Origin of the sequence: Sodaliphilus sp. (assembly GCF_045598405.1) — a bacterium.
GTDB lineage: Bacteria > Bacteroidota > Bacteroidia > Bacteroidales > Muribaculaceae > Sodaliphilus > Sodaliphilus limicaballi.
Map to the genome: position 1 here is coordinate 1 of NZ_JAZLLZ010000124.1, position 40512 is coordinate 40512.

Below are 40512 nucleotides of genomic sequence, written 5' to 3' on the forward strand. Positions count from 1 at the left end.
ATTCAGAATGCTCTCAAAATACAAGAAGGTGCGAACAGAGAAGGATGGCCAATGGGAGGATATCACAAAGCTCAAATACATAGAGGAACTAACCACGTTCCTTGATGTATAGGGTCTGAAAAACGGGTTTCTTTAATAGAACAACGCAACTACGAGGGTTACGTGTGGATGAGCGATGAATCGAAACCAAAAGTTTACAATGGGGGCGAACCTTTAGCTGTAGAACTTATCGAAGGAGAAAATCCATTCGTCATAGAGGCTCTGCTATGTGACAAGGCAAACCATGTATCGTATTCAGTGAAATATGTTGACGGCAAGTACATCATCACGCGCTACGAGTTTGAAAGCGCAGATTTCAATCGTCAGACTGTCACTGTCGAAAACTTCGTAGGGCACCGCATGGAAGGGCACAACCTGCAGTTTCTGCGCTACTGGGAAGCTCAAAAAGACCCAATATGCCTGGACATGCCCGTACTTCATCCCACCCACTTAGTATTCACTGGTTTTACTAACACAAAAACACAAGAAAAATGATAACATCACCATATAACTTCGTACCACTTAGTTCTGATGTGTTCCCCGCTCCTGATGCTGAACTCATCAGTATGGATATACCTTTTAGCGACGGAGAAGATGGAATTATTGAACTATCTATAACTAGTCACTCACCTCTATTCGTTCGCAACGGGCACAAGAGAGAGGCAGAAGACTACTATTCGGCACATATCGAAATGCCCGACGGAAGCAAAAAATACTACATCCCGGCAACTTCGGTCAAAGGATGCATTCGTAATGTACTGGAAATAATATCAGCAGCTAAAATGGTCACATATAACAATGATTCATTTGGTTGGCAACGGCCTTTTGGAGAAGCGCAAAAAGCATTAAGATACCGTGATTTAATGAAGAATGTAAACTGCGGGTGGTTATATATTGTCAAGGAGCAATATTTCATCACTCCCTGCAATAATGGTATCCAACCTATACATCATTCTGATATTATCCGTAAATATTTTAGTGATTTCAATGAAGGAACCGACAACGAAAGTTCTGAAAATAAGCAACGCAGTGTTGCATATAAAGACGAACTATTCCCATTGTTGGAAATAAAAACTGGTGAGATTTCTTATAAAGAAAACAAAAATATAAAATACGTTCCCCAAGGTTTTTACCGAATTGTTTGCACTGGTTACATGAAAGGGAAGAAGCATGAGTATCTTTTCTCTGAGAATCAAGGAAAATGTTTTGAAGTCAGTTATGATGACTTTATAGCTTTTGAAAGCATTCACAAGGGCAATAAAAGCTATGGCGAGGAAGGCAAGGAAGGATACTTGCGCAAAGCATTATATGCAGGTAAACGTATTCCTGTGTTTTTCATTAAGGATAACGACTCCGTAAAAATAGGTCTAACACGCTATATGCGTTTCCCTTTTGCCAACAATGTGAAGCAAGCAGTGGAGAACGCTCAAAAACCAACAGATAGCCTTGACATCCCAGAAGCAATCTTTGGTTATACCTGCAAAGAAAATTCTTTGCGGGGTCGAGTTCATATTGGACATGCTTGGTGTGAAGATTTTATTGACGAACATGAGCTGACAACTATAGAAGGTGTACTGGGCCAACCTAAAGCATCTTTCTATCCTTTTTATCTAAAACAAAGCAATGCACCTTACAAAACATACGATACTGATGGTGTAAAGATTGCAGGGCGCAAAAGATATCGCATCTTTGAAAGTAACAAAACGCGTCCATTGCCTAGGAACGAGAAAAACCAAAATGTTGAAATGCCGAAGTCCTTTGCATTACCCCACGGAAAAAAGTTTAAATGTTATCTTTCGGTACACAACATGCGTCCCTTTGAAATTGGTGCGTTGCTATCAGCAATATCATTTAATCTGACTGATGGAACTTTCCATAACATAGGATTAGCAAAATCCTTCGGTTATGGTAAAATTTCAATGCAAGTCACCAGACTGAACGGATTGAAACTAGATATCCAAGAGTACTTGCATTTATTCGAAGTTGAGCTTGCCAAGGAAGGATTCTCTTTAAAGACACTTGCCAATGCTCTTGTAAAAATTGCATCAGAGCACTTGGTTGATGAAGTTCGTATGATGGAAATGGAACACAAGATTGGCAACAAGAAGGAAGATGAATACAAAAACGCAAAGAGCAACAACAACTTCTCTGTTTTGGAAGAATCTAGTTTATTGACAATTAATTGTTCTTTGGATAATATTGCTGTTGATAGAATTCGTCGGGAGAACGAGCGAGTTAAAGCACAAGCAATACAAGAACAAATAGAAAAGGAATTTGCCATTTCTACTGCAAAAGAACAGATCAAGAAGAATATTGAATGGGCAAAAGCTCAAATTTCGTCACAAAAAGCTTTAGAGTATTATTCTAATGCATTATCTTTGTCTCAACAATATTCCCTCCCTTGTGATGAAATTCAACTATTGATTAAGTCGCTGGAACAAGAAAAACAAAAGGCAACTAACACTCCTCTATCAGTATCACTTGAAGGCAAAAATTCATCACTTGGTTCTGTTGCTGCTGCTGTAAAGAATTGGATTCACAACGGCAACGAAATGTCGGACGATAACTTAATGGTTCTCGTCACACACATTGCTACTCTTCCAGAGAAAATGCATTCCGATAGAGAGCTAAATAAACAAATGAAAGCTTTTGTCAAGGCAATGGGAAAAGAATGGACTGATAAACTCTATGAAAAGTTGAAGGGATTACAAAAATAACACAAGGTGTGTGCGGAGAAACTCCACATACATTGCAAAATTTTACACATCATTAAACTCAAATTTATGGCTAAGAAAATACATATTTCACTTGTAGGGGCACAACGGGAACCCGTGTATAACGGCATCAAGCAAACGACCCCCGACATGGTTGTGCTGGTGCATTCAGAACGCACTGAGGGTGATGCTAAGGCTGTGCAGAACATGTTCACCGATACCGACATCGATTTCACTCTTATCCAGATGAAGGCGACTCAATACAGCGCGATCATGGAAACTGCGTTGCAAATCAATACAATTGTCAAACCTGGCGAAAACGAGGTTTCGCTAAACCTGGTGGGTGGAACCAAGTTCTGGGCTTTGGCATTCTTTGATGTTTTCAGAGACACCTCGGCCCACATCATGCTCATCAGCCAAAACGGTATTGTTACCGACCTGAGAAGCATGCAGGAAACCGTCTTGGATGAATCTCTTGATCTTGACACCCACTTCAGGCTTCAAGGCAACCCCTTGAACCAGTTCACCCCATTTGACGAATATACAGAGGATGACTACCGTTCGGTCAAGACCATCGAAAGGGCCTTTAGATACAACTATGGCCAGCTCAAGGAAATGACCATGAACCAGAATTATCTGCCTGCCAGCGGCAGCATCGAGGGACGCTATGACTCTTATTCTTATATAGAATGGTCAAGTTCTCGTGACGCCACGATAAAGCTTACCCAGAGAGGACGCGAGGAAACATTCCATCTCAACTCGGAGCATGCATTGAAACTGCTGTTTAACTTCAACTGGTTTGAATATAAGGTGGCCCGCATGCTGTCCCACTGGCCCCGGTCGAGCGAGATATGGTGCAACTGCATCTTCCAACCTGTTGAAAATATTGACCCCAATAGGGTGAAGAACGAGGTTGACATTATTCTCAAGGCTGGCAGCAAGGTGTTCTTCATTGAATGCAAGACAAGCATCTATAACAGCACTGACATCGACAAGTTCAAGGCCGTGACCGACAACTACGGCAGCATGAGCAGCAAGGCGGTATTTATCACTAACGCCGACATCGACGACACTGCACGCGAGAAGTTCCACGACCACAAGATCATACACTTCTGTCTCGAGGCTGCTGGTCCCAACAAGGAGCAGGAACTATTCCACCTTCTGAATGAGGAGATAAACAACATCAACGCTTAAAGCATTGTTGGTATCATGTCCAATTTTTTAGACTGGATATCAGTGTGGTTTGGTGGAACTCCCATCTTGGACAATATTATCAACGCCATCACCATTGTATGGCTGCTGATCATCTCTGGAATCTGGATAAGGGATCGCTTCACCTTCAAGACTGTAACGCTGAGCATTGGCACATTCAAGATTGCCCGCAAGGACTTCAACGTTCAGAGTGTGACTAACATCGTCAGCCTCATCTATTATGACGGAGGTCAAGTCCCGGGGCACATCCGCAAAGAAATACTCAACATCACCAACCCAAGCATCAAAGGCCTAGTCATTAACTCAAAAAAGAAATAAAAATGCTTATCAACCTGAGCAATCATCCTTGCGGCAAGTGGGGCCAAGAACAACAGGCGACAGCCATTCAGGCATGGGGAGAGATAGAAGACTATCCCTTCCCTGCCGTTGCCCCGCAATGGGACGAGAACCGCATCACCCAACTGGCCGACGAAATAGTCAGCGACATCGTGACTAGGCACGGCAACACCAGCATCACAGTTCACGTCATGGGCGAGTTCTGCCTCACTCACGCACTTGTGTTACGTTTCAAGAGCCATGGCATCACCTGTGTCGCTTCTACATCGCAACGCATGGTAAAGGAACTATCGCCAGGCAACAAGGAAGTGACATTCCATTTTGTCAGGTTCAGGCAATACCTGTAACCGCCACCCCAACAGCCACCGTGCCCGGCGGTTTTCCACAACATTGCACCCCCTATCCCTGTAGCCACCGTGCCCGGCGGTTTTCCACAACATTTGCACCCACTATCCCTGTAGCCACCGTGCCCAGCGGTTTTCCGTCGGGTGTACCCGTATTTCCCTGCAACGGTGGCATCTAGTACTCCGAGGCATGCCTCAGACACTGCCCTCCCCCCTTGAGAAGAACCACATTCCGCTACATTTTATATATTTTTTGCTACAATTACACATTATATTATAAAATCAATTCACTAACTTTGCGACATGGAAAAGACTATCAAGAGCATACTTGCTGCAGCTGTGGCTTGCAGCGCGGCCGTGGGCAGTGCCCAGACTGCTATCACCCTCAACGAGAGTGTGAAATACCAAACTATAGATAATTTTGCCGCTAGCGATTGCTGGAGCGGCGAGTTTGTGGGCCGCTACTTCAGCACCACTAACCGTGAGAAGGTGGCGAAGTGGCTGTTCAGCACCCGCATGGATGCCAATGGCAACCCCACCGGCATCGGTCTGTCGTCTTGGCGCGTAAACCTAGGTGCCGGCAGCGCTGCTCAAGGCGACGCCAGTGGCATCGATGAGGTTGTCAAGCGTGCCGACTGTTTCCTGCAGGCCGACGGCTCCTACGACTGGAACCGCTGCCCTGGGCAGCAATACCTCATGCAGAAGGCTAAAGAATATGGAGTGAACGACTTCGTGCTGTTCTCTAACTCGGCACCCGTCTATTTCACCAAGAACGGCATCGCACACTGTGATAATTCGACTGGCGACGCCAACTTGAAAGACGACTGCTACGACGACTTCGCCGAGTTCCTCGCCACCACCGCCAAGCACTTTATTGATGAGGGATACAATATCTCACACATCTCGCCCGTGAACGAACCTTCATGGGACTGGAAGGACAACAGCCAGGAGGGATCACACTGGACCAACAAGACAATCAGCAAACTCGTGAAGGAACTCGACAAATCCATCACCTCTCGCAACCTGACCAGCAAGATTCTCATCCCCGAGGCCGTGTCCTACACCACGCTCTACTCAATCTTCTCCGAGAATCAGATCAACGCGTTCTGGAACAGCAGCCAGAGCAACTACGTGGGCAACTTGCCATCTGTGGCTCCCATCGCGGCAGCACACAGTTACTGGACATTCGGCACCAACTACGAGCTGCAGAACTCACGCACATCGGCATGGAATGCTGCCAAGAACCGCAACCTCAAGATATGGCAGACCGAGTGGAGTCTGCTCGATACCGCTCCCTCGAGCAAGACGGGTTTCCCCGAGGGCGGCTACGATGCAGCCACTCACACCGACATAGCCCTGTTCATGGCCAAGGTCATCCAGTGCGACCTCGTGTATGCCAACGTGTCTTCTTGGAGCTACTGGACAGCACTTGCCCAGGAGCAATGGGGACACAAGAACCGCTTCTACCTGATCCGCGTCAACGCTAGCGGCGACACCGGAACCGAGAGCTACGGCGACCTCACCAAGGGCGGCTCGGTGACCGACGACATGAGCCTGTGGGCTCTGGGCAACTTCAGCCTCTTCATCCGTCCCGGTTACCAACGCGTGGGCATGACCGGTGCCGATGAGATCAACGGCCTGTTGGGATCTAGTTATGTCTCTCCCGACGGCAAGCAACTCGTCATGGTGATTGTCAACACTGGCACAGACGAGCGCACTATCACACTGGCAGCCAACGGACGTGACCTCAACGGATACACTATCAACAAGTATGTGACCGACAAGGGACACCGCCTGCGCCGCGAACTCACTCTCGACCCCAACTTCACCGGCGACGCAGTGAAATTGAGCGCACGTTCTATCACCACCATCACGCTCGATGCTCCTGAAATGTTTGAACATGGTGACGTGAACGGAGACGGAAGCGTGGATATCACCGATGTGAACACAGTTGTTAATATCCTTCTGGGCAACGCCGATGCAAGCAAGTATGACAACCGTGCCGACGTGAACAACGATGGCACCGTAGATATTACCGACGTCAACGCTCTGCTCAACATCATCTTGAACTGATAATAAATCAATTCTAGATTACCAATAAAACAGGCATTTTTACTATTTTCTCGGTAAAAATGCCTGTTTTTTAACTATCTGTGGCATTTTTTTTGTAAATTTGTGTGATGATAAGAAGTTGGTGGCAAATAACACTCTTGTGCGCCGTGGCAACCATGGTGCTCACGGCATGTGGTGATAACGACATGCCCGACAATGTTATTGCCACAAATGAGATTTTCACCCTCACCGGCGACAGTCTCGTCATGGGCGATACCATCATTTATTCCACCGATGCCTTGACCATCAAGTCAAACATAACCGGCAACGACGGGCAGCCCATGAAGATCGCCTTTCCCACAAGTGCAGGCGTCACGTCATTCAAGTCACAGCACAAGCTGGTTGATGCCCTGAGTGCCATGTCATGGATGATTGCTACCGACCGCAACCATCTCAACTTCAACTCAAGCAATGACCTGTATGACGCCATTGAACTTGCTCTTGCCTACACCGACCCAGAATTGGCCAAAGCCCTGCTCAAGGACAAAGTGGCTGATGGCGTGGTAGAAGGCAACGACACGCCCTACTATCCGGCCTACAACAACCGCCTCTCGTGGCCTGCCGCTGCATGGACCGTTTACCAAGTGACTGGCGACCGGCAGTGGCTACAGTATGCCTACGACGTGGCAACCGCTACCTTCGAGCAAGAAGAAGACATCGCATTCTACACCCGCGACTGGTTAGTGCGTGGTTGCTCGAGCGACTACACTCCTCTTGTCGATGCACTCCCCACGTGGATGGAAAGTTGCGACGTGTTCTCTACCTTCACATTGAGCAACAACATCGAGACTGCGCGCTCGCTCAAAGCTATGGCCGACATGGCCGAAGAACTAGGCAACACCAACAACAAATTTGCCCAGCTGGCTCGCGACCTCAATGCCGCTGTCAACGAGAACATGTGGAACGAGAAGCATGGCCAGTATTCAGCATTGATCTACGGTCAGACCTGTACGCTGCATGCACCATGCAGCGACAACCGCGCGCAAGCCCTGGCTGTGCTGTGGGGCATCGCCGACGAGGACGACCGCGCGCAATCTCTCGTCGAGAAAACCGCTGTCACTCATTGCGGAGTCAACAACTTCTACCCTGCCCGCACACATTCCACCGAACCTTGTCTCAACGAGAAGTCCTGGGGATACACCCAGGGGCTATGGAACCTCGCGTCGGCACATGCAGGCAATGACAATGCTTTGCGTCGAGGCCTGGCCGCGCTGTGGCGAGCACAAGCTGTTTACTCAACTCTCTTTGTCAACGAAGGAACAGCCAATCTAGACGTCTCGGCTGCCATCAGCAACGTCGCCATGACCATACGCGTCTTTGCCGGCATGAAATTTGAAACCGACGGAATTGAGTTTTCTCCCGTCATCCCGCAATGCCTGGCAGGCGACAAGCACATCAACGGATTCAGCTACCGCGATGCCACTCTCGACATCACATTGCAAGGATGCGGCCACACCATCGACCGAATCATGCTCGACGGCAAACAGCTGGGAAGCAACTTCATACCTGCCGACAAACTTCACGGCCACCACAATATAACGATTGCAGTGAAGGACGAGAGCACCACAAGCCAAGGCGTGACCATCGTCAACCAGCGCATGATGTTCCCCGACGAACCTGTCGTGGTGTGGAACGGTGATAGTGCCGCAATCACCAACTACGACCCCCAACTTGCCTATCGGCTGATAGTGAACGGCAACCCGTCGCTCGACGTGGCCGACTCGGTGTTTGCAATACCAGAGATAGACAATTTCTCTGAAATCGCGCTCATTGCGAGCAACCGCCGATGCTTCAGCTACACCTCGCGTCCCTTCATTCTGGGTGGTGACTTGTTCCAGCACTATGTGATTCCGCGCAACCTCGCCCAGCGCGACACCGTGAGCGTCAAGGTCAACGTGCCGCATGCCGGAGACTACATGATAAGCGTCAACTACCTGTCATCCTCACGTTATGGTGATGCCCGCATCGTGAGCGCCAACACCCACCGGCAAGGTGTGGTAGCGTTGAGCGGACTGGGCACCGACAGCATCTCGGGGCACAGCAACCTCATCCACATCGACCTGCTGCGCAACGGCAACACCATCACTCTGATCAAGACACCTAGCATCGAGAGACAAGCCACACCGCTTAGCATCAACGTGTTCAAGAGACAATAGCATTCCTTTGGTTTGCCGGTGTGCAGCATCATTCACCCCCCGCGCAAGGCCACATGCAAATAATTTAGTGGCAGATTTGGTTGATTGAAAAATAATTCTTAATTTTGCATTATAAAACAATTAGAGAATGATACTTTACACCGCACATCACCACCATCGTCACCATCACTGCTTGTGAGGGAGGCTGGTCGTGTGCTATATCAAAATAAAGACAACTCTATTTGCGACATCAACACAACGCAGCTTCCCCCGCAGGGAGGCTGTGTTGCTTTATAAGGCAAGATAGATTCACAAATGATAATTAACGACAAAAACAACATATAACTATGTTACGCATTGCAGTTCAATCTAAAGGCCGTCTCTATGACGAGACGATGGAATTACTCAAAGCTGCCGGCATCAAGTTGGTTGCAGTGAAACGAACGCTACTTGTACCCTCTCGCAACTTCCCAGTGGAATTGCTGTTCCTGCGCGACGATGACATCCCGGCATCGGTTGCCGCCGGCACTGCCGACGTGGGCATTGTGGGGCTTAACGAAGTGTTAGAGAAAAAACAGTATGTCAACGTGTTGCGTCCGCTGGGATTTAGCAAATGCCGCTTGTCGCTTGCCGTGCCCAAGGATGCCGACTATCATGGGCTCGAATGGTTTAGCGGCAAGAAGATTGCCACAAGCTACCCCAACGTGCTCAACGAGTTTCTAGAGAATAACAACATCAAGGCCGACATTCACGAGATAAGCGGCTCGGTAGAAATCGCCCCTGGCATCGGTCTGGCCGACGCTATCTTCGACATCGTGTCGAGCGGAGGAACCCTAGTGAGCAACAACCTGCGTGAAGTGGAGACTGTGATCGACAGCGAAGCGGTGCTCATAGGCAACAATCACTACCTCAACGACGAGAAGAAAGAGATTCTTGACGAACTCATGTTTCGCATCGAGGCAGTGAAGACTGCCGAAAAAAAGAAATACCTGCTCATGAACGTGCCGCGTGAGAAACTCGGCAAAGTGGTTGAAATCCTGCCGGGTATCAAGAGCCCGACCATTCTGCCGCTGGCCGACGAGAAGTGGTGCTCGGTTCACGCAGTGCTTGAAGAAAAACAGCTGTGGGGCGTAATCAACCAACTAAAGACCGTGGGCGCTGAAGGCATACTCGTGCTCAACATCGAGGAGATGGTGATATGAACATAACCAGATTCCCTGCATCACACGCCTGGCAACCGCTCATGCAGCGTGCTGCTACCGTCAACGATGACGCAAAGGCCGTGGTATCGGGCATTATTGCCCGCGTGCGCCAACTGGGCGACAAGGCTTTGCGCGACTATGCACGCCAGTTCGACAAGGTAGATCTTGACGAACTCAAGGTGAGCGAGAGCGAGTTTGCCGAAGCTGCAACACTAGTTAGCGACTCGCTCAAGAATGCCATCAACATTGCAAAGGCCAACATCGAAGCATTCCATGCCGCACAGCGCATGAAGGATATCACCGTGGAAACCATGCCTGGTGTCACATGCACACAGCGTGCCGTGCCCATCACCAGCGTGGGACTTTATATACCTGGTGGCAACTCTCCGCTATTCTCCACCGTGCTCATGCTTGCTGTTCCAGCTAAGATTGCCGGCTGCCGCAACGTGGTGATGTGCACCCCCGCCGGCAAAGACGGCAAGGTTCACCCTGCCATTCTCTATGCTGCACAACTGTGTGGCGTGGACGAGGTATATAAGGTGGGCGGCGCACAAGCCGTTGCCGCTATGGCGCTTGGCACCGAGACAGTTAAGCGCGTGAGCAAGATATTCGGTCCTGGCAACCGTTGGGTGATGGAAGCCAAGATGCAAGTGAGCAGCGCAGGCGTTGCTATCGACATGCCAGCCGGACCTAGCGAGGTGATGATTGTGGCCGACGGCAGCGCTGATGCCCGTCATGTGGCAAGCGATTTCCTCTCGCAAGCCGAGCATGGACCCGACAGCCAGAGCATACTGCTCACCACAAGCGAACGGCTAGCACAAGAATTACCTATCGTAATTGAAGAACTGCTTGACAAGTTGCCACGCCGCGAGATGATGGAAAAATCTCTGAACCACAGCCATGTGATATTGCTTCATGACGACGAGGAAATGATGCGCTTTGCCAATGGGTATGCCCCCGAGCATCTCATCATCAACCATTCTCGCGCCGAGGAACTGGCGCTGATGGTTGAGAATGCAGGTTCGGTGTTCCTGGGGCCCTACTCTCCCGAGAGCGCCGGCGACTATGCCAGCGGCACTAACCACACACTGCCCACCAGCGGATATGCAACAGCCTATAGCGGTGTGAACCTCGACAGTTTCATCAAAAAAATCACATTCCAGCAACTCACTCGCCAAGGAATCGAGGCACTGGCACAACATGTAATGGACATGGCAGCAGCCGAGGACCTCATGGCACACCGCCTTGCAGTGGCAGTGAGAGTTGGCAAAGGATGACAAACAGCAACCACTATGGAATTAGAAAAACTTGTTAGACCCAATATATTGAAACTTGAGCCTTACAGTTGTGCACGCAACGAGTTCAGCGGCACGGCAAGCGTGTGGCTCGATGCCAACGAAAGTCCGTTCAACGGTCCTTACAACCGATACCCCGACCCGTTACAGATGCAAGTCAAGCAACAGCTGTCGGCAATCAAGGGCGTTCCCGTGGAGAGCATCTTCCTGGGCAACGGCAGCGACGAGTGCATCGACCTGATGTATCGCATCTTCTGCACACCGGGTATCGACAATGTTGTGGCGATGTCGCCCAGCTACGGCATGTATCAAGTGTGTGCCGACGTCAACGACGTTGAATACCGCACCGTGCCGCTCAACGATGATTTCAGCGTCAACTTTGACGCAATGCTTGAGGCTGCCGATGAACACACCAAGGTGATGTGGATATGCTCGCCAAACAATCCCACCGGCACTGCTGCCGACGCTGCCGATTTGCTCAATTTCGGCAAACGCGCCAAGTGTATCGTGGTCATTGACGAGGCCTACATCGACTTCTCGTCAAAGCCAACAATGTTAACTCATCTTGCCGAGTTGCCCAATGTGGTTGTAATGCAGACTCTATCTAAGGCATGGGGGAGCGCTGGCGTGCGCCTGGGCATGGCATTTGCCCAGCCTGCCATCATCGCACTGATGAACAACGTGAAGTACCCCTACAACGTGAACATGCTCACGCAGCAATACGCCCTCGAGCGCCTTGCTTCTCGTGACGAGGTGGCACAGCAAGTAGAGACATTGCTCAACGAGCGTGAATGGCTCATCAAGGCTTTGTCACAAGCCGAGGCAGTGAAGCACATCTACCCCACCGACGCCAACTTCGTGCTGGTGCGTGTCGATGATGCCGATGCTCTCTACAAAGCGCTGCTTGGCCAGGGCACCGTGGTGCGCAACCGCAACCGTGTGAGCATGTGCCAGGGATGCCTGCGCATTACTGTGGGTACACACCAAGAGAATGTTACACTCATGAATCAAATAAACGAATATGCAAGATAAACCGCTCAAGCGTGTCCTATTTATCGACCGCGACGGCACCATCGCCGTTGAACCCCCTGTTGACTACCAGCTCGATTCGTTTGAAAAGCTGGAGTTCCTGCCGGGAGTCATCACCAGCCTTAATTTCATTGCACGCACCCTTGACTTCGAACTGGTCATGGTGAGCAACCAGGACGGACTCGGCACTGACTCGTTCCCGACCGAGACTTTTACCGGCCCCCATAACCTCATCATGAGAACACTTGAAGGCGAAGGAGTGAAATTTGACGACGTGGTTATCGATGTCACATTCGAGCACGAGCACAAGCCTACACGCAAGCCAGGCACTGCCTTGCTTGGCAAATATCTAGACGGCAGTTATGATCTTGAGCACAGTTATGTGATAGGCGATCGCCTCACCGACATCATGCTGGCACGCAACCTGGGCGCAAAGGGCATACTCATAGCGAGCAATGACGACGACATTAAACGTCAGTTGCAAGAAGCCGACTTATCCGGCCACACCGCACTAATTGCCGGTAACTGGCAACAGATTGCCGAATTTCTGCGCTGCGGCACCCGCACTGCCACAGTGACCCGCAACACTGCCGAGACACGCATCACCGTGGACCTCGACCTCGACGGCACTGGCAAATGCGACATCAGCACAGGCCTGGGGTTCTTTGACCACATGCTGGAACAGATAGGCCGCCACTCGGGCATGAATCTTACTATCAAGGTCGCTGGCGACCTTAACGTGGACGAACACCACACCATCGAGGACACTGCCATCGTGCTGGGCGAGGCCATCAGCAAAGCGCTGGGCGACAAGCGCGGCATCGACCGCTACGGTTTCATGCTGCCCATGGACGACTGCCAGTGCACTGTTGCCCTCGACCTGGGCGGGCGCAGCTGGCTCGTGTGGGATGCCGAGTTCCACCGTGAGCACGTGGGCGACATGCCCACCGAGATGTTCATGCACTTCTTCAAGAGCTTGAGCGACGGAGCGCGCATGAACCTCTACATCAGCGCACGCGGCACTAATGAGCACCACAAGATCGAAGGCATCTTCAAGGCCTTGGCTCGTTCGCTCAAGCAAGCCATCAGGCGTGATGCATTCAAGTACGAACTACCTTCAACCAAAGGAATGATATGAAAAAAATAAAGATATGGATTGAGTGCGCCCGGTTGCGCACATTGCCCGTTTCCCTGTCAGGAGTGATTATCGCTCTTGGCTTTGCTGCATGGCAAGACAAGTTCAACTGGATACCAGCAGTGCTGTGTGTCCTCTTTGCTCTGCTGGCACAGATTGTGTCTAACATGGCAAACGAATACTACGACTACCTCAAAGGCACCGACAAGCCCGGGCGTGACGGTCCTCGGCGCGGTGTCACAGAGGGCGACATCAGCCCCAATAAGCTGCGCAATGTCACCTTCACCCTACTTGTGCTTGACTGCCTGGTGGGTCTGGGCATGCTGTGGTATGGCGAGTGGTGGCTCATCATTGTGGGTCTGATAATTGCAATATTCGCACTTGCTTATAGCGCCGGTCCTTATCCGTTAAGTTATCACGGTCTGGGCGAGGCTGCCGTGTTCATTTTCTTCGGCGTTGTGCCTGTCGTTTTCACGCACCATGTGGTGTCGATGACCCCGCTGTCGTTCTCACCGAGCAACATGCTCGTGCTGCTGGCATCAATGGCAATAGGGTTCATGGGCGTGAATGTATTGCTTGTCAATAACTATCGCGATGTAGATGACGACCGCGAAGCCGGCAAGAACACATCTGTAGTTATCTTCGGCAGGAAACCTGCCGCTGCGGCCTACCTTATCAATGGTTATGTTGCCGTCGCTCTGCTAACCCCTCTGTGGCTAGGATGCCTGTTCATGGACGAGCGCTTGCCCTTGTGGGCGCTGGCGGCCCCTGCGCTCTATCTGGTGCTGCACACTGTCACTTGGTATCAACTCACCACACGCCAGGGCAAGGCTCTCAACCCGCTCCTAGGTGGCACAGCGCGCAACATGCTGTTTTTCACCATCATCCTTACCGCTGCACTAGCCTGCGCCCATTAAAAGCCCAACCGGCAATAAACAGCGCGTCCCATAGAAGCCACGGCAACTATGGGACGCGTTTATTTATCCTCTCTTGTTTGCTACATTAGTTGAGAAATCTCTTCAGGATGTCACACTTGGTGATGTATGGTGCCAAGAAAGGAGGATTACCCTGTGTGTACTGCTTGAGAGCGAGCAGGGACTTGTACTGGTGTGACTGCTTGTTATACACCCAATGTCCGTTGTAGTCCTCGTCATAGATATATGATTGATAGGGCTCGCCGAAGGGGAGGAAAGCAGCCGCATAGAGGTAACACTGTGTGAATTTAGCTGGCAAACCAGGTTGCGACAACGCCACATCATATAGGTGAGCCGCCTCGGCAAGGAAGTCTTTCTCGTTCTTGTAGCAAACGGTGTCCATAACACTGTTGCCATATCTCGACAAATACCAGCAGTTGCCGCGATAAGACGCTTGCAGATACATGTTTGCCATCACATAGGCGATTTGCGCCTTCTCGGCAGGATTCGTCTCCTTGCCTAAACGATCATTAAGATCTACCATTTCCTTGCAGAAGGCAAGTTTTTGGTTTTTGGTGATTTCTGGAACGTCATAGTCAACTGCGGTTTGCCTTACGAAGCATTGCTCCTTGTGGTAGTCGCGAACCGAAGCATAGGGCGCTATGGCCTGTCCGTTGATGAATGCCAGTGACACTTTCTCTAGGTAAGGGATTGCTTCGGCAAAACGGCCTTCACGTATCATCTTTGTACCTACCATGTCATTATAGAGGTCAGCCTGGAGTTTGTTTGCAGAAAGCAACACTGCCTCAAGATCCGACGCTGGCTTGCCTTTAAGGTAAGCATAGTAGTCAATCATCTCTTGTGCGTTCAGGTTGTCGAGAACGGTCTTGTATTCATTTTCCTCGCCATCGCGTTGAGCCTGCCATCCCACGAGGGCAGCAGCCACATTGGTCTGGCCGTTCTTAAGCAAAGTGGGTGCCATAGAATCATAGATGAGATTTTGCATCACCTCGGTGTAGTGGTTAGTTGCATCTTCGCAATAAAAACATCCAGCGTCATTAGGTTCGCTCTTTGCCATTGCGTCCATCCACTGGAACTCCTGCTTTAAGAACGATGACTGTTTTTTGCCGAACGGCTCGCTTTCGGCTGTTGCCACCATGCGACAAACACGTGCGTTTTCACGCATGCGATCGGTTCCTCCCATCTTCATCGCCTTGTTTAGTTGCTCAATGGCCTCCTTGCTGTTGCCCAGTGAGTGGTTGAGCCAGCCTATGGCGCTTTGCCACAATGCGGGGCATTTGGTTTTGTCTTCATTAACCACCTTTTGGGCAAAAACAACAAAGTCTTTCATCGACTTCACGACCTCGGCATCGCCATCGCCATATTCCTCCATGCCATATTTCATATAGCTGTAATGCGAGTCGCTGGTATTGTTCACAAAGTCCTGGACCAGGAAGATGAGCGAAGGCGAATTAGGATTGCGGGCATATTCTTTTTTTATGCCCTCCAGATTGCGCTCATCTCGTTTGAGCCACATGAGGCTATTCATGTCGCCAAGCTCATAGTAAATGCTAGCGGCCTCGTCAATTTTGCCCGAGTTCACCAACGCACCGGCATAGATGTCTTTCATCATGTCTTTATACACGCTTGCGCTGAGTTTGTCCTTGTGGCTGCTCCAGTAGGCCAGGTTTGAGGCATGGTCGCCCAAGAGCATGTTTGTGCGCATCACGAGCAGGCAATACTGCCCTGCCATGCGAGTACCGCCGTAGCTGCGGGCCCTGTAGTTGAGATACTTCAAAGACTTCTCGCGATTAGCCAAGTCTTCCTTTGAGGGATAATCCCATGACTCGCCCCTCACTCCATCGCTGATGCTCAAATAACTGACAAGCAACCGCAAGTAATCTTGCATCTCTTTGTCTTTCTTGTTAATTGCAGCCTTGATGATTACATTGCTGCTGTTTTCAAAGTCCTGCGGATCTTCACTTGACAGCATGCCCAGGTGCCAATTATTGCCCCGGAGTTCGGGAGCATATTCATACCAGAACCTCTCCATGCGGTCGGTAAACGTGTAACCCAACTGATTGCGCTGGTAAGCGCTGAACACATAGTAATGAGGGCGCGACCATGGGCCGCACGCTAGTGCCGAAGCAACGCCTGCGATTGCCAGCACGCTAACGATTAAGTAGCGTTTGATAGAATTCATTATCATAGTTTTGAATACTTTTTTTATCTAGACTATAAATTATCGTCTGCTTGTTGATGCCGGGGCGTTCTTTCTCCACCGCCTCGACGATGTGCATGATCTGGCTAGCCGTGGGCTTGACGGTGATCACGCTGTCACCCACATTGACCCAGGTCATGTCGCTGCCATCGCTGTTAGGTTCGGGCAATGCACGGCTTGATATCACCACGTGGCGACCCGGGGCCACCTCGCGATACACATTGCTGTCGGCCAAATCCACATCATACAAGATACCCTTAAACTGATTGTCACTATACAACAAATTCCACGAGTAGCAAGGCCATGCCGAGCACAGCGGCAGTTTGTAGCTGGCCAGATGTTTCAGGTAAGGATATGCGTCACGATAGTCAAGAATGGGGTTGCGATCGCTCTTCTCTCGGAAATCACCAGTGTTATACATCATGAGCACGCCATAGTCGGCGGGCGGTGGCGGCAAGTTCAACTGATGCAGCCTGATAGTAACCGACAGTCGCATGCCATGCTCCTTGAGCAACGCCCTCACCTTGCCGAGGAATGCAAAATAGTCATCTTGGGTCTGGGAGGTCCAGTCGCAGTCTATCTGCAGCTCGCGCACCCCGGTCACATCATTGGTCTCATTCATCTGCCGCACTCGGTCGACGAGTTTTTCGGGGATGCTGTCCATGTCATACCTGAAACAATGATTGACAATGAAAATCGTAGGGATAACCTCTATGCCTTCAGGGACCGGCTGGGCAAAACTGATAGTGGCATTGGGGTGAGCGACAGCTTTGTGGGAAACCACGTCGAAATAACGCACATACATACGCTTCACATCGTGCTGCGACAGAAAAGCACGCTCCGTGCTGTCGAGCCTGAACACCGTGCGCCAGTAATAAACACTGGGGTTGGGGTCGTCCACATCGCCACCACCGCTGCTGCAGCACAAACACGCCACAGCCACAAACGCCAGTAATATGTATTTCACACATCGACTCATCAGTTCCACAGTAGTCTATTAATTCACAAAGATAATGCTATTTTTGCTACCTCACAATTTTAGTGTCGCATTTTTGACCACTCACGGGCAAAAAAGTTTAATGCAAACCCATTTGCCAACAAAAAAGGCGTCCGCTTTTTCACGAACGCCAATGTTTGTTGCGTGCTTCATGCACTGTTAATACTTGTTCCATTGCTTGAAGTCATCGACCGCTTTGAGTCTCTGCGAGAGCTCTTGTGGCAGTTCAGGGAAGAACGTTATCCCTGTGATAGCCTCAATCTCGCTGATAGGGACCACATGGTCTTTCATGTCGTCTCCTTTGGGCGGGTCAACATTATCATACACAAACCCTATAGCACGCGGTTGGTCGCCGACGTAAAGTATAACCTTATAGAAAGCATCGGGCACTGGTATCTTTCCGTTGCCCAGCATCTTGTGGTTCGACGACCTGAAAACAGGACCGCACACGATGTATATCTCGCCAAGCCTCTCGGCCCACTTGCGGCAAGAGCGCTCTAGCCTTTCCCAGCTGTGCTGATTGAGATTCTTTGCCTGCGGACACATGTTGGTGAGCAAAAAAGTCTGCGCCATTGCCTCCTGCGACCACTTGTTGTCGCCAGCTGGACACATGTGGCCGTGGTCGTAGCCTAGCGACGACGCATCGGCCCAGTCATCGTAGGTCTGCCTCGGTTCCACTTCTTCATCTTCAAGGTATCCGTACCCGCTACGGGAACACTCGCCTCCTACATGCCCGGCAGTGAGCTTCCACGCAACCCAGTTAGGCTGCAATGTCTCGGGATTATAGGAAGACACATAACCTTTACGTACAAGCTCTTTTCCTTGCAGACTGTTGCCGTTTTTAGGCAAACCGCACTGTTTCCACTCGTCGCGCAGGGAGTCGGCACAAGAAACTTCCCGGGAGGGAGTGTGTCCCGACATCAGCTGCTGTTCCTCGCCGGCCACCTTTGTCCCACCTCCGCCACAGCCGAGGAAGTTCAGCGACAACAGTGCCGAAACGATAGCAAATACTATAAACACAAATTTCTTCACGTTTTTTTTGGGGGGGGGATTGATTTTATTTCAGCTTAGCCAGAGTTTCCTTGATGCGGCGTGCGGCTTCAACAAGGGTCTCGTCGCTAGTGGCGTAACTCAACCTCAAGTACCCGGGGCAGCAGAAGGCGTCGCCCGACACTGTTGCCACATGACCTTCTAGCAAGAGGAACATAGCCAGGTCGTTAGCATCGTTGATGACAGTATCGCCACAGCGCTTGCCGAAGAACGATGACACCTCGGGGAACAGATAGAACGCTCCGTCGGGCACATTTACATTCACACCAGGGATTTCCTTCATCAGCCCCACGATGAGGTCGCGGCGACGCTCGAATGCCTTGCGCATGTCCTCAACGCAATCCTGCGGTCCGGCATATGCCGCCTCGGCCGCCTTCTGGGCTATAGAGGAAGCTCCGCTGGTGTATTGCCCTTGCAGCTTGACCACCGCCTTTGCCACCCACAAGGGAGCCGCAATATATCCGATGCGCCAGCCTGTCATAGCATAAGCCTTTGACACACCGTTTATTATGATAACACGATCTTTGATTTCGGCAAATTGGGCCATCGACTCATGGCGTCCCACATAGTTGATGTGCTCATATATCTCGTCGGCAACGACCATAACGCCTTCGTGACGGGCAATTACCTGGACCAACGCTTGCAACTCGTCGCGGCTATACACGCTGCCCGTGGGGTTCGACGGCGAGCACAGTATCACGAGTTTGGTTTTGGGCGTGATAGCGGCCTCTAATTGCTCAGGGGAGATTTTGAAACAAGTGTCGAGCGTTGCAGGCACCAGTACGTTCTCGCCGCCGGCAAGGTTAACCATCTGCACGTAGCTCACCCATGCGGGAGTGGGAATAACAACCTCATCGCCAGGATTCACAAGGGCCATGATCACGTTGCACAGGGCGTGCTTGGCACCATTGCCCACTACAATCTGATCAGGAGTGAAATCCAGCCCGTTCTCATTCTTGAGTTTGGCACACACTGCCTGGCGCAGTGACATGTAGCCCGGCACAGGTGTGTAAAAAGAGAAATTAGCGTCAATCGCCTCGTGCGCTGCCTGCTTGACGTGGTCGGGAGTGTTAAAGTCGGGCTCCCCCACACTCAAGTTGATTACGTCCACACCCTGGGCTTTGAGTTCGTTACTCTTTTGCGACATGGCAAGAGTCGCACTTGGTGCTAATGCCTGAATACGATCAGAAACTGTTGTCATCATTTAGATTTTTATTATATAATTATTTATTTGTCATGTTATAGCAACTCACACTTCTACCACGCAGTTCCGAGAGAAACCGTCACACACTCCTTTGGCGGCATACCCGAGTTGATTGGTGCACAATACGGTACCTCCGACCCGAGTTCCGCGGGCGCCATTGTAGTGAGTGTGTCCAAAAATCCACGCATCCACCCCACTGGCTTCAACGTAACCTTCCATGGGGTTGACAAAGGCATGGCTCAGCCCGTTGCTTTCATACTTGGGGTCCTCAACCCGCACGGGGCAATGGTGCGTAACGACTACCCTGCGAGAGGACAACGGATCATTCAGCACTTTGTCGAGCCAAAGCCGGCATGCGGCATGCGCCTCGCCATAGTGACACGCCTTGAAATGCAGCTGGCCATAACGGGCACTGCTACATTCTGGCATATATTTGTTCACGATTGACTCGGCTTCGGCCGGGACATCGCCCCACAGCGTGGTGAAGATCAGCTCCACTCCATCGACCACCACACGCTTGTTGTTCAAGCAACTCACGTTGTCGCGGAGTTTCAACTCCCACCCTCCTAGCGTGGACTTGATGTCTTCTCCACCATAGAACTCATGGTTGCCAGGTACAATAAGGGTACGGGTGAACGACTCGCTGCACCAATCAAGAAATCGCTGCAAATAGTCATCATCCTTGCCCATCACAAAGACATCTCCGGCGAGCAAAAGCATGTCGCCCGCCACCTGCAGCGGCGATTCGCCCAGATATGCAGTATTCTCTTTGTTTTCGAGATGAAAATCAGATGCATATTGTATTTTCATATTACTATCGCAGTGGTTATTACCTTTATTCTGTTAAAGTATTTCTTTATTAAGTGAGCTTAAGTCTCACTTTAAGTCTTTTGCAGCCTTTTCAAGGCGAGCCATTGCAGTCACAATGACGCTTCGAGGAGATGCCACATTGAGCCTCATGTGTCCTCTGCCGGCCTCGCCAAACATGCTTCCCTCGTTGAGGGCCAAACCTGCTTTATCAACAAAAAGTCTTATGATTTCGTCATGGCCCAACCCCAATCCGCGGCAGTCCAGCCACATGAGAAATGAGGCTTGCGGTTTCACGGCCTTGACCCCAGGTATGCGCTCCTCGCAATAGCGGCACACATAGTCGGCGTTTCCTTCTATATACTCAAGGCACTGGTCCAACCACTCGCCACCATGACGATAGGCGGCCTCGGTAGCAACCATTGCCACAAAGTTAGGGCTGCATAGCTCGTTAGTCTCTAGCCACTGGAAAAACGGATTGCGAAGCGCAGGATTCTTGATAGCACACCATGAGCTCACTATGCCAGCGATGTTGAAAGTTTTGCTCGGAGCTCCGAAAGTGAGCGCAACCGACGCGGCCTCGCCACTAACCGACGCAAACGGAGTGTGCTTGTTGCCGCCGAGCATCAAGTCTCCATGTATTTCATCGCTGAAAACTATAACGCCATATTCGCATGCCAACTCTGCCACTCGACGCAACACGTCGGCCGGCCATGAGATACCCACAGGGTTGTGAGGGTTGCATAGCACCATCATCACGGGCTTTTGCTCGGCGAAGATACGTTCCAGGTCGGCAAAGTCCATATCATAGTAACCCGACTCGTTTTCCACCAGCGCATTATTGATTGAGACGCGACCATTGCCCTCAATGAGACGACGGAAAGGGTGGTAAACGGGTTCTTGTATCACGACCTTGTCTCCCGGAACAGTATAGAAGTTAAGCGCTAGGCCGAACCCCGAGACGATACCTGGAATGAAACAGAGTTCTTCGGACGTCAGTTCAAATCCGTTGCGCTCACGCTGCCAGTCAATGACCGATTGCCAATAACTGGCAATTGGCTTTGTGTAACCATACACAGGGTGAGATGACAGCCTATCCACCAAAGCCTGTGTAATTGCAGGGCACACAGCAAAATCCATATCGGCCACCCACAGCGGCAACAAGTCACTGCAACCGAATTCCTCGTTCAAGCAATCGCACTTGACGGCATGAGTGCCGCGACGCTCTACGACTGCATCAAAATCATACTTCTGTTTCATCTGGACTGATTTTTTGCAAAGTTACTCCAAATAGCCCACACCACAAAATTAAAACCAGTAAAAAGTAAACTGCCCCCACCAGTCACCAAGCCATTTGTTGAGCCCAACCGTAAACGCAAAATTTATAGTACGCGTTTTTTATTAAATTTATAAATAATTATAGTCTAATTTCGGGTTAATTTTATTACCTTTGCCCTTTAATAGGAGATTTTTTTTGTGTGACATCACTAAAAGCAAGGACTATGGCAGAGAATAACAACACATCATACCAAGACGAAAAGTTAATTAACGACGCTTATAAAACGCTGCTAGACGGATACTTGGCGAGCAATCACCGCAAAAAAGTTGAAATCATCGACAAGGCGTTCAACTTCGCATGTTCGGCTCACGCCGGCGTGAGGCGTCGTTCGGGCGAACCTTACATCCTGCATCCCATAGCCGTTGCTACTATCGTCAGCCAGGAAATAGGACTTGGATCCACATCAATCTGTGCGGCATTGCTGCACGACGTGGTCGAGGACACCGACTACACGGTTGAGGACATCGAGACTCATTTCGGCAAGAAAATCGCTTCGATTGTCGAAGGACTCACAAAAATCTCTGGCGGTATCTTCGGCGACCACGCGAGCGCCCAAGCAGAAAACTTCCGCAAGCTCCTGCTCACTATGAGCGACGACATCAGGGTCGTGCTCATCAAGATGGCCGACCGCCTGCACAACATGCGCACACTGGCATCAATGCCGCCCAACAAGCAATACAAGATTGCAGGCGAAACACTTTACATCTACGCCCCACTAGCCCATCGACTTGGACTCTTTGCCATCAAGACCGAACTTGAAGACTTGAGTTTCAAGTATGAGCACCCCGAAGTGTATGCACGCATCCAGCAGCAGATAGCAACCAGCGAGAAGAGCCGCAACGAGCTCTTCGCACGATTCTCCGACCCCATTCGCAAACATCTCGACGAGATAGGCCTCACCTACGAGTTCCGTGCACGCGTCAAGTCGTGTTACTCAATATGGAAAAAAATGGAGACCAAGCACATCCCGTTTGAAGAAGTATATGACCTCTATGCCGCGCGCATCGTCTTTGAGTGTGACAACGAGAGCGAGGAGAAACGCATCTGCTGGAACATATACAGCGAGATCACCGACCTATACCGCCTGCATCCCGACCGCGTGCGCGACTGGATAAGCACCCCCAAGGCCAACGGATACCGCGCCCTGCACATCACCGTGATGGGTCCCGACGGCAAATGGGTGGAAGTACAGATCAGGAGCCGGCGCATGGACGACATCGCCGAGCGAGGATTTGCTGCACACTGGAAATACAAGATAGGCGAAGGCGAGGAAGAAAGCGAACTCGCAGTGTGGTTACAGACCATCGAGGACATCCTCAAAAACCCCGAACCCAATGCGATGGACTTCCTCGACACCATAAAGCTCAACCTCTTTGCCAGCGAGATCGTGGTGTTCACCCCCAAGGGCGAACTCGTGACACTGCCCAAAGATGCGTCAGTGCTCGACATGGCTTTCACCCTGCACACCGAGATAGGCACGCACTGCATCGCAGGAAAGGTTAACCACAAACTCATGCCGCTGTCCCACAAACTTGCCAGCGGCGACCAAGTGGAAATCCTCACATCACAGTCGCAGCAGCCACAGCCCGACTGGGACAAGTTCCTCGTCACAGCCAAGGGAAAGACACGACTGCGCGCCGCTTTGAGACACGACCGCAGGGCCACAATCGAACGTGGCAAGAAACGCCTCGACGAAATGCTCATAGCCAACGGCATGCAGCCCACCAACGAAGTGATAATGCGCATCATCAACAATGAGCATGCACAAAACAAGGAGGAACTCTACTTCAAGATAGGCAACAATGAGATTGCACTCACTGCACAATTGCTCAAAAAAGACAAATCGTCGAGCGAAGGTATATTGTCAAAGTTGTTGCGCAACCCCTTTGCGTCACGCAACAAAGAAGATGCTGCTCCCAAAGAAAAAGTAAACACCAAGAAGGTTTATACACTCATGACCAAAGACGGCGTGAGCAACTATAAGATTGCCCATTGTTGCCACCCCATCCCCGGCGATGATGTCGTGGGATATGTAAATGACGACAACGACGTAATCGTGCACAAGCTCACATGCCCCACAGCAATGAAACTCAAAAGCAGCTTTGGCGGACGTCTGGTACAAACTCACTGGGAAACAACCAGCGAGAAATTCCTCGCCTCGGTGCATGTCGAAGGTATCGACCGCATGGGCATCCTGCAAGAAATCATATACATCATTTCAACTAATATGTCAATCAACATGCGCAGCCTCAACATCCAGGCCAACAAAGGTCTGTTCAACTGCCGTTTAGACGTGCTCATCGAGGATGCCAGCGTGCTCACCGCCCTGTGCAAGCGTCTCAAGAACGTGAAAGGAGTGAGCTCGGCAATGCGCGTCAACTAACTTAACACCTGATTTGTTATGACAAACAAACGACACAACTATCTCATCATACTCATGTTTGTGGTGGCCACGACACTCATTTCGCTGGCCCTGCCACGGCAAGACGGCATCGCGTCATGGCAATGCGAAGTGGGCAAGCCCTGGCCTTACGACATGCTCATCGCACCTTTTGACTTCCCCGTTGAGCCCGACGAAAACGAGAAAACGCGCAAGAGCGACAGCATCGAGGCATCTTTCATCAAGTTTTACCGACTCGAAGAATCTATTGCTAGCCAGCAGATCAGCGCGTTGTCAAAGGACATGGGGGCAAGAAAAGACATACCGGCGGCAACCAAGATGCGCATCCTGCATGATGTGACCAAAGCCTATAAGCAAGGCATCGTGGACAACGCCACGGGCGAAGCCATCAACAACGGCACTCTGACAAAGATGCGAATCCTTGACGACAAGAGCGTGGCAAGCATCGTGAAAACCGACTCTATGCGCTCGGTAAGGCAAGTCTATACATTCATCGACTCCACCTACCGCAAGGGCACGGCCAATATGGATCTGGCTTTTATTTCCAACTATCTGGAACCTAATGTCGAACTCGACAAAACCACTACCGACACCTATCTCAACGATGCGCTGAAACCCGTCACCGACCCCATCATGTACATACAGACGGGCGAAGCTATCATCTTCAAGGGCAATATTGTCACTCCGCGACAATACAACATAATCAAGACTCTAGAGAGTCAAATCATCAAGAAGGACCAAGAGAGCACCCAGGACGACATCATGATAATCGTGGGCAAGATCCTCATTGTCACCATCATCATGCTCATCTATTGCGTGTTCCTCATCTCCATGCGCTATCGTGTTTACAACAACATGCGCAGCATGGTATTCCTCATCTCGTTCATGACGCTGTTTATCATCAGCGTGTTCTTCGTTGTGAAGTTCCGGCCCAACTACATGAGCCTTGTGCCGTTTGCGCTCGTTCCCATCATGATCTCGGTGTTCTTCGACACCCGCATCTCATTTTTCACCCACATTGTCGTCATTGTGGTGTGCTCGCTTGTTGCCTCCGAGCAGGCGCAGTTCATCGCCATGCAGTTCTTGGCCGGATGTATCGCTATTGCGTCGATGCAAGAGCTCACAAGGCGTTCGCAGCTTGTCATCTGCGCTATGCTCATCTTTGTGGTTTACTGCGCTATGCACATCGCATTCCAGTTGACACGTGGCGACATTTTCCTCAGTTTAAGCGACATAGACTGGCATCAGTTCATGTATTACGCTACTAACTGCGTCATGCTCTCGTTTGCCTATGTTGCCATTTTTGTTGTTGAGAAACTATTCGGGTTTACTTCGCTGGTAACTCTTGTAGAGCTTAGCGACATCAACACCCCGCTGCTGCGACGCATGTCGGAGCGCTGTCCTGGCACATTCCAGCATGTGCTGCAGGTGGCCAATTTAGCCAGCGAGGCTGCGCTCAAGGTGGGAGCCAGCCAGCAACTCGTGCGTGCCGGAGCACTTTATCACGATGTGGGCAAGATAAGCAATCCGGCGTTTTTCACCGAGAACCAGACAGGCGTGAACCCGCACATGTCGCTTGACCCTGACCAGAGTGCCAGCATCGTGATTGACCATGTGAAAGACGGACTTGCCATGGCCGACAAGGCTCGTCTGCCACAGGTGATCAAGGACCTCATTGCCCAGCACCACGGCACTAGCCTCACGCGCTACTTCTATAACATGGCATGCAACAACAACGGCGGCCAGGCAGTGGATACCGAACCCTACACCTACCCCGGCCCCAAACCGCAGACCAAGGAAGCGGCAATCCTCATGATGGCAGATGCCTGCGAGGCGGCTGCCCGCAGCCTCAACGACTACAGCGAGGAGTCTATAACAGCTCTCGTTGAGAAAATCATTGACTCGCAGATTGCCGACGGCCAACTCAAAGAAGCCCCCATCAGCTTCAGCCAAGTCGAGATAATTAAAAAGGTGTTTATCGAGCGACTCCGAATACTCCACCATCGCCGCATCTCTTATCCCGAACGCATCAAACCCAAGCAAGATAACGCTTGATGATATACTAATTTTATACAAAAATAACACAACTCACCACAATAAAAGCAAGTAAATAAATGTTATATAATTATTAATATAAGCACGATGATTCTACAATACACTCTCCTGGTTGCAGGCATTGCATGCCTCGTGGCGGCACTAGTTCTAGTGCTACGACCGCGCTTTGTGGCTGCAATTCCAGCGTTTGCGGGCCTGTGGATGACTCATGCCAGTTACTTCATCAAGGTGTCCGACACTTATCTCATCTTCTGGGGCATAGCAGCCATGCTCGTGGCAGGCATTTCCTACCTGTCGCCCAAAGGAGAGCCCGACGGACGCAAGTCAAGCAATATCTACCTCGGCCTGGGCGCTGTGATGGGCGCATTGCTTGGCATGGCCACCGACCCCAGGTTCATGGTGCTGGGCGTGATCCTAGGCGCAATGTCGGGGCAATACATCTATTCACGCACGCCTCACGGGCAATGGCTCAAACCCGCTACACGCGACTTCTGGAAATACTTTGCAGCTAAAGGTTTGTCAGTGGTCGTAGCGATTTCAATCATCGCCGTTGCTGCCGAAGGGTTTATTAAAGGTTATAACTAAAACAAGACAACTACACAACATGAAGAAGATAATATTTGCTATCGCATCCATCATCATTGCAAGTTCAGCAGCAATGCACATGGCGGCACAAAGTTCTAAACTCAACGTGCACAAAGTTGACTTCGAGCACATTGAGCAAGTGATTAACAACTCTAACTCTATCTATTTTTACCCCAAGCTGCTCAAATCGTTCATGAGCGCTAGCGACACCACAATGTCCATCGAGGCTTATCGCAACCTCTACTACGGATACACCTATCAGGAAGACTACAACCCGTTCAGGGAGTCTCGCTATAGCAATGTGGTAGAAAAATTATACTACAAGGAACCGCACACCCGCGCCGAGTGCGACAGCATCGAACTCTACGCCGAGAAGTCGCTCAAAGACAATATCTTCGACATGAACCAGATGAAATACTACATCTACGTGCTCAAGGAGAAGAAGAAACACGCGCGCGCTGCCATGCTCCAGTTCAAACTAGACCGCCTCATTGCCACAATCATGTCGAGCGGCAAGGGCACCAAGGAGGAACCATGGGTAGTGATTGCTCCTGAACACGAATACAACATCATCAACTTCCTGGGATATGTAGCGACAGCCCACGAGGAAGTGGGCGACGGCATCGAGTACATCACCGTCAAGCCCAAGGAAGGCAAAAGCACACAAGGATTCTACTTCGACGTGAACCGCATGATGCAAGTTGCCGACCTCAAATTCCCCGACAAGTAAAGCAAATTAATAAACGAAACATTAACTTCTAAATACATGGTATGAAAAAAGTCTTTTTATTCATCATGCTCGCGCTGCTCACTGCCAGCAGTGCCGTGGCACAACTACGCGGTCAGGCTCCTCGCCGCGAACGCATCAACCGCGAGCGTTACGAGCGTTCACGTTATGCCGATGTTGCCGACTTGAGACTGCGCGCTGCCGGAACACTCGAGGAAGAACTGGGACCGGTAATGGAAAAGCAAGTGCGACTCCTCATCATCGACGGACAACTCAACAACAAGGATCTGCAGTATATCCAGAAACTGTGCCGACGCAGCAAAGTCTTTGGCGCTGATGGCAAAGAAGTGGATAACTACATTGACATAGACATGTCACGCACACGCATCAACAACGGCGGGTCTTTCTTCACATCGACTAACCGCGACGTGCTGTCGAGCAACATGTTCTCTAGCTGCTCACACCTGCGCTCCATCGTCCTGCCCGACCGCTTGAGACTCATCGACCGCGGCGCATTCCGCAACTGCTATGACCTGGAGGACGTAGTGCTTCCCCGCGGACTGGAAGCCATAGGCGACGAAGCATTCTACGGATGCAACGAGCTCATCAACGTGTATCTGCCCGACGGCATGACCACCGTGGGCAATTCTGCGTTCAACGGATGTACACGCCTGCGCAACATCTACATCCCGTCTAGCATCTTCCGCATTGGCGACCGCGCCTTTGAAAAGACCGCTGTCACCGATGTTTACCTCCCCGACCGTCTCGAATACCTCGGCGCAGGTGCCTTCAACGGCAGTAACCTGCGTAGCCTCTATATCCCCCGTCTCACCGAGATAGGCAACAACGACCTGGGCAAACTCGCCAACTGCAGCGAGATCATCGTTGATCCCGATAACCGCTACTACACCACCGAGGGCGGAGCCCTCTATGACCGCAACCTGACCACGCTGCTGGCTTATCCCACTGCACTGCGTGGCGTGCTCTATGTCCCCGACGGCGTGCAGCGCATTGCCAGCTACGCATGCTACAACTGCGAGGAACTATCAGCAGTAGAGCTTCCCGGCAGCGTGACTTCAATCGGTGCTTATGCCTTTGCAGGATGCAAGTCGTTGAGGTCTATTGATTTGCCCAGCCGTTGCACAAACTTCGGCAAAGCAGCATTCCTCAACACGCCCTTCACATCCATCAACCTGCCGCAAGGCACAACTGTGATACGCGAGGACCTCTTCAAGGACTGCGTGCAACTCACACACATTGATATCCCCGAGTCGGTTAACACAATCGAAACCGACGCGTTCCACAACTGCCGCACCCTGCAAGCAGTTGTTATCCCCGATGGCGTCGTCTCACTTCCCAAGAGCGTTTTCGAGGGATGCAACAACCTGGCTAGCGTCAAGTTGGGCAACGGACTGAAAGAAATAGGCGAATACACCTTCAAGAAATGCAAACAGCTGCGCGAGGTCATCATGCCAGCGTCGCTCAGAACCATCGGCAAAAATGCTTTCCGCGATTGCGACATTGCACACCTCGAACTCAACGAGGGACTTCTGTCCATAGGAGACAATGCGTTCAGCGAAAACCAGTTGATCGAATTTGTCATTCCCTCTACAGTGAGCCACATCGGAAAGAAGGTTGCCGAGAAGAACAAACAGCTCGGCCGCATTGTGTGCCGCGGTGCTGTACCCGCCAAGCTCGACAAAGTGAGCAACGACAAAGTGGCGCTTGTAGTGCCTGCCGACGCAGTGAACAACTACAAACAGGCCGACAACTGGAAAAAGTTCAAAAACATCATCGGTCAGTAAAAATTCACCAAAAAAGTTTATGTCTGCTTTTACCTTTGCGGCACAAACACTTGCGTGATTGAAAAGTTTTTAGTAACTTTGCACCGCAATTTTGCGAAATTATTTTAATATATCAAACTAATGTACTTAGATTCAGAGAAAAAGAAAGAGATCTTTGGAACTTACGGTGCTAGCAATACTGATACTGGTTCTCCCGAGGCCCAGATTGCATTATTCTCTTACCGTATCCAACACTTGACCGAGCACTTGAAGGTCAACAAGAAGGATCATACGACTCAGCGTTCACTCAAGATGCTTGTTGGTAAGCGTCGTCGTCTCCTTGACTACCTCATGCGCAAGGACATCAACCGCTACCGTGCACTCATCGCAAAGAAGGAACTTGGTATCCGCAAGTAATCCTCTACAGAGTAAACGAAACTTTAAAAGCGTTGTCACAATCCAGTGGCAACGCTTTTCTTTATTACTATAACAGGAAATTGCTTCCCCCAAATAGAGTAGTGTTGTCAAGAAGATCTCAACACTTTGCGTTGAGTGTATAGGAGATAGCCAGCAAGAGCTGAACCCAGGACATCGCTCACGGTGTGGCTAGCAAAGACTCCCATGAGACCGCTCCAACCCAGATCTTCAAAGATGGGAGGAATGATAAAAGCCAGCGGCAAGAGGATGAGCACTTGACGTGAGAGGCTGGTGACTATTGCAATCCATGGTTTATCTATCGCCATGAAGAACTGCGAGTTAGTGATGGTGAACGCAATGCACGGCGAGAGAACCAGCATGAGCCTCAATGCAGGCGCACACAGGTCGAGCAGGCCGGCATCGGTAGTAAATGCCATTGCCATATATCTGGGAATAAAAATAACGAGCAATGACCCCACCAGGCCTATCGCAAGATTTACCTTCATGGCAAGCATGAACACTTCGCGCAGTCGAGATGCAAGCCCTGCCCCGTAGTTATATCCAGCGATGGGCTGCATGCCTTGGCATATTCCTATGATAAACATCACCACTAGCGGCACGTAAGAGTTGGCTATGCCCATAGCAGCTACCGCATGGTCGCCGCCATACTTGAGCAACTGCAAGTTCAATGCGGCCACAACGCCCGAGGCTGCCACATTCATCGAGAACGGGCTCACACCTATGGCAAGGATGTTGCGGAATATGCGGTATTGCGGTTTCCAACCATGCATGCGGTAATGGATGAATGAACTCCTGCTCACGAAATGAGCCACTGCCAGCATTGCAGAAAAACCCATCGACAACGTAGTCGCCCATGCAGCACCGGCGATGCCCCAGTCAAGAACGTAGATGAACAATGCATCCAGAGCGATGTTAAGTAATGACCCCGACAGCATGATCCACATCGACTTGCGGGCATAACCCGACGAGCGAATGAGATGCGTGAGGTTAAAAGTCACTGTGGTGAAAAACATGCCTGGTACCACAATGTCCATGTACTCCTTGGCATAGGCAATAGTATCGGCACTTGCACCAAACATGCCCAGAATGGCATCACTGAAAATGTACCACGCCGACATGAATAATGCCCCGAAGAATATAGTTAGAATTGTGCTATTACCCAATATATCTTCAGCCCAACGGATGTCACGCTTGCCCAGCACAATGCTCATGCGAGCACCAGCTCCTGCACCTACAAGCGACCCAAAGGCATGAATGATGTTCATGATGGGAAGCGTCACCGTGAGGCCTGCAATCGCAAGCGCACCCACAAACTGACCGAGGAACACACGGTCGCAGATGTTGTAGATCGACGCGATGATCTGCGTTATCACCGCTGGTAACGCATATTGCCACAGCAACGACGCTATGGGTTTGCTCTCAAATTCTTTAGTATTGTCTTTTATCATTTAGTCTAGTTATCTTTGTCTTGTATATAATACGACTTCTTGAGAACACACTCTCGAAAGCCGTATTATTTTATGGTGATGGGGAGGACAGCCTTTTTCAGTCCAGGAGCAGTGACGGTGAGCGTCGCTTGTCCTGGGGTGGCAGTTGCCTCAACCACCACAACGAGCTGGCCGTTGAATGCTTTCATCGTGGGCGATGTGAACACCTCGGTCGAGGTGGCATCTCCATTGCAGCATGAATTGAAACGTGCCGATGCTCCCTTCACTGCAAACGACAGTTGGTTGCTGGCTGCGGGGCACAGGTTGCCGTCCTTGTCAACAACCCGCACGGTCACGAAACTCAAGTCGGGGGTATCGAGTGCCTTGCCACTGTCATCGACAGGAAGCACGGTGAGAGTGTTGCGGTCGGCAACAAGCTCAATGTGGTGGGGTTTTCCGGCAGTGCGCACCACTCGCTCTGCGGCTTTATTGCCCTGGGCATCGTATGCCACAACCTTTACCTCGCCTGGTTCATACTTCACGTCCATCCAGCGCATGCGGTATCGGTCTAAACGATTCTTGCCTTGGGGGGCATCAGGATCGGCAAATTTAGCCATCTCGCCCCACGGTGTCTTGACGTCAGTCATCAGCGCCTTATAGTCCTCAAGCGACAGGTCTATATGCCTGCGACGTCCCTGACTCTTACCATTGACAAAGAGCTCTGCCTCGGGATAATTAGTATAGCAGAACACAGGGGTAATCTCCCCTTCGCGCCCCTGCCAATTCCAGTGAGGCAGCAAGTGAATGGTCTCTTTCTCGGGAGCCCAGTGGGTGCGATATAGCCATGCGCGGTCCTTTGGCAAACCTGCAAGGTCATATATGCCGAAGTAACTTGAACGCGAGGGCCAGTACTCGTCGTAGGGCGTGGGCTCGCCTAGGTAGTCAAAACCAGTCCACACAAACTCGCCTATCACCCATGGGGCTTTGTCCTGCCACATCCAGTCGTCGTCGGGGATATTGCTCCAGATACACGACTGCAAGTCGTAGCTTGACACCTGTCCGTCGGGCATCGCATCTTCGGCAACTCCATGACGCTCTACCACCGGGAAGTGATACACACCGCGGCTCGACACTGTCGATGCAGTCTCACTGCCCAGGATAAATCCGCGTGGTGACGCTGCCAAACCTTTCTCATACTGCTGCACGCGATAATTGAAACCGGGGATTTCAGTTGCCGAGAGCACACCGCTCCATATTGCCCCGCCTATGTTGTCATTGCCCTGCGTGCAAGGACGTGTGGGATCCAGGCTGTGGATCAAGTTTTGCAGCTTGCGGGTATATTTCAAGCCAGTGGCACTGCTCTGGTCTGGAATCTCGTTACCTATCGACCACATCACTATCGACGGGTGATTGCGATGCGCGAGCACAAGGTTCTCAAAGTCACGTTCCCACCATGCGCGTCCGTCGGCATTGGGGCTTTCAGTATCTACCTGTTCAAAGAAACGGGCATATCCGTTTTTGCACTTGGGATATACCCACATGTCGCACGACTCGGCCATTACGAGCATTCCCATCTCGTCACATATGTCCATCTGCCATGGCGCAGGCATGTTGTGGCTAGTGCGTATGGCATCGCAACCTATCTCTTGCAACAAACGCACCTGGCGACGGAACGCTGCCTTGTTGAATGCAGCGCCCACAGGACCCATGTCGTGATGCAGGCACACTCCCTTGAACTTGCGTATTTGGCCATTGAGTTTGAAACCCTCGGCAGTGTATTCGGTTAGTCGCAGACCAGTCTTTATCTCGCTACGGTCTATCAATTTGTCACCATCGAGCAACTCGGTCACCAGCGTGTATAACACAGGGTGCTCTGGGCTCCACAATGCAGCATCGGCAACAGGAATCACCTGGCAAGTCTCATAACTCTCGTTAATCGACGTGTTCACGCTAGCCACCTGGCGGCCTTGTGCATCAACCAGTTTGTGTACTATACTGTAATTTCCTTTTATCACATCGTGCTTGCGCACCTTGGCATTCACGGTGAGCAACGCGCGCCTTGCAGCAGTACCGTTGGCATTGACCTCGTCAAGGCGAGTCGTGCGGGCAAATGTGCCCCAAGTCTCAAGCCCCACAGCCTGCCCTAGCACCAGTCTCACCGGGCGGTAAAGTCCTGCTCCGGGATACCATCGGCTAGATTCTTCCACATTCTGCAAGTGCACTGCAAGCGTATGTTCGCCGGGAATAAGTTTACCTTCTACCGACCGGTCGCGGGGAAGCGCATCGGAGATGTCTAGCTTGAACGTATTGTAACCAAATGCCCAATACCCCACTTCCTTGCCGTCGATATAAACACGCGGCTCGGCCATCGCTCCGTCAAAAACCAGCTCGGCGTGGCTATATCCCTCGGGAATTGTTATCGTGGTGCGGTACCAGCCCTCGCCTATCCATGGCAACGAACCCGAGCGGCCTGTTTTCTCGGTCGCTTCTTTCTCGCCGTTCTGCACGATGGCTACGACTTGTTTGTCAATTTCCTTGTCAAACGGACCGCTAATGGCCCAGTCGTGCGGTATTGTCACCTGCTGCCACTTTGTGTCATTATATGTTGTTGACTCGGCCCCAGCGTGAGCGCCTTTTTCAAAACGCCATCCGCTGAGCAACAGTTGCTCTGTGCTCTGCGCATTCATTGTAGCGCACACGAATGCTGCAAGCATCAACGAGGTGGTAAATCTTATTTTCATAATATCTAATGGATTTTTAAAATTTCAGGTCTAGTATCTTGACTTTTTTATCACGCGACAACTGCCCTGGGTTGGTTCCTGGCTCGCCCTCGGGAACGCTCAACCCCTGCTTGCCGTAGTGCTGCGTCCAGTAGGGGTGAATCTCACCCGACGAGTCACGAAACGTCATGGGAATGGTGCCGAAAATATGCCTACCGCATGTGTCAACATAGGTCTTCTGCACCAGTTCGCTGCAATATATGGCACTGTCGTCAGGCATATAGTTGTAGTCATAAGGCCGTCCCGCATAGGCCAATGCATTTCGCACCGAGCGATGATGGTTTACAGCCTCTACCCTACCCGCCACCAGATTAGCAGCCCCGCCATTTGCATTGATAAATGAATCAATAGGCGTGAGGCACACTCCTGCCCCTATCGCTTCGAGAGCATATAACGGTCCATCGTCTCCACCCACACGGTGCAAGATTGCCACATGGTCAATGGGAAGGCTGTCGATTGCTGTGGTAACGCTGGTAATAGCGTTGCCATGCGGATTAACCACAAACACTAAGTCACCCTCATGCACATCTCCATGGTTGCCTGCCGGTAATGACAGCGTGACTAGCGATGCCGTGACGATGCTCAATATTGATTTCATAACCAGAAGCGATTTTTTAAAACCACGTGACTCCATTGCTATAACTCGAGTGCTTGTCATACTTCACGTCTTGCAAGATCGACGAGTTGACGGCAATGTGGAAATTATAACTCTTGTATGGTCCCACTGGCACAAAACTTGCACTCATTGTGAAGCAATGCATCTTGCGCGACACAGAGCAGTTCATATAGGTCAACTTACGCCTTTCGACATCAAAACTAGCCGAGAACGACATGCTCCAATTCTTTGTAGGACGCACATTGCCGTTCATGCTCAATGAGTGGGTAAACTTGCCGTTATACTCCATCTTGTCGTAGTTAAACGTGCCATATCCATAGTTTACCGAGTAGTTGAAACTCAAGCTCCACGGGAATTCCCACTTGGCATAACCGTCGGCATTGAGTACTACGTCGCTTGTATCCGACCCCGAGCCATCATCATCGTCGTCATCTGATGTAGCATTTGCATCATTTCCTGCACGTTGTTGCCTTGTGGCTTCCTTGGTGGCGTTATTTGTGTCTTTTTTCTTGCGTTGGAACGTCTGGTTGTTGATTGTGTATGAGAACGATGTTCCAGTGCTTGACAATCGGCCCCAACCACCGCCGTTGAACAGACGCAACTTGTTGATGCGCACAGGCTGGCCATACTCGTTGAGTCCATATTTATACACATCCCATGTGGCACTCAGGTTCAGGTTAAATCCCTTGGTGAGGCGCAACAAGATGCTGGTGTTCAAGTTACTCCATTTCAACGAATCGGCTGCCATGTTATAGGACTGGCTCAACGTGAAATTCTCAATAAGAGATATCTTCTTGTAACCAGTACTGTCCTGGTCGCTCTTTACCTTGGCTTCAAGGTTATTGGCTATTGAGAAACTCAACGTTCCGCTCTTGCCCGAGGGCGCACTGCCGAAGAGGCCATGGGAGAAGTAGCTGTACTTGCGTGTCTTGACCTCGCCCTTGGGGTCGATATAGTCGTACGAACCATAATATCCCCAGAAACGGCTGCCAAAGTCGGGAGCTGCCGAGAATGAAACGGTGGGCGTCATCACATGACGCACCATCTGCAACTTGTCACCCAGGAACTTCATCGGCTTGAAGAAACCATAAATCTTGGTATTGACCGAAACACCGAAGTTGAAGTCAAACACATTGTAGAAGTTATAAGTAGTGTCTTGAATCTCGACACTGGCATTGGGATCCCACTGTCGGCGTATCTTGCTCGTGTACATTCGGTCGTTCATCGTCACATTAGGAGTGATATTGAAATACTTGAACAAGTTGAAGGTTGCCGAGATGGGGATGCTGTGGCTCATACCATTGCGCCAGTCCTTCACAAGACTTTTCTTGAAGAAATCATTCTGCTTGGCAGTGAGTGAATTCTGGAATCGTCCAGAATAAGACATCTTGATCTTTTCATACCATTTTTCCTCACCCACAACACGCTTGCGCTTGAATGGTGCCAGCTGCGACATCGTGATGGTAAAGTTGGGGAACGACACGCTCAGGGTTGAGTCGGCTGTACGCTGCGAGATGTTGGCGGTTGTCGAGAGACTCCATTTCGAACTTAACTTATAGGTCATGTTCACCGAACTGCTCTTTGTGTTCTCTGTGAAAGAGTTGGTGTAATAGGTGTCGAGGTTATTGCGTGAATAACCACTTGTGGCAAAGTTTACGCTTGCCGAGAATGTCATGTTTGGATTGGCCTTGGGATTCTGCGAGTGACTCCACAACACCTGGAAATTGTGCATTTTGCTATAATCAGGGTCGCCCTTGTCGCCAGTAATGGTTGTCAAGTAGTTAATACTGAAGCTGCCGCTGAACTTATAACGTTTCGAATAATTGCTCTGAGCCGCCACGCCCCACGAACCACGGGTATAAATCTCTCCTGTGAGCGCAAGGTCCATGTATTTGTTCAGCGCAAGGTAGTAACCGCCGTTTCGCAAATAAAATCCGCGGTTATAGTCCTCGCCCACAGTTGGCATCAAGATACCGCTGGAATATTTTTCGGTAAACGGGAAATAACCAAACGGCAATGCTATGGGCAGGGGCAAGTCTTCAAGCACCATATACACCGGACCTGTCACAACGTTCTTCTTTGCCACCATCTTACCCTTTGTGAGCTGGAAATAGAAGTGAGGATTGTCATGGTTATCGCACGTGGTGTACCTTCCGTCCTTAAGATAAAAATCATCGTTTTCCATCTTTTTGGTGATACCGCCAGTGAGATAGCCCTCGCCCTGCTCTGTGACTATGTCAAGTATGTAACCTCGTTTCGACTTGAAGTTATATCTCATCTCGCGAGACTCATACTCTCCGCTGGCATCCTTGAACACGGGTTTCTCGGTGAGGTCGCCCACACTGTCGAGCACGCCCATTGCATGCACCTGGCTGCTGTCCATGTCCATGTGAATCTGATAAGCACTCAAGTCAATGTCGCCATAGAGCAAACTACTGCCGCCAAACATGTTGGCCTTGTTTTTGCCGTAGAGCACGATTGAATCCTTGGCAGCAAAATTCACCACATGTTCAAGATCAACTTTGCTCTTTACAAACCTAGACTTCTCGACAGGCACAGCAACTGTATCGGCCGAGTCGGTTGCGATACTGTCGCCTCGGTCCATCATCGTCACATGCTGCCGCGGCGCCATTTCCTGGGCCATGCACAACGAACTCACGGCCATCATGACAATGACAGCCATCAAGGTGACAGGTAATATGCGCAACTTGGTGCTAAACATCAATCTCAGTGCGAGTCAAATAACATGCAAAGTTACTGCAAAGTCTAGGATAGAGCAAATTTAAGGCCACATAAATGACTGCTTTGCTCCCGAATTTATTGTTTTTTAAGTTATCATTTAAGTTATGTATGCCTAGGTTGTGGCTCGCAACCGCACAACAAGGCATGCATCTCGTCAAATCTTGCCAGTGATTTCTCTCCGAAACGTGCCATCTGCTTCCTCACTGTTTCAATATCACGGGCAGCTTCGCCCAAATGGGTCTTGCTGAAAAACTTGTCGGCATAGCACACCACCTTTTCTTCTATCGACTGCGGGGTCATGTCGCGCAGCGGCAGCGGCAGGTCCTGTGACTTTATATCGTCAAGTGTCAGCCCAGTCCCTGTGTGCCTCTCGCACACGAGGGCATACTCTTTCAGGCCCATCGATTCAAGCATTTCAGCCCCCAGTATTCCATGCTTGATATACGGTTCATTCCCCAGGCAATGTATGCGAGGGGCATCCACCTTGATTATACCTATATCGTGGAGCATCGCTGCTGCATATACAAATTCTTCGTCAACCGCTACACCATGGCATCTTAGGTGCTTGCACAACTCAAGCGACAGCTCGGCAACTTGCTTGCTATGCACCACCAGCACATCATGCAATGGAGTACCCGCTGTATAAAATTTCTCAATTATACTGTTATAATCTATCATCTCTTTATTGTAATAAGGGATGCTGCATGTGCAACACCCCTTTTTACTTTTACTCAGTCATGTCTTGATAAGCATCAATCTATAATTGTAACCCAGCCATGCTTGTCGGGCATGTCACCGCACTGGATAGCACGCAAGCGAGTATACAGTTCGGTGGTGATAGGACCGGGCTTGCCGTCGGGCGAGAAATAATAAGTCTTATCGTTGGCCTCATCATATATCTCGCTCACCGGTGATGTTACTGCGGCAGTGCCACACTCGGCTGCCTCCTCAAAGTCGGCTAGCTCCTCCACAAGAATGGGACGACATTCTACCTTCAATCCCATGTCGGCAGCGATCTGCTGCAAACTCATGTTGGTGATTGACGGTAATATCGACGCACTCTTGGGGGTGATATAGGTGTTATCCTTGATTGCGAAGAAATTAGCAGGTCCGCACTCGTCAAGGTACTTTTTCTCTTTAGGGTCTAGGAACAATACTGCCGAGTACCCGTTAGCCTTGGCCTTAGCAGTTGCGCCCATGCCGGCAGCATAGTTTCCGCCCACTTTCCAGCGTCCTGTACCTAGAGGCGCAGCACGGTCAAAGTCTCGATATATAGCCACCTTGGTGGGTTTGAAACCACCCTTGAAGTAGGGACCAACAGGCATTGCAAAGATAATGAAAGTGTATTCTGTTGCAGGGTTCACACCCACACGGGGAGTGATGCCTATCTCTAACGGGCGCAGGTAGAAAGATGATCCGCAACCATAGGGGGGGACGAATCGTTTGTTAAGCTGAATCACTTTGGTTGCCATCTCTACGAATAAGTCTTCGGGCACTGGCTCCATCATGATGCCTCGCGCACTGTCGGCGATGCGACGCGCGTTCTCCTTGATGCGGAACAAACGAATCTTGCCATCCTGTCCCACAAATGCCTTCTGACCTTCAAACACTTCCTGGCCATAATGCAAGCATGTAGCAGCGATGTGCAGATTTATTGTTTCGTCTTGGCTCACTTCAATCTCTCCCCACTTACCATCCTTGAATGTGCAACGCACATTGTAGTCGGTCTTCATATAGGAGAAAGTCAAATTACCCCAATCTATATTTTCCGCGTTACTCATACTACCTAATAATTAATGGTTAATGTTACTAGTGGTTCTTTTGGGCGTGTTCTCACAACTAATAGAACTCATTTATAGCGCAACCTTCTGCGTCAAGTTTCCGATTTTCACTATATACACCCCACGTGCCCCGACCTTCAGTTCACTTGTTCCAGGATTCAATGTAGCTACCGATACACTCTGACCTAAAATCGTGAACACTCTAACTTGGACTTTCTTTGTTGTACGGATGGTGATAACACCGTTAGAACCAAATATTTCCACGCCATCGGTCACACGCGAATCAACGAGACTGCGTCCTTGCACTTCATGCGTAGTCTCACGCCACTGCATCTGTTGTGCAACAGCGGGAATGCTAAGCGATAAAGCTAGCACAAGTGCTACATTTACAAGAAATTGTCTCATTGCTCTATATTACAAACATATCAACTATCCTACAAATGATAGTTTTCCACTTGCAAAGTTACAAATTATAATTAATAATTAAAAGTTAAACATTCCTTTTTTTATAGTTATTTTCTTTCATTTTTTAAGATTTCGGTCCGCTAAATACGTCGGAGACGTTAAAGGCTCAAAGAGCCTCACTATGCAAAATCCCATGCAAGCAGCCTCGAAGAGGTGCGCCGCATGGGGTGATAAATACCACAAAATGAGTGCCTCGAAGAACCTGCTTTGACGGGAAACCCGTCACACTGCATCGTAACCGGCGGTCACCAGACCGGTGGTAGGTCAGCAGACCACCAGACAGCAACACGACCCAACCAGCTTTGACGGGGAACCCGTCACACTGCATCGTAACCGATGGTCGAAGACCGTCGGACAGGGGGCCATCCACCACACCGGCCTCGGCAGAGGCCGCACTGCATCGTTGCCGATGGTCGCCAGACCGTCGGATGGTTCCGCTGTTGCGGGCGCGAGCACTCCGTTCCCGCCGTGTGCCCGCAACCCCATGGTATCCTGATGGACGGTGTAGGAATTTTTGTTCTTTTTCGTGTAAGGATGCCTTATTCTGAGGCAACGCGCACAGCCCGGACGCTTTGCCCGCCGTAACGGTAGTAGTAGCCCCAATCAACGCCACTCGAACTGAAGTA

At 50.5% G+C, this 40512-nt stretch carries 31 protein-coding genes; 18 read left to right on the forward strand and 13 right to left on the reverse strand.

All coding sequences use genetic code 11. From position 1 onward, the window contains the following. Nucleotides 1–135 precede the first annotated feature (135 nt). The 12 genes from ACKI3C_RS08690 (at nucleotide 136) to menA (ending at nucleotide 14470) form a co-directional block, all read left to right on the forward strand. A complete protein-coding gene (locus ACKI3C_RS08690; protein WP_407404144.1) occupies nucleotides 136–534 on the forward strand; it encodes a TIGR04423 family type III CRISPR-associated protein in 399 nt (132 codons plus the stop codon). Next, nucleotides 531–2756 carry a TIGR03986 family CRISPR-associated RAMP protein gene (locus ACKI3C_RS08695; RefSeq protein ID WP_407404089.1) on the forward strand — a complete coding sequence of 742 codons (2226 nt, stop codon included), beginning with the start codon at nucleotides 531–533 and terminating at the stop codon, nucleotides 2754–2756. The genes ACKI3C_RS08690 and ACKI3C_RS08695 overlap by 4 nt, the downstream gene beginning before the upstream one ends. Nucleotides 2757–2822: 66 nt before the next feature. Then, on the forward strand, nucleotides 2823–3947 hold the full coding sequence (locus tag ACKI3C_RS08700) for a hypothetical protein (RefSeq protein WP_407404091.1): 1125 nt from the start codon (nucleotides 2823–2825) through the stop codon (nucleotides 3945–3947). 15 nt (nucleotides 3948–3962) lie between these two features. Continuing rightward, the gene (locus ACKI3C_RS08705) at nucleotides 3963–4283 is read left to right on the forward strand and encodes a hypothetical protein (RefSeq protein ID WP_407404093.1); all 321 of its coding nucleotides are present in this window, start codon (nucleotides 3963–3965) and stop codon (nucleotides 4281–4283) included. A gap of 2 nt (nucleotides 4284–4285) precedes the next feature. Further along, a complete protein-coding gene (locus ACKI3C_RS08710) occupies nucleotides 4286–4648 on the forward strand; it encodes a hypothetical protein (protein ID WP_407404095.1) in 363 nt (120 codons plus the stop codon). A gap of 300 nt (nucleotides 4649–4948) precedes the next feature. Beyond that, nucleotides 4949–6718: a glycoside hydrolase gene (locus tag ACKI3C_RS08715; protein WP_407404097.1), complete on the forward strand. Its 1770-nt coding sequence runs from the start codon at nucleotides 4949–4951 to the stop codon at nucleotides 6716–6718. 107 nt (nucleotides 6719–6825) lie between these two features. Then, nucleotides 6826–8913, forward strand: coding sequence for a hypothetical protein (locus ACKI3C_RS08720; protein ID WP_407404099.1), 2088 nt, complete (start codon nucleotides 6826–6828; stop codon nucleotides 8911–8913). 326 nt (nucleotides 8914–9239) lie between these two features. Then, nucleotides 9240–10094 (forward strand): ATP phosphoribosyltransferase, encoded by an 855-nt coding sequence (gene hisG, locus ACKI3C_RS08725; RefSeq protein WP_407404101.1) that lies wholly within the window; start codon nucleotides 9240–9242, stop codon nucleotides 10092–10094. Further along, the gene (hisD, locus tag ACKI3C_RS08730; protein WP_407404103.1) at nucleotides 10091–11371 is read left to right on the forward strand and encodes a histidinol dehydrogenase; all 1281 of its coding nucleotides are present in this window, start codon (nucleotides 10091–10093) and stop codon (nucleotides 11369–11371) included. The genes hisG and hisD overlap by 4 nt, the downstream gene beginning before the upstream one ends. A gap of 15 nt (nucleotides 11372–11386) precedes the next feature. Then, entirely contained in the window at nucleotides 11387–12421 is a 1035-nt protein-coding gene (hisC, locus tag ACKI3C_RS08735; protein ID WP_407404105.1) for a histidinol-phosphate transaminase, read from the forward strand. After that, a complete protein-coding gene (hisB, locus tag ACKI3C_RS08740; protein ID WP_407404107.1) occupies nucleotides 12411–13556 on the forward strand; it encodes a bifunctional histidinol-phosphatase/imidazoleglycerol-phosphate dehydratase HisB in 1146 nt (381 codons plus the stop codon). Before hisC ends, hisB begins: the two co-directional genes overlap by 11 nt. Next, the gene (menA, locus tag ACKI3C_RS08745) at nucleotides 13553–14470 is read left to right on the forward strand and encodes a 1,4-dihydroxy-2-naphthoate octaprenyltransferase (RefSeq protein ID WP_407404109.1); all 918 of its coding nucleotides are present in this window, start codon (nucleotides 13553–13555) and stop codon (nucleotides 14468–14470) included. Before hisB ends, menA begins: the two co-directional genes overlap by 4 nt. Before the next feature lie 85 nt (nucleotides 14471–14555). On the opposite strand, the gene ACKI3C_RS08750 is transcribed toward menA, so the two are convergent. The 6 genes from ACKI3C_RS08750 to ACKI3C_RS08775 form a co-directional block, all read right to left on the reverse strand. Further along, nucleotides 14556–16676 carry a hypothetical protein gene (locus ACKI3C_RS08750; RefSeq protein ID WP_407404111.1) on the reverse strand — a complete coding sequence of 707 codons (2121 nt, stop codon included), beginning with the start codon at nucleotides 16674–16676 and terminating at the stop codon, nucleotides 14556–14558. Continuing rightward, nucleotides 16639–17655 carry a hypothetical protein gene (locus ACKI3C_RS08755; RefSeq protein ID WP_407404113.1) on the reverse strand — a complete coding sequence of 339 codons (1017 nt, stop codon included), beginning with the start codon at nucleotides 17653–17655 and terminating at the stop codon, nucleotides 16639–16641. Before ACKI3C_RS08755 ends, ACKI3C_RS08750 begins: the two co-directional genes overlap by 38 nt. A 189-nt stretch (nucleotides 17656–17844) precedes the next feature. Further along, nucleotides 17845–18717, reverse strand: coding sequence for a DNA/RNA non-specific endonuclease (locus ACKI3C_RS08760; RefSeq protein WP_407404115.1), 873 nt, complete (start codon nucleotides 18715–18717; stop codon nucleotides 17845–17847). A 25-nt stretch (nucleotides 18718–18742) separates the two neighbouring features. After that, nucleotides 18743–19936 (reverse strand): pyridoxal phosphate-dependent aminotransferase, encoded by a 1194-nt coding sequence (locus tag ACKI3C_RS08765; RefSeq protein WP_407404146.1) that lies wholly within the window; start codon nucleotides 19934–19936, stop codon nucleotides 18743–18745. A 48-nt stretch (nucleotides 19937–19984) separates the two neighbouring features. Next, nucleotides 19985–20749, reverse strand: a complete 765-nt coding sequence (locus ACKI3C_RS08770) for a metallophosphoesterase (protein ID WP_407404117.1) — start codon at nucleotides 20747–20749, stop codon at nucleotides 19985–19987. Between the two features lie 66 nt (nucleotides 20750–20815). Then, on the reverse strand, nucleotides 20816–22006 hold the full coding sequence (locus tag ACKI3C_RS08775; protein ID WP_407404119.1) for a MalY/PatB family protein: 1191 nt from the start codon (nucleotides 22004–22006) through the stop codon (nucleotides 20816–20818). Nucleotides 22007–22248: 242 nt separating this feature from the next. Here ACKI3C_RS08775 and ACKI3C_RS08780 point away from each other — a divergent pair, with 242 nt between their 5' ends. The 6 genes from ACKI3C_RS08780 to rpsO all read left to right on the forward strand — a co-directional run bounded on the left by ACKI3C_RS08780 (nucleotide 22249) and on the right by rpsO (nucleotide 30054). Further along, nucleotides 22249–24468, forward strand: a complete 2220-nt coding sequence (locus ACKI3C_RS08780; protein WP_407404121.1) for a RelA/SpoT family protein — start codon at nucleotides 22249–22251, stop codon at nucleotides 24466–24468. Between the two features lie 18 nt (nucleotides 24469–24486). Further along, a complete protein-coding gene (locus ACKI3C_RS08785) occupies nucleotides 24487–26541 on the forward strand; it encodes an HDIG domain-containing metalloprotein (RefSeq protein ID WP_321625802.1) in 2055 nt (684 codons plus the stop codon). Nucleotides 26542–26628: 87 nt separating this feature from the next. Then, entirely contained in the window at nucleotides 26629–27126 is a 498-nt protein-coding gene (locus ACKI3C_RS08790; RefSeq protein ID WP_321625801.1) for a hypothetical protein, read from the forward strand. Nucleotides 27127–27145: 19 nt separating this feature from the next. After that, complete coding sequence (locus ACKI3C_RS08795; protein ID WP_407404124.1) at nucleotides 27146–27856, forward strand: DUF4919 domain-containing protein; 711 nt, start codon at nucleotides 27146–27148, stop codon at nucleotides 27854–27856. Between the two features lie 41 nt (nucleotides 27857–27897). After that, nucleotides 27898–29658, forward strand: coding sequence for a leucine-rich repeat domain-containing protein (locus tag ACKI3C_RS08800; RefSeq protein ID WP_407404126.1), 1761 nt, complete (start codon nucleotides 27898–27900; stop codon nucleotides 29656–29658). Between the two features lie 120 nt (nucleotides 29659–29778). Beyond that, nucleotides 29779–30054, forward strand: a complete 276-nt coding sequence (gene rpsO / locus ACKI3C_RS08805) for a 30S ribosomal protein S15 (RefSeq protein ID WP_407404128.1) — start codon at nucleotides 29779–29781, stop codon at nucleotides 30052–30054. Between the two features lie 107 nt (nucleotides 30055–30161). Here the strand turns inward: rpsO and ACKI3C_RS08810 are convergent, their stop codons facing one another. The 7 genes from ACKI3C_RS08810 to ACKI3C_RS08840 form a co-directional block, all read right to left on the reverse strand. Further along, entirely contained in the window at nucleotides 30162–31523 is a 1362-nt protein-coding gene (locus ACKI3C_RS08810; RefSeq protein ID WP_407404130.1) for an MATE family efflux transporter, read from the reverse strand. A gap of 65 nt (nucleotides 31524–31588) precedes the next feature. Then, nucleotides 31589–34243: a glycoside hydrolase family 2 TIM barrel-domain containing protein gene (locus ACKI3C_RS08815; protein WP_407404132.1), complete on the reverse strand. Its 2655-nt coding sequence runs from the start codon at nucleotides 34241–34243 to the stop codon at nucleotides 31589–31591. Between the two features lie 16 nt (nucleotides 34244–34259). Continuing rightward, a complete protein-coding gene (locus ACKI3C_RS08820; protein ID WP_407404134.1) occupies nucleotides 34260–34880 on the reverse strand; it encodes a YiiX/YebB-like N1pC/P60 family cysteine hydrolase in 621 nt (206 codons plus the stop codon). Nucleotides 34881–34896: 16 nt separating this feature from the next. Continuing rightward, the gene (locus ACKI3C_RS08825; RefSeq protein ID WP_407404136.1) at nucleotides 34897–37605 is read right to left on the reverse strand and encodes a putative LPS assembly protein LptD; all 2709 of its coding nucleotides are present in this window, start codon (nucleotides 37603–37605) and stop codon (nucleotides 34897–34899) included. A 137-nt stretch (nucleotides 37606–37742) separates the two neighbouring features. Next, nucleotides 37743–38318, reverse strand: coding sequence for an HD domain-containing protein (locus ACKI3C_RS08830; protein ID WP_407404138.1), 576 nt, complete (start codon nucleotides 38316–38318; stop codon nucleotides 37743–37745). 74 nt (nucleotides 38319–38392) lie between these two features. Next, nucleotides 38393–39421 carry a branched-chain amino acid aminotransferase gene (locus tag ACKI3C_RS08835; protein WP_407404140.1) on the reverse strand — a complete coding sequence of 343 codons (1029 nt, stop codon included), beginning with the start codon at nucleotides 39419–39421 and terminating at the stop codon, nucleotides 38393–38395. 72 nt (nucleotides 39422–39493) lie between these two features. After that, nucleotides 39494–39796 carry a DUF6383 domain-containing protein gene (locus tag ACKI3C_RS08840; RefSeq protein WP_407404142.1) on the reverse strand — a complete coding sequence of 101 codons (303 nt, stop codon included), beginning with the start codon at nucleotides 39794–39796 and terminating at the stop codon, nucleotides 39494–39496. Nucleotides 39797–40512: the final 716 nt, after the last annotated feature.

What these genes read in the sequence shown, in the direction of transcription:
- ACKI3C_RS08780 (WP_407404121.1), top strand. Translation starts at nt 22,249, where the DNA reads ATGGCAGAGAATAACAACACATCATACCAAGACGAAAAGTTAATTAAC.
- ACKI3C_RS08830 (WP_407404138.1), bottom strand. Translation starts at nt 38,318, where the DNA reads ATGATAGATTATAACAGTATAATTGAGAAATTTTATACAGCGGGTACT.
- ACKI3C_RS08720 (WP_407404099.1), top strand. Translation starts at nt 6,826, where the DNA reads ATGATAAGAAGTTGGTGGCAAATAACACTCTTGTGCGCCGTGGCAACC.
- hisG (WP_407404101.1), top strand. Translation starts at nt 9,240, where the DNA reads ATGTTACGCATTGCAGTTCAATCTAAAGGCCGTCTCTATGACGAGACG.
- ACKI3C_RS08705 (WP_407404093.1), top strand. Translation starts at nt 3,963, where the DNA reads ATGTCCAATTTTTTAGACTGGATATCAGTGTGGTTTGGTGGAACTCCC.
- hisC (WP_407404105.1), top strand. Translation starts at nt 11,387, where the DNA reads ATGGAATTAGAAAAACTTGTTAGACCCAATATATTGAAACTTGAGCCT.
- ACKI3C_RS08785 (WP_321625802.1), top strand. Translation starts at nt 24,487, where the DNA reads ATGACAAACAAACGACACAACTATCTCATCATACTCATGTTTGTGGTG.
- ACKI3C_RS08820 (WP_407404134.1), bottom strand. Translation starts at nt 34,880, where the DNA reads ATGAAATCAATATTGAGCATCGTCACGGCATCGCTAGTCACGCTGTCA.
- ACKI3C_RS08775 (WP_407404119.1), bottom strand. Translation starts at nt 22,006, where the DNA reads ATGAAACAGAAGTATGATTTTGATGCAGTCGTAGAGCGTCGCGGCACT.
- ACKI3C_RS08700 (WP_407404091.1), top strand. Translation starts at nt 2,823, where the DNA reads ATGGCTAAGAAAATACATATTTCACTTGTAGGGGCACAACGGGAACCC.
- ACKI3C_RS08790 (WP_321625801.1), top strand. Translation starts at nt 26,629, where the DNA reads ATGATTCTACAATACACTCTCCTGGTTGCAGGCATTGCATGCCTCGTG.
- ACKI3C_RS08750 (WP_407404111.1), bottom strand. Translation starts at nt 16,676, where the DNA reads ATGATAATGAATTCTATCAAACGCTACTTAATCGTTAGCGTGCTGGCA.
- hisB (WP_407404107.1), top strand. Translation starts at nt 12,411, where the DNA reads ATGCAAGATAAACCGCTCAAGCGTGTCCTATTTATCGACCGCGACGGC.
- ACKI3C_RS08765 (WP_407404146.1), bottom strand. Translation starts at nt 19,936, where the DNA reads ATGACAACAGTTTCTGATCGTATTCAGGCATTAGCACCAAGTGCGACT.
- ACKI3C_RS08835 (WP_407404140.1), bottom strand. Translation starts at nt 39,421, where the DNA reads ATGAGTAACGCGGAAAATATAGATTGGGGTAATTTGACTTTCTCCTAT.
- ACKI3C_RS08715 (WP_407404097.1), top strand. Translation starts at nt 4,949, where the DNA reads ATGGAAAAGACTATCAAGAGCATACTTGCTGCAGCTGTGGCTTGCAGC.
- ACKI3C_RS08710 (WP_407404095.1), top strand. Translation starts at nt 4,286, where the DNA reads ATGCTTATCAACCTGAGCAATCATCCTTGCGGCAAGTGGGGCCAAGAA.
- ACKI3C_RS08810 (WP_407404130.1), bottom strand. Translation starts at nt 31,523, where the DNA reads ATGATAAAAGACAATACTAAAGAATTTGAGAGCAAACCCATAGCGTCG.
- ACKI3C_RS08695 (WP_407404089.1), top strand. Translation starts at nt 531, where the DNA reads ATGATAACATCACCATATAACTTCGTACCACTTAGTTCTGATGTGTTC.
- ACKI3C_RS08815 (WP_407404132.1), bottom strand. Translation starts at nt 34,243, where the DNA reads ATGAAAATAAGATTTACCACCTCGTTGATGCTTGCAGCATTCGTGTGC.
- ACKI3C_RS08800 (WP_407404126.1), top strand. Translation starts at nt 27,898, where the DNA reads ATGAAAAAAGTCTTTTTATTCATCATGCTCGCGCTGCTCACTGCCAGC.
- ACKI3C_RS08770 (WP_407404117.1), bottom strand. Translation starts at nt 20,749, where the DNA reads ATGAAAATACAATATGCATCTGATTTTCATCTCGAAAACAAAGAGAAT.
- hisD (WP_407404103.1), top strand. Translation starts at nt 10,091, where the DNA reads ATGAACATAACCAGATTCCCTGCATCACACGCCTGGCAACCGCTCATG.
- menA (WP_407404109.1), top strand. Translation starts at nt 13,553, where the DNA reads ATGAAAAAAATAAAGATATGGATTGAGTGCGCCCGGTTGCGCACATTG.
- rpsO (WP_407404128.1), top strand. Translation starts at nt 29,779, where the DNA reads ATGTACTTAGATTCAGAGAAAAAGAAAGAGATCTTTGGAACTTACGGT.
- ACKI3C_RS08795 (WP_407404124.1), top strand. Translation starts at nt 27,146, where the DNA reads ATGAAGAAGATAATATTTGCTATCGCATCCATCATCATTGCAAGTTCA.